This is a genomic window from Pseudomonas sp. R4-35-07 (assembly GCF_003852235.1).
GTDB lineage: Bacteria > Pseudomonadota > Gammaproteobacteria > Pseudomonadales > Pseudomonadaceae > Aquipseudomonas.
Window position 1 is genome coordinate 3,941,734 of the sequence record NZ_CP027732.1, and the last position, 55,743, is coordinate 3,997,476.

The following is a 55,743-nucleotide window of genomic DNA, read 5'->3' on the forward strand; positions in this document are numbered from 1 at the left end:
AAGGCAATCATCGACAGCGGCGAACCCTTGCTCATCGATTGCCACCCGCTGTTCACCATCACCGAGGAAACCGGCAGCGGCGCGGCCGCCGCCCTGCCCTGGGATGTCAGTGAGTTCGTCGGTATCGATATCGCCCCGGTCGCCCCCGGCCAGCACTCCAGCGAACACGCGGTGAGCGTGGCGATGCAGGATTCCGGTGGGCCTTATGACTATCACCTGTCACGGCATTTGCTGCGCCTGGCGGCGGATAACGACCTGCCGGTGCGCCGTGACCTGTTCCGCTATTACTTCAGCGATGCGCATTCGGCGGTGACCGCCGGGCATGACATCCGCACGGCCCTGCTGGCGTTCGGTTGCGATGCCACCCACGGTTACGAGCGCACCCATATCGACAGCCTGGCGGCCCTCAGTCGTCTGCTCGGTGCCTACATCCTCAGCCCACCGGTCTTTGCCAGCGATGCGCAACCGGCCCAAGGCTCCCTGGACCGCTTCAGCCATCAGATCGAGCATGAGACGCACATGGAGAGCGATACCCGCGTGCCGTCGGTGGACAGCCTGGTCGGCCAGAAGTCCGACGCCGACAACAGCTGATACTGGCAACCAAGGTCCTGGCGCAGTAGCATCGCCGGGACCTGACACCTGAGGCTTGTATGCTGATTCCCTACGACGCGCTTGAAGTCGACACCCTGACCCGCCTCATCGAAGATTTCGTTACCCGCGATGGCACCGACAATGGCGACGACACGCCGCTGCAAACCCGCGTATTGCGCGTACGCCAGGCCTTGACCAAGGGCCAGGCGTTGATCGTGTTCGATCCGGACAGCGAACAATGCCAGTTGATGCTCAAGCACGACGTGCCCAAGCACCTGTTTGACTGACGGAGAGGCTAAGGGTTAGGCGCCGGATGAGCGGCGCCGGCCTGGCGTTCGAGGATTTTGCGGTAGACCTCGGCGCGATGCACGCTGATCCCTACGGGCGCTTCGATGCCGAATTTCACCTGGCGTCCGTTGATTTCGAGAATGTGCAAGACGATGTCATCGCCGATGGCGATGGTTTCGCCTACAACACGGCTTAAGACCAGCATGGCGGGTGTCCTTTTCGAGTGTCTGGCCCCCGACCTTGCTCGCTTGAAGCGTAACCAGCAATGGCACGCGGCCAAATCAGGCGTCACCTACATGGAGAGGTAATTTACCTGACAGACCGCATCCGAATCAGGCTTTGGTAGCCTGCGCCTTGGCGCGCATTTTGTCGGCCATCAGCGTCATCTCGTCATACAGCAATTGCGGGTTTTTCTGTTTGAGCGTCCACGCCATCCGTCCCTGCTCGTGGGGCAGAATCATGAACTCACCGGCAGCCACGCGCTGATAAATGTAGTCGGCGATCTGCGTCGCCGAGATCGGTGAACTCTCGAGCAACTTGCCCACCTGCGCCTTCATTGCCGGGGTCGGCCCACGGAATGAATCGAGCAGATTGGTCTGGAAAAACGACGGGCATACCACATGCACGCCGATTTCCTGCTGCTTGAGTTCCACCAGCAGACTTTCCGACAGCGCCACTACACCGGCCTTGGCCACGTTGTAGTTGCTCATGGCCGGCCCCTGCATCAGCGCGGCCATCGAGGCGATGTTGATGATGCGCCCCTTGCTCTTTTCCAGCAGCGGCAGGAACGCCTTGCAGCCCTTGACCACGCCCATCAGGTTGATTGCAATCTGCCAGTCCCAATCCTCGAGAGACAGCTCGGCAAAAAAACCACCGGAGGCCACCCCGGCGTTATTGACGATGACATCGATGCCGCCAAGCTTCACCTCGCAGGCCTGGGCGAACGCGGTGAGCTGGCTGTAGTCACGCACATCGCAGCGCTGGGTGAAACCGTCGCCACCGGCTTCGCGCACCAGCCTGAGGGTTTCCAGCAGGCCGGGCTCGCTGACATCCGACAAGGCCAGCTGCCAACCCTCGCGGGCCCAGCGCAGAGCGATTTCACGACCCAGGCCGGACCCGGCGCCAGTGATCATCATGCGGTTTTGCATAGGAAGTAGCCTTGTGGTTCACCAGAGGAGTGACCGGCAGTGTAGCGAAGGTTTTTGCCGCGCCCACGCACCATCAGAGTGATGAATGCCCCAGGCAAACCGCGGGCTCGGTCGGATGCGCGCGCATAGCCTAAGTTCAATATTTTTCAACTAACTTGATGTATTTGCGCGGGTGTTAAAAGAAATAAGCGAGCAACCAAATTGCTTTAAAAAAATACGGAATTTTCTGTGAAGTGACAGAGTCGGAGTTGTTAAGCCGTCCATAATCAAGTGGACGAGACTCCCGCTGAATAACCGGTCTTTACGCAAGGCCTATAAGGAATAAAACCATGAGCCTGATCCTGATCATTATCCTGATTCTACTGTTGGTCGGCGGCCTGCCAGTGTTCCCGCACTCGCGTAACTGGGGTTATGGCCCGTCGGGTATCTTGGGCGTAGTGCTGGTCGTTCTGCTGGTGCTGTTGTTACTCGGCAAGATATAAACGCTGCGTACGCAGATAAAAAAAGAGGCCTCGATTGAGGCCTCTTTTTTTTGCCGATGCGTTAGTCCGGCTTACCGTCTATGACGCCTGCGGTGTTATCCAGCAGGCTCTTGGTGGCGGTTTGCAGGAACGACTCGAGCTTCTGCTTCAGCGCCGCTTCGTCGGGCGATTCGGCGATTACTTTGCCGGTCGGGTTGGCGCCCAGTTCGTATTGCCACAGTTTGGGTGGCATTTCCTTGGGCAAGACCAGCACACGGTCAGCCGTGAGCAGGGCGACGGTCTGGTCGCTGCCCGACGGTTTGATCACGCCGAAGCCTTTGTCGCCTTCCGGCAGGTTGAGCAGGTCGCGGCCCCAGCACTGGTGCAGGGTGTCACCGCCCAGGCGGCCCATGATGGTCGGGACGATATCAATCTGGGTGCCCACGGTGTGGTCACGCTCGCCGAACTTTTCCTGCATGCCCGGCGCGATCATCAGCATCGGTACATTGAAACGGCCCAGGTCCATCTCGGTGATCTGCTGCTCGTTACCGAAGCCGTGGTCACCCACCACCACGAACAGGGTTTCCTTGAAGTACGGCTCCTTGCGGGCCTTCTCGAAGAACTGGCCCAGCGCCCAATCGGAGTAACGCATGGCGGTCAAATGCTCGTTGAGGCTGCCACGGTCAGTGACTTTCTCGACCGGCAATGGCGTCGGCAAGGCGTACGGCGTGTGGTTGGACAGGGTTTGCAGCAGCGCGTAGAACGGCTTGCCGCCTTCGCGGGCTTTCAGTTCTTCCAGGCCACGGTTGAACATGTCCTGGTCGGAAACGCCCCAGGTCGGGTCGGAAAACACCGGGTTGACGAAGTCATTGCGGCCAATGAAGTTGGTCATGCCCTGGTTGCTGAAAAAGCCCGACTGGTTGTCCCAGGCGAAGTCGCCGTTGTACACATACACATCATTGAAATCACGCGCGCTGAGCAACTGCGGCAGGCCCGACAGCTTGTGGCTGCCTTCGGGGGTCTGCATCAGGTATTCGAAGCCCGGCAGGTTCGGGAAGCAGGCCATGGTGGCGAACATACCCTGGTGGGTGTGGGTACCGTTGGAGAAGAAGCGATCGAACAGCAGGCCTTCCTTGGACAACTTGTCGAAGTACGGCGTGATGTTACCTGGACGACCCAGGGCGCCCACCGAGTGACCGGCGAAGCTTTCCATCAGGATCACTACCACGTTCTTGATCGGCAGGGTCTTCTCGGCCGGTGGCGTGGAATCACGGCGCACGGCAGCGGTGTCGGTATCCACCAGTTTTTCGCTCGGCAGTACCAGCATGTCCCGCACGGTCTGGGTGGCCAGCGGTTGCTCCAGGGTGGCCTTCCAGATGTTGGAGCGATCTTCGGAGAAGCGCGACTTGGCCGCAGCGATCAGCGACAGCGTGCCATTGAGGCCAAGCTGGTTGGCGAAGTTCGAATCAGTGGTGTAGACATCCCCCCAACGCAGCGGCGGACCCTGGCGCAGGGTGCCGCGGATGGCGACCACCGCGACCAGCAGGCACACCACGAACACGGCGATGCGGCTGTACCACGGCGCCACCGGGCGCGTGCCGATGCTGCCGCCACTGAACGGGCCACGCGGGCGCGTTGCGCGGTCGGCGCCCTTGAAGGCCATGCTCAGGATCAGCGTGCCCACGGCCCAGGCCAACAGGTAACGCACCACCGGGAATCCGTACCAGAGCATGCTCATCACGGTTTTCGGGTCTTCCTTCACATACTGGAAGACCAGGCCGTTGAGGCGCTGGTGGAACTCACGGTAGAAGTCCATCTCCATCAGGCCGAGGAACAGCGCAATGCTGGACGCGACGGTCAACCACAAGCGGAAGAACCCACGCGCCGCCATGGCCCGTACGCTGAACAACGCCAGCAGCAGCGGGATCAGCAGGTACATCACCAGGCGGATATCCAGGCGCAGGCCATTGGCGAACGCTTCCAGGAAGGTCGAGGCCGGTGTGTCGAGGATCATCTCGCGGTTGTAGACCAGCAACGCCAGGCGCAGCAGGGAGAACATCACCATCATGACCAGTGCGCAAAGCAGCGTGTACGCCAGATGGGATTTGACGGTCGGTTGCAGCAGGCGATTTGAAGCGCGCGGCTGATTCAGGGCGTCCGGGTTTGCCATGTCGTTTTAGGACCCATTGGAAGTTGAAGTTGCGAAATAATGCAGTGGCGTCCGTCCCTCGCCCAGGCTGGCCGGGGTGGGCGGTTAACGCGGTGGGGCAAATGGTGCCCGATCAACGGCATCAACGCTATAAATTACTGAGCGAGCGCCGCCGCCGTGCCTTTATGGGCACTCGGGGGATAGAGCCTTGGCAGCGGAATAAAGCGGGCGAATTGTCTTGGATGGGATGTGAAAATTTCGTGCAGCGAATATTTCGACACACAAATCTCTCAAACACACCGGAGGGAAATGTGGGAGGGGGCTTGCCCCCGATGGCGGTGGGTCAGCACTGGATAGAGTGACTGTCACTACGCCATCGGGAGCAAGCCCCCTCCCACATTATTGTGCTCACTTTGGATTTGAAGTGAGCGAACGATCAGATGCGCACGTTACCTCGCGGCCCGGCGATCGCCCAGATGATCAGGCCCAGTACCGGCAGCAGCAGGATCAGCAAAATCCACAGCACCTTGGCGCCCGTGCTCGCGCCGCTTTTGAACACGTTGATGATCGCCCAGATATCCAGCGCGAGGATGATCAGGCCAATCAGGCCGTTGAAAGTGGAACCCATGGTGTCGCTCCTAAGTGAGGGCATGCCCTTGTAGGATAGTCAGCCCTGGCCGGGGTTCCGTTTTATTTCAGACGTGTACGGCAATCTTCAGGGCTTCCAGCGACGGTTCGGCCTGGATGCCGACCTCGGCGCACAGCTCCAGCACGCGCGGCAGGTCATTGCCGAACACCAGCACGGCCTGGATTTCGTCATCGAGCAACTGGCTGAAGTTGAGCAGCACATAGCCGCCGTCTTCCGGGCTCAGGGCGCTCATTTGGATCTGGATGCGGTTGAGCGCCGTCAAGTCTTCGGTCTTCGCCAGTTGCTTGGGCTTGAGGTTGAACGCCACGCCCGGACCAAACGAGGCGACGATCTGGGCAAACAGGTCGGCGTAGGTGTCGGCCTGGAACAGCACGGTGTCCGGCAGGCTGCCGATTACTACCCACTCCCCCAGCGGAATCGGGAAGGTGTCGTCGTAGTTGATATCCGGATTGGCCGCCAGAAAAGCCGCAGGGTCCGCGTAGGCCTGAGCTGCTTCGTCGGCGATACGCACCACCTCGTCCTCGGCCATGACGCCGGCGCTGATTTTGCTGATGAGTTCGACGAGAACGGTTTTCATGGGATGGTCCTGTGGCGGGCGGGTTTTCGAGGGCGCGTAGCCTACACCAGTTTTTGCAACAACGCCGCCGTATCCACGGCCCCCATGGTCTGCGCCGCGGCCAGCGCCGTCGCGCCCTGGGCGTCGGTAGCCTTGGGATTGGCCCCCTGGCCGAGCAGGTATTCAAGCATTTCGACGCGGTTGAACATGGCCGCCATCATCAGTGCCGTGCGCCCATCTGAAGAAGCCGCTTCAACCGGGGTTCCGCCTTCGATCAGTGCCTTGACCACGTGCAGGTTGCCCTTGAAGGCCGCACCGGCAATCGGCAGTTGGTTCTTATCGTTGGCAATCAACGGATCGGCCTTGAACTCCAGCAACACTTTTACCGCCTCGGCATGGCCGTGGTAGGCCGCAAGCATCAGCAGCGTGTCGCCGTTGTGATTACGGAAGTTGGCCGGCAAGCCTTTGGCCAATAGCGCTGCGAGCATGGCGGCGTCGCCTTTGCGGGCGACGTCGAAGACTTGCTCGGCGAATTCGGCGGCTTCGTCTTCGGTCATCTGTTTGGGCTGAGTCGACATGTAGGGCTCCTGTGTAATGCTGTATATGGCGCCCAGTGTCGCGATGGAGTTCCCGGCTGTCATGGCTTTTTTGTCAAAAATGCCGATAGGCACAATCAATAGCGAACGTGGTGCCAGCCCTTCTTTAGCTGTACACGCGGGATTTAAACTGAGTCGTCTCCCGATTAGCGCCTGCGGCCTGAATGGAATTTATCCGCGAAACCCACGGTCATAATCGGTAGGGAAAACGCATTGCGCGTAAAAAGTAACCAGTTGGATAACGCAAAATGCAGGATGCACGATAGCCCTTCATGCAAATTGCACGAAAACGAAAATCCTGAAAAATTATAACTTATTGATTTACAAGTATTTTTTAAGACGCTCAATACTGGCACAATCACTGCACCTATCACTCCATGCTTGCCCACTTGAGCCAATGGAGCTGATAGACATGAGCCTGATCCAAGATAAATTCGCTTCGGTATTTTCCAACTACGACGTCACCACCCAGCCACGTCCGGACGGCGGCATCCTGTTGACCCTGCGCAACAGCGAAGGCAAGCAGGTCAAACGCTCGATCTCGTATCAGCAGTTGCACACCGCCGACCAGCTCACTTGGGTGATCAGTGCGATCCGCCGCGACCTGGCCGAACAAGCCAGTGAACTGCCGCAAATTTCGATGCTGCAAAGCCAGAACCGCTTTGCCTTGCCGACCTACCACTCGGCATAAGCTTCACCCAGCTAAAAAGGGCTGCGACGCCGTTGAGCGTCGCGGCCCTTTTTTATGCCGTCAGCACAGGCCCTGGCGCGCCGCCTCATTCATCGCCTGCACGCGGTTATTCACATCGAGCTTGCCGTAGATATTGCGCAGATGGAATTTGACCGTAGCCTGCGAGGTGCAGCGAATCCTGCTCATCTCCCATATGGTCTTACCTTCGGAGGCCCACCGCAGGATCTGCAGCTCCGTCTTGGTCAGGGGCTTGCCGAGTAAACTCAAGCGTCTTCTGATAACCGTCGGTACAACGTCCGGAAAAACGTCCGTCAAAACGTCCAACGGCTGAGATAACTCCTCGGGGCGATTCATTACTTTCTCCTTTTTTTATATGCTGATGCGCTGTCACCCTTCGGATTCTTCCTATAGACAGCGACATAAACATTGAACGAGGAGAGAGTTACATAACTGGCGAAATGAGAGAGCAAGGCCGAGGATAAACAGCCAAGCCCTACATGTATTCAGGCTTCTTCCCACAGCACATTCCAACGTGCCGGGGTTGAACATCTAAAAGACTTGTTTTAGTCGTCCAGCTTGGCAGCGTCACGGGCGATGTCATTACCGCTCAAGGTCGGCACCGAACCCTCTGCGGTGTTGAACATATGCAGCGCAACAAAATGCGGGTTCTCGCCCATGTCGAACCAATGGGGCGTGCCAGCGGGCACGATCAGCAGATCGTTCTTCTCACACCGCACGCCGTAGACATAATCGCCAATGCGCAACGAGAACAATCCCTGGCCCGCGATGAAGCCGTGCGCTTGATCTTCACGGCAGGTGTGCTCGCTCAGGCGTTCGGCCGGCAGCGCGTCTTTATGGGGATGATCACCGGTCACGCTGATCACCTTGACGTGGGCGTAGCCAAGCGCTTCGATCTGTGACTGATACGCCGCAATCATCTGCGCCTCGCTGGCGCCCTTTTCCAGCGCGGCGGGCTGCCAGCGCTCAAAGCGCACGCCTTTTTCGGCCAGGGTCGATTGAATGTCGTCGAAGTAGGTCAGCACTTTGTTCGGAGTGTCGGGTGTAGCGAGGGGGTAGACAGCGACGTAGCTCATTGCATGGCTCCTTGGTTCGGCTCTTGCAATCGAAGGCCAATGATAACGGCGGCGGCCAGGGCCGCGATGCTGGCGATACTGAAGGTGAGGGTCGGGCCCAGCAGGTTCCAGCTATAACCGGCATACAGCGCACCCAGCGCACCACCGGTGCCGGCCAGCGCGGCGTAAAGCGCCTGGCCCTGGCCTTGCTGGCGATCGCCGAAACTGCGCTGCACGAAGGCGATGGCCGCCGCGTGGAAACTGCCGAACGTGGCGGCATGCAGCACTTGCGCCAGCAGCAGCACCCAGAAAAATTCGGCAAACGCACCGAGCAGCAACCAGCGCAGTGCCGCCAGCAGGAAACTGGCCAGCAGCACCCGGCGCACGGAGAAGCGCGTCAGGATGCGACTCATGGCCAGGAACATCAACACCTCCGCCACCACCCCGAGCGCCCACAGCAGGCCGATCACGCCACGGCTGTAGCCCAGGTGTTCCAGGTGCAGCGTGAGGAAGGTGTAATACGGGCCATGACTCATCTGCATCAGCGCCACACAGGCATAGAAGGCCGGCACGCCGGGGCTGCGCAATTGGCGGATAAACCCGTCACCGGCCAGGCGCTTGCCGTGGCTGGCGGGCTGCGCGTTCGGCACCCACAGGCTGGCGCCGATGATGCCGGCCATGATCACCACGACCACCACCGGGTAGATATCCACGCTCAGCCAGTCGAACAGGCGGCCCATGATCACGACGGTGAGGATAAAGCCGATGGAGCCCCACAAGCGTATCTGGCTGTAGCGCGAGGTTTGCTGTTGCAGGTGAGCCAGGGTGATCACTTCGAACTGCGGCAGTACCGCGTGCCAGAAGAACGCGTGCAAGGCCATGACCAGGGCCAGCCAGGCGTAAGTCTTGCTGACGAAAATCAGCGAAAAACTCAACAGCGTGCACACCGCGCCAAAGCGCACGATGGCCAGGCGTCGCCCGGTGTAATCGCCCAGCCAGCCCCAGAGATTGGGCGCCACGCACCGCATCAGCATGGGGATGGCCACCAGCTCGCCGATACGCGCGCTGGAAAAGCCCAGATGATCGAAGTACAACGCCAGGAATGGCGCCGTCGCCCCGAGCAGGGCGAAGTAGAACAGGTAAAAGCTGGAGAGGCGCCAATAAGGGAGGGCTGTCACCTTCAGCCCTTCACAGCTGGCCCAGTACCGGCGTACTCACCTGCACATCAGCGTTTTGCCCGCGATTGCGCAGCAGATGGTCCATCAACACGATGGCCATCATGGCTTCGGCAATCGGCGTGGCGCGGATGCCGACGCACGGGTCGTGGCGGCCTTTGGTGATCACGTCCACCGGGTTGCCATGCACATCGATCGAGCGGCCCGGCGTGGTGATGCTCGACGTGGCCTTGAGCGCCAGGTGCGCCACGATCGGCTGGCCCGAGGAGATACCGCCGAGGATGCCGCCGGCGTTGTTGCTGAGGAAACCCTGCGGGGTCATCTCATCGCGATGCTCGGTGCCGCGTTGGGCCACACAGGCGAAACCGGCGCCGATTTCCACGCCCTTGACCGCATTGATGCTCATCAGCGCATGGGCCAGTTCGGCGTCGAGACGGTCGAAGATCGGCTCGCCCAAGCCCGGCTTGACGCCCTCGGCCACCACGGTGATCTTGGCACCGACCGAGTCCTGATCGCGGCGCAACTGGTCCATGTAGGCTTCCAGTTCCGGCACCTTGTCCGGGTCGGGGCAGAAGAACGCATTGTCTTCGACGCTGTCCCAGGTCTTGAACGGGATTTCAATCGGGCCGAGCTGGCTCATATAGCCACGGATGACGATGCCCTGGGTTGCCAGGTATTTCTTGGCGATGGCACCGGCCGCCACGCGCATCGCGGTTTCGCGGGCCGAGCTGCGGCCGCCGCCACGGTAGTCGCGTTCGCCGTATTTGTGATGGTAGGTGTAGTCGGCATGGGCCGGGCGGAACAGGTCCTTGATCGCCGAGTAGTCCTTGGACTTCTGGTCGGTATTGCGGATCAGCAGGCCGATGGCGCAGCCAGTGGTGCGGCCTTCGAACACACCGGAGAGGATCTCGACTTCATCGGGTTCCTGGCGCTGGGTTGTGTGACGGCTGGTGCCGGGCTTGCGCCGGTCCAGATCACGTTGCAGGTCTTCCAGAGACAGCTCGAGGCCGGGCGGGCAGCCGTCGACAATGGCGACCAACGCCGGGCCATGGCTTTCGCCCGCGGTGGTGACAGTGAACAGCTTGCCGAAGGTATTGCCGGACATGCAGGGCGCTCCGTGAAGTCAGTTGAAACAAGTCAACCGTAATAACTTAAGGCGGCCAGTATACGCAGGCTAACCGACTAGTTCATCCTCGAAACCTTACCGGTAGACGTTGGTCCAACCGGCACCTCTCCAATGATGGCGCGATGATGCTGCGAGTTTTGCTGTTCACCCTCACCTTGTTTACCGTCGCGGCCCAGGCCGCCTCCCCTGTCGTACTCCAGCGGCCGATCAGCCTGGACACCGGCAGCGGTGAGCTGTTTGGCTCACTGCTACTGCCACAGTCCGACCGACCCGTGCCGGTGGTGCTGATCATCGCCGGCTCAGGCCCTACCGACCGCAACGGCAACAGCGCCGACGGCGCGCGCAACGACAGCCTCAAGCGCCTGGCCTGGGTGCTGGCCCGGCACAATATCGCCAGCGTGCGCTATGACAAACGCGGCGTGGCCGCCAGCCTTGCCGCGACCCCTAATGAACGCAACCTGACCCTCGACGCCTACGTGTCCGACGCCGTGGCCTGGGGCAAGTTGCTCAAGGCCGACAAGCGCATGGGCCCGCTGATCGTGCTGGGCCACAGTGAGGGCGCGCTGGTCGCCGCCCTCGCCGCGCCGCAGTTGAGTCCGGCCGGGGTGATTTCCCTGTCCGGCAGTGCTCGCCCGGTCGACCAGGTGATTCGCCAGCAACTGGCCGATCACCTGCCCCCGGCCCTCCTGCTGCGCAGCAACGAAATTCTCGACCACCTCAAGGCGGGCCAGGTGGATGCCGATGTGCCGCGCCCGCTGGAAGGTATCTTCCGACCCAGCGTGCAGCCTTATCTGATCAGCCTGTTCCGCGCCGATCCGTCGGCGGCCTTTGCACGGCTGACCATGCCCGCCCTGATCATTCAGGGCACCAACGACATCCAGGTCGGCGTCGGCGATGCCCAGCAGCTGAAAAAGGCCAAGCCGGATGCGCAGTTGACGGTGATCGAAGGCATGAACCATGTCATGCGCATCGTGCCCAACAACGTCAAGCAGCAACTGGCGTCCTACAACGACCCGAAATTGCCCCTCGCCGCCGAACTGGGCGAGCGGATAGTGCGCTTTATCGACGGACTTGCTCCCCGTTAAGCGGCTATTGGCCTCCAGTCCTGGAGAAAACGGCCGATAAGCCCAGAATCGACAGTAAAAAGACTGTCGGCTCGCAGGGCTTGGACAGGATCGCGCCGCATGACAACCACAGAAGCAACCCCAGAATCCACAGCCGACATCCCGGCTGAAACCGAGGCCGCCGCAGCAGCGGCGCTGCCGTGGGCGGACGTGCACGCCGAACATTTCAAGATGCTGCGCCTCGCCCCGTTGGCCACCGACCGTGCGACCGGCGCGCGGCCATTGCGCTTTGTGCAGTTCGGTTATGCCGAGCGCCATGACTCGCATCACAGCCTGTTGCGCATGGTCATCCAATTGCCCGGCCAGCGCGTACGCCGCGAGCAGAACCAGCTGGATATCTGGGTGGATCACGATAAACATCGCGTGCACTTCGGCCCGGGTAACAGCCTGGAAATCGAACCGGTCAACCGCGGTCTTGGGCGCTTCCTGGTCGCCCAGGCCGCAGCCTGGGCCAAGAAGAAGTGGTCACACTACCGCGTCGACGGCGTGGACCTGGCCAACAAGGACGCGCTCAACGAAGCCACGCGCCTGCGCCGCGATCACTTCCTGCGCATCCAGGGTTTTGACGTGGCCTACGCCGACGTGCAGCACCTCAAGGGTAACGTGCAGCCGGGCAAGGTCAGCGAGGTGCTGGACAGTTGGAACACCGAGAAGGTGCAATTCGTCGAAATCCTCGAAGCCGCGCAGATGCTGCAACAGGCCGAGCACAACCTGGCCGAGCACGAAGTGAGACTGCGCAAGGAAGAGGAAAAAGTCACCAAGTTCAAGCGCGAGGACAGCGGGTTGCGCTTTACCATCACCTGCCTGGTGGCGTTTACCGTGTTTCAGGCGGGGCTGTTGATCTGGATCGCCACGCACCGCTAGCAGGGTGAAATGCGATCAAACTGTGGGAGGGGGCTTGCTCCCGATAGCGGTGTGTCAGCTAGCAATGCATTTACTGACACTGCCTCATCGGGAGCAAGCCCCCTCCCACATTGACCGTGTTTCTTCAGTTAGATCCTATCGGTGAAGATTGCTTGATGCGCCCGGCACTGCTCAGCCGTGAGCATGAACACCCCATGCCCACCGCGCTGGAAGTCCAGCCAGGCAAAGTCCACTTCCGGGTACAGCGCCTCGACATGCACCTGGCTGTTGCCCACTTCGACAATCAGCAACCCTTTCTCGGTCAGGTGGTCCGCCGCTTCGGCCAGCATCCGCCGTACCAGATTCAAGCCATCATCGCCGCAGGCCAGGCCCAGTTCGGGTTCGTGCTGGTATTCATCCGGCATGTCGGCGAAATCTTCGGCATCCACATAAGGCGGGTTCGACACGATCAGATCGAAGCGCTGCCCCGGCAGGCCCTCGAAGCCGTCGCCCTGCACGGTGTACACGCGCTCATCGACGCCATGCCGCTCGATGTTCTGGTTGGCCACTTCCAGGGCTTCGAAGGACAAGTCGCCCAGTACCACCTCGGCGTCCGGGAACTCGTAGGCACAGGCGATGCCGATGCAACCGGAGCCGGTGCACAGGTCCAGAATGCGCGCCGGGGGTTGGGCCAGCCAGGGTTCAAAGCGGTTTTCGATCAGCTCGCCAATCGGCGAGCGCGGAATCAGCACCCGTTCATCGACAATGAACGACATGCCGCAGAACCAGGCCTCTTTCAGCAAGTAGGCGGTGGGAATACGCTCATGGATGCGACGATGCAGTAAACGCTGCACATGGGAAATTTCCTCTTCCTCCAGATTGCAGTCCAGGTAGCTGTCGGCAATTTCCCACGGCAAATGCAGGGCGCCGAGCACCAGTTGCCGGGCTTCGTCCCAGGCATTGTCGGTGCCGTGGCCAAAAAACAGGTCTTCCCCATGGAAACGGCTGACAGCCCAACGGATATGGTCGCGCAAAGTGCGCAGGCGGGAAGTGATCACGGGGGCAGACTCCTGGAAAAAACGACTGGCGATTCTAACAGCGTTCACCTGTACCGACGATGTACGAAACGCCTTTGCCATACGTCGGATTTCATCCAAATTGCCACCATGGGCTTAAACAACTCACCCACTTGACAGCGCTGCACGTCAACAACGGCGTACCTTACGATGGTAGCGATTCACAGAACCGCTCAGCCAGTGGACAATGTCACAAAAGCCCCCCTGACAGGAGCCCCAGAATGTCCGTTCCAAAGACGATGTTTCAACTCAGCGGTCGTGGTTACGCAGCTGCCAACCTTGCCCATGCGACGCTCGTGATCATCGACGCCCAGAAGGAGTACCTCAGCGGCCCACTCGCCCTTTCGGGCATGGACGCGGCGGTTGGCAATATCAAACAGCTGGTGGCGGCTGCGCGCAACGCCGGGCGGCCGATCGTGCATGTGCGCCACCTGGGTACCGTGGGCGGCCTGTTCGATCCGCAAGGCGAGCGCGGCGAATTCATCCCCGGCCTGGAACCTGAAGGCGACGAAACCATCATCGGCAAGCTGCTGCCCAGCGCCTTCCACGGCACCGGCCTGGAAAAACACCTGCAGGACCTGGGTTCGCTGGATCTGATCGTCTGCGGTTTCATGAGCCACTCCAGCGTCAGCACCACGGTGCGCGCCGCCAAGAACCTCGGCTTTCGCTGCACCCTGGTGGAAGATGCCTGCGCCACCCGCGACTTGCCCTACAAAGGCGGCGTGCTCAGTGCCGAGCATGTGCAGCAAACCGAAATGGCCATCATGGCCGACAACTTCGCCACCCTGGCGTTGACCAAAGATCTGATCTGATCGTCTCTGGGATGAGCGGCGCACCCTGTTGATTGCCCCGCTCATCCGCAAAGCGTGTTCATTTCGCGCATTTACCCCGGGCACAGGAACATCCTGTGTATCTTCCGGTCGAAGGGCCGATACCCTGGAGGAAAGGTCGGAATGAAGATATCCGATGGTTTTGATGCTCGTCGCTTGCGCCCCAAGGGCCCGAGCAACTGGCGTCTGCGCCTGGTGGCGGGCATTGCCGCGCTGCTGGCGATTGTAGGTGTGGCGTTGGCGGGCGCGGGTGGCGCCGGCCTGTTTGGGCATTCGCCGGCACTGGGCGAGTTGAACGCCAGCCCTGGCGGTTCGGCGATCCTGCTGGGCATCGGCCTGCTGGTGGTGTGGCTGGGCGTGTGGTTGTGGCGCCGCAGCCGGCGCAGAATGCGCCAGCCGCTGTCGTTGAACATCGCTTCGCACCTGATGAAAAAACACGACTGATGGCGCTTGGATAGCATTTGCTGCGCCCTGTCCGCCGCGATTTAGGTAAACTGCCCGCCCTTCGCGGAGGCTGACATGCAAGACGACGATTTTTCCCTGTTCAAGAACGAGCTGCGCGGCGTCAAGCCGATCAAGCACGACCGCGCCGACACCGGCAAACCCAAGGCTGATCGGGCGCAGATTGCCAAGCTGCGCCAGGCCGCGACCGTGCGCACCGACGCCACCACCGTGGATGGCTTGTCGGACCAGTTCGTGATCGACGTAGGCCCTGAAGACGAGCTGATGTGGGCACGTGACGGGGTACAGGAAAGCCAGATGCGCAAGCTCAAGGCCGGCCAGATCCCGTTCGAAGGCAGCCTCGACCTGCACGGCATGACCGTCGAAAAAGCTCGGGAAACACTGTGGGCTTTTCTTGCCGAAGCCACCAAGTTCGAAATCCGCTGCGTGCGCGTCACCCACGGCAAGGCCGTGCGGCTGGACGGCAAGCGGCCGATGATCAAGAGCCACGTCAACACCTGGCTGCGCCAGCATGCCCAGGTCCTCGGCTTCACCTCGTGCCAGGCCCGCCACGGCGGCGCCGGCGCGGTGTATGTAATGCTCAAGCGCACCATGATGGAAGGCCGCGACGAGTAACAAGTGCCATCGTCAGGCTTGCAGCGATGTGTCCGCCCCCGTAACCTTGCGCTTTGCGAAAATCCCACAGGTAGTTTCATGTCCCTGGAACAGAATTACACAGAGATTCTCGGCCAACTCGGCGAGGACATCTCCCGTGAGGGCCTGCTCGACACGCCAAAGCGTGCCGCCAAGGCGATGCAGTACCTCTGCCGCGGTTACGAACAGACGTTGGAGGAAGTCACCAACGGTGCCTTGTTCAGCTCCGACAACAGCGAAATGGTGCTGGTCAAGGACATCGAGTTGTACTCGCTGTGCGAACACCACCTGCTGCCGTTTATCGGCAAGGCCCATGTTGCCTACATCCCGAGCGGCAAAGTGCTGGGGCTGTCGAAGGTCGCGCGGATCGTCGACATGTATGCGCGTCGCCTGCAGATCCAGGAAAACCTCAGCCGCCAGATCGCTGACGCGGTGCTGCAAGTGACCGGCGCCCTGGGCGTAGCGGTGGTGATCGAAGCCAAGCACATGTGCATGATGATGCGCGGTGTGGAAAAACAGAATTCGTCGATGATCACGTCGGTGATGCTCGGTGAGTTCCGCGAAAACGCGGCCACCCGCAGCGAATTTCTCAGCCTGATCAAGTAAGTGGCTGTGTAGGAAAAGCCGGCGTTCATCGCCGGTTTTTTTTCGCCTGCAGAATTCAGGTAAGCTGCGACCCCTTCTTCATGGGCAAGAGGCTTTCAGCCATGTTCGTCAAAGTACTTCGAGTGGGCCTCGGCCAGATCATCATCGCCGGCGACTTCCTGACCCGTCCGCGCAAAAAGCAGCGCCCGGCCGAACAACAGGCCAAGGTCAACGCAGCCGCCAAGGACCTGACCCTGTATCAGTTCCACGCCTGCCCCTTCTGCGTGAAAACCCGCCGCACCTTGCATCGCCTGAATGTGCCGGTAGCACTCAAGGACGCGAAGAACAACGAGCACGACCGCCAGACCCTGCTGGAGCAAGGCGGCAAGATCAAAGTGCCATGCCTGCGCATCGAAGAAAACGGCCAGACCACCTGGATGTATGACTCCAAGGTCATCATTGACTACCTGGACAAACGCTTCGCCGCGATCTGAATGTTCTGTGGGAGGGGGCTTGCTCCCGATGGCGGTGTAATAGTCAGCAATTTTTTGACTGACCGACCGCTATCGGGAGCAAGCCCCCTCCCACATTTAGTTTGGTGCTGACATATCCAGGTCCAGCAGCGCCGAGCCCAGGCACTTGCCGTGGGCATCCAGTGCCAGCGAACGCGTGACGCCGCCGCGCAAAATGCCCGGCAGCACGAAGTTCAGCGCCTGTACGTTGGGCAATGCATAGCGTTGCACCGGCGCCGCGCCAGGCTCCAGCAGGTCTGCGAAAAACGCGGCGACGCGCTCGGCAGTCAGCTGTTCACACAGCAACGGGTAATCCTCGGCGCGATAAGCAATGATCGAGATGTTCGATGTGTCGCCCTTATCCCCGGTGCGGGAATGGGCCAGTGAATGCAACTTCATGCTTCTATCCTCGGTTTGACCCTGTCACGAGGCAGCAGCAACGACGCCACCGCCACCACCTGGCGCACACTCTTGCTCGCTCCGCCACCGCCAGCGGGGCCGTTGGTGTAGAGGGCTTCCACTTCATTGCCGATGCGCACCGCGTCGCGGCGTTCTTCACACCGGGCGGCGACCCGCAGGCGCACTTCCCAAGGCTCGGCATTGCTGCGCGGGCCATGCAAGGCATCCATGCCGATCAACTCGGCGCGCACTTCCTGCATCTTCACGCCGGTCAGTTCCAGACGCTTGAGCACCACTTCGCGCGCCAGTTGCGCCCGTGCGACAGCGCCCGGGCCGCCGTAGGACATCTGCCCCTCTCCGATCCAACCATCAAGATAACCGACGCTGACTTTCAGCTGTTCGGGCCGCGCCCGCCCTGTGGCGCCGTGGGCGCGCACCCGATCAACGCCCTCCTCGACAAACCCCACCTGTGAAAAATCGGCCGTGACGTCCGGAGTCAAATACGCTTGCGGGTCGTGCACTTCGTAGATCAGTTGTTCGCTGCAGGTGGCGCGGCTGACCTGCCCTCCAGAGCCCGCCACCTTGGTGATCAAGGCAGTGCCGTCGGCATTGATCTCGGCCAACGGAAAGCCCAGGCGTGCCAAGTCATCCACATCCTTGAAGCCTGGGTCCGCAAAATAACCGCCGCTGACCTGCCCGGCACATTCGAGCAAATGCCCGACCAGGGTGCCCTTGCCCAGGCGTTGCCAATCGTCGGCGGCCCAGCCGAATTCGAACATCTGCGGCGCGAGAAACAATGACGGGTCGGCCACACGCCCCGTGATCACCACATCGGCATCGGCGCGCAGGGCTTCAAGGATGCCGTCCACGCCCAGGTAGGCATTCGCCGAAATCAGCCGCTCACCCAGTGCGCCCAGGGTCTGGCCGTTGTCCAGCAACTGCTCGGGCTGCAACGCCGCCAGCACGTCATCGCCCGTCACGGCCACCACCTTGAGGTTCGCCCCCAGTTCACGGGCGATGCGCCGCACTTCGACGGCGGCCGACACCGGGTTGGCCGCGCCCATATTAGTGATCACGCGCAAACGGCGGCGGCCCTCGTGCACCCCGACAAAGGGCAGCACCCGACGCATGCGCTCACTCAACAAAGGGTCATAGCCGCCTGCCGGATCGCTGATGCGCGCCTGTTGGGCCAGGGCGATGGTGCGTTCGGCCAGGCATTCGAACACCAGGTAATCCAGGTCGCCCTGTTCGGCCAGTTCCACGGCGGGTTCGATACGGTCACCGGAGTAGCCGGCACCGGCGCCGATGCGCAAGGTTTTCATCTCAGATAACTCCCAGGAGCAGTGCGGTCAGGGTCATCAACACCGACGCGGCGAACAGAAAAGGAATGGTGAAGCGCTGATGATCGGCCAGCTCGATCTTGCACAGGCCCACCAACAGGAAAGTCGCCGGGGTCAACGGGCTGACCGGAAAGCCCGTGGTGTGCACGCCCAGTAACGAGGCCTGGGCCACTTGCAGCGGGTCGACACCCAGCGCCTTGCCAACTTCGGCAATCACCGGCATCACGCCGAAATAGTAGGAATCGGGGTCGAACAGCATGCTCAACGGCATGGAAATGAAGCCCACCACCGCCGGGATCAACTTGCCATGACCCGCGGGAATCTGCGCCACCGCCACTTCGGCAATCGCCTTGAGCATGCCAGTGCCTTGCATGATGCCGGTGAACACGCCGGCGGCAAGCAGGATGCTGGCCATGGTCAGGGCGGTTTTCGCATGGGCGTCGATACGGGCGCGCTGGGCGTCGACGTTGGGGTAGTTGATACACAGCGCCACCACGGTGCCGAGCATGAACATCACCACTGGGTCGACCCAGCCGGCGATCATCACCACCATCACCAGCACAGTGAGGATCAGGTTGACCCAGAACAGCCGTGGCCGACGCAGCTGGATATCGGCGTCACTGAGCACCCGTTGCGGCACCGCGTCCACGCTGGAGCCGGCCCCCAGGCCCAGGCGTTTTTCTTCACGGTGGCCCAGCCACCAGGCGCAGGCGAACACAAAGATCAGCCCGACGATCTGCACTGGAATCAACGGTTGGAACAGGTCCGCCACCGGCACATGCAACGCTGCCGACGAGCGCAGCACCGGGCCGGTCCACGGCAGGAAATTGACCCCGGCCGCCATGGCGCAGACACACGCCAGAATGCGTTTGTCGATGCCCAGCCGCGTATACAGCGGCAACATCGCCGGCACCGTCACCAGGAAGGTCACCGCGCCGGACCCGTCCAGGTGCACCAGCAGCGCCAGGGTCGCGGTACCGACGACAATTCGCGTAGGACGCGTCCCTACCGTGCGCAGAATCCGCTCGATGATCGGGTCGAGCATGCCGGCATCGGTCATGATCCCGAAAAACAGAATGGCGAACACAAACATGCCCACCACGGGGGCAACGTTCTTGATGCCGGTGATGATGAAGGCACTGGTTTGCAGACCGAAGCCACCGAGCAACGCGGCAATGATCGGCAGGGCGATCAGCGCCACCAGCGGCGAGAGGCGCTTGCTCATAACGGCAGCAAGCAGACACAGAATGGTAATGACACCCAGGGTAGCGAGCATGGGTTACTCCAGAGCGGCCTTGATGGGCCGGTTATTGTTTTCCCTGGAGTATTGGAATCAGGTTAGGCTTTGTAAATTGGAATATTCACACACCGGTGTTCGAAAAAACAAAATGAAGCCGTCCGTATGAAAAACAGCATCCAACACATCCAGGCATTCCTCGCCGTTGCTCGCACGGGCAGCTTTACCAAGGCCGCCAGCGAGCTGAACCTGTCCCCCTCGGCGCTGACCGTGCAGGTGCAACAACTGGAAGAGTGGCTGGGCGTCGCCCTGCTCGACCGCAGCCCACGCCATGTGGCTATCACCGCCGCCGGCCACGACGCGCGTGGCCCCATGGAAAAACTGCTGCTGGACCTGGACAACATCGTCACTGGCTCGCGCGATCTCGCGGCGCTGCGCCGTGGCGTCGTTACGATCGCCGCCCTGCCCTCGGTGTGCGCCGGCAGCCTGCCGCCGGTGTTGCGCCTGTTTCGCGAACGCTTCGCCGGGATCGAAGTGCGCCTGCATGACCTGGTGGCCCACCGCATCCAGGCCCAGGTGCGTTCCGGCGAGGTGGACTTCGGTATCGGCGTGCGCGCGCGCCTGAGCCACGGCCTGGACTTCGTGCCGGTCCTAAATGACCGGCTCTGCGCGTTCGTGCCGCTGGGTCACGCCCTCGCCCACCATCGGCAGCTGACCCTGGAACAACTGGCGGATCAGCCGATCATCCTCACCGGCCGCGACAGCAGCGTGCGCGAACAGGTGGATGCGTTGTTCGATGAAACGCGGCTGACGCTCAATGCGGGCATGGAGGCCAACTACATGTCCACGGTGCTGGCACTGGTGCGCCAGGGATTGGGGATCAGTGTGCTGCCGGAGTCGGCGGCGGATAGCCTGGAGGGGTTGAAGCGGATCAGCATCGATCATCCCGGGGTGAACAGGGAGATCGGCTTGATCAGTCGCAGCGGGATGGTATTGAGCCCGGCGGCGCAGCGCTGCTTTGAACTGCTCAACGCAGAGTTATCTGACACACCACCGGACTAAATGTGGGAGGGGGCAAGGCTTTTTGTAGGAGCGAGCTTGCTCGCGAAGAACTCAGGGCCACCGCGTTTATCCAGAATGAACGCGTTGCCCGGGCGTTTTTCGCGAGCAAGCTCGCTCCTACAGTGAGCCCATCCCACCTTCGGAAGGTGGCTCAGCCCAGCATCGCCACATGGTTTGGATGACTGGCCACGCGCTGCAACCATGCCTGCACCGCCGGATAAGGCGCCAGGTCAAAGCCCCCTTCATGGGCCACATGGGTGTAGGCATACAACGCGATATCGGCAATCGAATACTGCTCGCCCACCAGGTACGGCGTGGCCTGCATCTGACGTTCCATGACCTTCAGTGCCTTGTAACCGCCCTTGTGGCTGGTCTTGTATTCCTCGAGACGATCCTGCGGCATGTTCAGGTAAAACTGAATGAACCGCGCCACCGCAATATACGGCTCGTGGCTGTATTGCTCGAAGAACTGCCACTGCAACACCTGGGTGCGCAAGCGCGGCTCACCGGGTAAAAACTCGCTGCCATCGGCGAGGAAGTTGAGGATCGCATTGGACTCCCACAGGCAGGTACCGTCTTCCAGTTCCAGCACCGGGATCTTGCCGTTGGGGTTCTTGGCAAGAAATTCAGGGGTTTGGGTGTCACCCTTAAGAATATCAATATCGATCCATTGGTACGGGATGCCCAACAGGCTGAGCATCAATTTGACCTTGTAGCAATTGCCCGATCTGTAATCGCCATAAACCTTGTACATGGGCTCCCCTTATGCCGCTTCGCGCGCTCTGAGCGAACGCTTGCGCCATCAAAGTGCGGGTATCGACGGATTGTTTCAAGGCGTGCGGCAGAATAAATCCAGCCGCACGCTCTGGAAGCAGCCTTTCATCCCTTTCCGCCGAGATAATCGAAAACATTATTTGCTTTATTTGTATACAAAAGCATAATTCGCTTCGTGCGAGTTCCTGACCTAACAGTCAACAAAACCCGCCAGTACCTCAAAGCGCTGTTGCCCACTCATGTGACCGGCGCTGGAAATAACAATAAAACGATTGAGGAGTACTCGCTGTGGATAGCCGCAAAACCGAAGCCCCTATGTTGGATCTCGCCGCGCCCCAAGGCGGCTGGCTGGAACGCCTGTTCAAACTGCGTTTGCATGGCACCACAGTGAAGACCGAGCTGATCGCCGGCCTCACGACGTTCATCACCATGGCCTACATCATCTTCGTCAACCCCAACATCATGGCCGACGCCGGCATCGATCACGGCGCGGCCTTCGTCGCCACCTGCATCGCCGCCGCGCTGGGTTGCCTGTTGATGGGCCTGTACGCCAACTGGCCGGTGGGCCTGGCGCCGGGCATGGGCTTGAACGCGTTTTTCACCTACACCGTGGTCGGCACCATGGGCTACCACTGGGAAACTGCGCTGGGTGCGGTGTTTATCTCGGGCGTGCTGTTCATGGGCCTCACCTTGTCCCGCGTGCGCGAATGGCTGCTCAACAGCATTCCGGTGAGCCTGCGCCACGCCATGGGCGCGGGCGTCGGCTTGTTTCTCGGGGTGATCGGCCTGAAGACCGCCGGCATCATCGTCGACAGCCCCGCCACGCTGATCAAGCTCGGTTCGCTGCACGAGCCTGCGCCCCTGCTGGCGGCGGTGTGCTTCCTGCTGATTGCGATCCTCAGCTACCACCGCGTGTTCGGCGCGATTCTCATCAGCATCATTGCCGTGACCCTGGCCGGCTGGGGCCTGGGCCTGGTGCACTACAACGGCATTCTCTCCACCCCGCCCAGCCTGGCGCCAACCTGGATGGCCATGGACGTTAAGGGTGTGTTCAATGTCAGCATGATCAGCGTGGTATTTGCCTTTCTTTTTGTACACATGTTCGACACTGCCGGTACACTGATGGGCGTTGCGCAACGGGCCGGACTGGTCAATGCCGACGGCAAGATCGATAACCTGTCCCGTGCGTTGAAAGCCGACAGCGCCTCCAGCGTGTTCGGGGCCATGGTCGGCGTGCCGCCCGTGACCAGCTACGTGGAAAGCGCCGCCGGGGTGGCTGCCGGCGGGCGCACCGGGCTGACGGCGGTGACGGTGGGTATTTTGTTCGTGGCAGCGATGTTTTTTGCGCCGCTGGCGGGCATGATTCCAGCCTATGCCACGGCGGGCGCGTTGATTTACGTGGCGATGCTGATGATGGCGAGCATGGCGCATATCAATTGGGACGAGGCCACCGACAGCATTCCGGCCATCGTCACGGCGATCATGATGCCGCTGACCTTCTCGGTGGCCGACGGCATCGCGCTGGGCTTTATCACCTATGTCGCGCTGAAGGCCGGCACCGGTAAGCACAAGGAAATTTCCGTCAGCCTGTGGGTGCTGTGCGTGATTTTTATCGCCAAGTTCGCCTTTCTTTGAAATAGCGGCAAGTTTTCAGCGGCAAGCGACAAGCTTTTAACTTGCCGCTTGAAGCTTGCCGCTAACGACTGGAGTAATGAAATGACGACCGAAACCTGGCTGCTGTTCAGCGGCGCGGCGCTGGTGGTGATCCTGATCCCTGGCCCTCTTTCCCTACTGATGATCAGCAACAGCTTGAACTACGGCCTGCGCCGTTCGTACCCGGCGTTCCTGGGCGGGGTATTTGCCTCGATCTGCCTGCTGAGCGCCTCGGCCTTGGGCCTGGGCGCGCTGTTGCTGGCGTCCGAGCAAGTGTTCAGCGCGCTGAAAATCGTCGGCGCGATGTACTTGTTTTACCTGGCCTGGCAGAGCTGGCAGCAATCACGCCGGCCGGCCGAGGGTGCTGATGTGCCACAGGTGGCGTCGACCCCACGTTTTCGCGTGCTGTTCGGTCGCGCCTTTGTGCTGGGGGCCAGCAACCCCAAGGACATCCTGTTCTTTGCCGCCTTCCTGCCGCAATTTCTCAGCGCGGATCAGGCATTCCTGCCGCAGCTGTTGACCATGATCGCCACCTGGACCGTGCTCGACCTGCTGTGCAAGCTTGGTTACGGCCTGGGTGCGCAGAGCGCCGCGCGGTATTTGCGTAGCGGCTCGGGCCAGAGCTGGTTCAACCGCATCAGCGCCGCCTTGTTCGGCTGCGCCGGCCTGGCCTCGCTGATTAAGGCTCGAGCGCCACTGGGGTGAAGGCACAGCCGAAAAAAAGCCCGCAGTGTGGGCGGGCAAAAAACCAACGAAGAGCTTGGGGGTATGAAGCGAGGTGACGCTCAGCTACCGCGATAGGTCGAATAGCTGTAAGGCGAAATCAGTAGCGGGACATGGTAGTGATCCTGCTCGGCGCTGATGCCGAATCGCAGCACTACCACATCGAGGAAAGCCGGCTCCGGCAACTGCACGCCACGGGCGCGGTAATAGTCGCCGGCGCTGAACTGCAATTGATAGACACCGCTGCGGTAGTCGTCGCCCTGCAGCAACGGTGCGTCGCAGCGACCGTCTTGGTTGGTCACGGCGGTGGCGACCAGCGTTAGTTGCGCGCCGTCGACGCGGTACAGCTCAACCTTGATTGTGCTGCCGGGGCAGCCGTGCGCGGCATCCAAAACGTGTGTGGTCAAACGTCCCATGGCGTTTATGCGCCTCCCGAAGTCAGTCATAAAGAACCCGCACTCTTTCAGAGCATCGAAAAAGCCGGCGATAGCTGATTAAGACATTTTTCAAAAAAATTGTACACAATAAATTCAACAGACTTTAAACCTCTGTAGGAGCGAGCTTGCTCGCGAAAAAGCTCAACGCCAACGCGAATTTCCAGGTAGAAAAGTGGCGCACTCAGGCTTTTCGCGAGCAAGCTCGCTCCTACAGTGAATTTTTTTGTGGTTAGCTGACCGGTTAGGCAAGTTTCTTGCAGCGGCCCTGCAAAGATACCTGCAGAAAAAATGCAGAAATGCAGGCTTACAAAGTGAGCAATAAGTTGTATACAATCACTCATCGCTGTGACGCCACCCAGTCTTTCCGCTGCCCGGCCGCCACACACACTTGCTACCACGAACAAGAAGGAAGACTGCAGTGAGCGCTGACTACCCACGCGACCTGATCGGTTACGGCAGTAACCCTCCTCACCCCCACTGGCCGGGCAATGCACGCATCGCGCTGTCGTTCGTACTCAATTATGAAGAAGGCGGCGAGCGCAATATTCTGCATGGCGATAAAGAGTCTGAAGCCTTCCTCTCGGAAATGGTCTCGGCGCAACCGCTGCAGGGCGCGCGCAACATGAGCATGGAGTCGCTGTACGAATACGGCAGCCGTGCCGGGGTGTGGCGCATCCTCAAGCTGTTCAAGGAATTCGACATCCCGCTGACCATCTTCGCCGTGGCCATGGCCGCCCAGCGCCATCCGGACGTGATCCGCGCCATGGTTGCCGCCGGCCACGAGATCTGCAGCCACGGCTACCGCTGGATCGACTACCAGTACATGGACGAGGCCCAGGAACGCGAGCATATGCTCGAAGCGATCCGCATCCTCACCGAGCTGACCGGTGAACGCCCGCTGGGCTGGTACACCGGCCGCACCGGCCCCAACACGCGGCGCCTGGTGATGGAGGAAGGCGGCTTCCTGTATGACTGCGACACCTACGACGACGACCTGCCCTACTGGGAGCCCAACACGCCCACCGGCAAGCCGCATTTGGTGATCCCTTATACCCTGGACACCAACGACATGCGCTTCACCCAGGTGCAGGGTTTCAACAAGGGCGACGACTTTTTCGAATACCTCAAAGACGCCTTCGACGTGCTCTATGCCGAAGGGGCCGAGGCGCCGAAGATGCTTTCCATCGGCCTGCATTGCCGCCTGATCGGCCGGCCGGCGCGCCTGGCTTCGTTGAAGCGCTTTATCGAGTACGCCAAAAGCCATGAACAGGTGTGGTTCACCCGCCGCGTCGACATCGCCCGGCACTGGCAGCACACCCACCCCTGCCCGGGAGCGGCGAAATGACTGCATTCCAAACCCTCAAACCGTCGAGCCTGAGCCGCGATGAATTTGTCGCCGCCTTCGCCGATATCTACGAACACTCGCCATGGGTGGCCGAAAAGGCCTTCGACCTGGGCCAGGATGCGTCGATCGACCAGATCGAAAGCCTGCACCAGCGCATGAGCGATATCCTGTTGAGCGCCGATCACACCAGCCAGCTGGCACTGATCAACGCTCACCCGGACCTGGCCGGCAAAGCCGCCGTCCAGGGCCAGCTTACCGCAGCCAGCACTGGAGAACAGGCTGGCGCCGGTATACACCAATGCACGGCCGAAGAGTTCTCGCGCTTCACCGAGCTGAACGAGGCCTACAAGGCCAAGTTCAAGTTTCCCTTCATCATGGCGGTAAAAGGCAGCAACCGGCACCAGATCCTGGCCGCGTTCGAAACGCGCATTCACAACTCGGTTGAAGCCGAGTTCAACTGCGCGCTGGCCGAGATCAACAAGATCGCGTTGTTCCGATTACTGACCCTCTGAATGACCATCCCCAGCCACTCTATCCAAGGCAGACAAGAAGAATGAAAGCGCAACCCGTACCTTTCGAGAAGTTCGTCAACCTCGCCGACGCCCGCCTGGGCACCAAGATCATCGAAGTCACCGATGACTGGTTCGCCGACGCCAACCGCCTGTTCCAGCCGACCCCGGCCGTGTGGAAGGAGGGCGTTTTCGATGACAACGGCAAGTGGATGGACGGCTGGGAGTCACGCCGCAAGCGCTTCGAAGGCTACGACAGCGCGGTGATCCGCCTGGGCGTGCCGGGCTCGATCAAGGGCGTGGACATCGATACCTCATTCTTCACCGGCAACTACCCGCCGTCGGCCTCCCTGGAAGCCTGCTTCCTCGCCTCGGGCGAGCCGGATGCCAACACCCAGTGGGTGGAAGTGCTGTCGGCGGTCGAGCTGCAAGGCAACAGCCACCATTACCACGAGATCCACAACGCGCAGGCGTTCAGCCACCTGCGGTTCAACATCTACCCGGATGGCGGCGTGGCCCGTCTGCGCGTGTACGGTGTGCCGTTCCGCGACTGGTCTGCGGTGGGCGACAACGAACAGGTCGACCTGGCCGCCGCGCTCAATGGCGGGCGTGCCCTGGCCTGCTCCGATGAACACTTCGGGCGCATGAGCAACATCCTCAACCCAGGCCGTGGCATCAACATGGGCGATGGCTGGGAAACCGCACGTCGCCGTACGCCGGGCAATGACTGGGTGATCGTCGCGCTGGGCCACCCTGGCGAGATCGAGAAAATCATCGTCGACACCCTGCACTTCAAGGGCAACTACCCGGACACCTGCTCGATCCAGGGCGCGTTCGTCAAGGGCGGCACCGACAGCCAGATCGAGACCCAATCGCTGTTCTGGCGCGAATTGCTGCCGGCACAGAAACTGGAAATGCACGCCGAACACACCTTCGCCGAGCAGATCAAGGCGCTGGGGCCGATTACCCACATCCGCTTGAACGTGTTCCCGGATGGGGGCGTGAGTCGCCTGCGGGTGTTGGGCAAGGTAGCCAAATAAGCGAACCAAGAGCGGACGCAGAGCGTCCAGGGCAGCGTTCCCACGCAGAGCGTGGGAACGATCCAACTCCAGATTAAGAAGACAGCCATGCGCACACTGACGATCGAACCCCTGACCAAAGAAGCCTTCGCCCCCTTCGGAGACGTTATCGAAACCGATGGCAGTGATCACTTCATGATCAACAACGGGTCGACCATGCGCTTTCACAAACTGGCGACGGTCGAAACAGCACAGCCTGAAGACCACGCCATCATCAGCATCTTCCGCGCCGACGCGCAGGACATGCCGCTGACCGTGTGCATGCTGGAGCGACACCCGCTGGGCAGCCAGGCCTTCATTCCGCTGCTCGGCAACCCCTTTCTGATCGTGGTCGCGCCACTTGGCGATGCACCTGTATCAGGCTTGGTCCGCGCCTTCGTCACCAACGGCAGGCAGGGCATCAATTACCATCGCGGCGTCTGGCACCACCCGGTGCTGACGATCGAAAAGCGGGATGACTTCCTGGTGGTTGATCGCAGTGGCACAGGCAATAACTGCGATGAGCATTTTTTCAAAGAGGATGAGCGGTTGATCCTCGCCCCCCACCAATAAGAGAAGGTCTGATCACCCGACAACAAGGGCGACAGGCGAGAGGTAAAGACTGTGGAAGCACATTTGATGGAATGGCTGAACCTGAGCGTGCGCTGGGTTCACATGATCACCGGCGTCGCCTGGATCGGCGCTTCTTTCTACTTCGTCTGGCTGGAAAACAACCTCAATCGCGTCAACCCCAAGAGCGGCCTGGCCGGCGACTTGTGGGCGATCCACGGTGGCGGCATCTACCACCTGGAAAAATACAAACTGGCCCCGCCGACCATGCCGGACAACCTGCATTGGTTCAAATGGGAAGCCTATTTCACCTGGATGTCGGGCATTGCGCTGCTGTGTGTGGTGTTCTACTGGAATCCGACCTTGTACCTGCTGGCTCCCGGCAGCAGCCTGAGCGGCACCGAAGGCGTCTTGCTGGGCATCGGCTCACTGTTCGTCGGCTGGTTCGTCTACTCCTTTCTCTGCGACTCGGCCCTGGGCAAGCGCCCTGCCCTGCTCGGCTTGATCCTGTTCGTGCTGTTGATTGCGGCGGCCTATGGCTTCAGCAAGGTGTTCAGCGGCCGTGGCGCCTACCTGCATGTGGGTGCGGTGATCGGCACGATCATGGTCGGCAACGTGTTCCGCATCATCATGCCCGCCCAGCGCGCATTGGTGGCGGCCATCGCCGAGAACCGCACACCCGACCCGGCGCTGCCGGCCAAGGGCTTGCTGCGCTCACGGCACAACAACTACTTCACCTTGCCGGTGCTGTTCATCATGATCAGCAACCACTTCCCGAGCACCTATGGCAGCCACTACAACTGGCTGATCCTGGCCGGGATCGCGGTGGCGGCAGTGTTGGTGCGGCACTACTTCAACACCCGGCATAACAGCCAGAAGTATGCGTGGACCTTGCCGGTGGGTGCGCTGGCGATGATCAGTCTGGCCTACGTGACCGGGCCCTCGCCGGCGCCGGAAGTGGCCAAGGCACCGGCGGCGATCGAGTACCAACCGTTGCCGGAAACCGCCCTGGGCGGCGGCGTGAAACCGGCTGCGCCTGCAGCCCCGGCAGCTGAACCGGCACCTGCCCAAGCCAGCACCGACTTTGGCCAGGTGCACCACGTGATCGAGCAGCGTTGCACCGTCTGCCATTCGGCCAAGCCCACCAGCCCGCTGTTCAGCACCGCACCGGCCGGGGTGATGTTCGACACGCCGGCGCAGATCCAGCAACAGGCGGCGCGCATTCAAGCACAAGCCGTGGCCAGCCAGATCATGCCGCTGGGCAACATAACCCAGATGACCCAGCAGGAGCGGGATTTGATTGGCACCTGGATCAACCAGGGGGCGCGTACCAACTGATTGATTCATGGAGATCCAATGTGGGAGGGGGCTTGCCCCCGATGGCGGTGATTCAGTCACAGATACTTTGAATGACACACCGCTATCGGGAGCAAGCCCCCTCCCACAGGGGATCGGCAGTGTTTTGAAGATTGCGTTTCAAACAACACAAAAATAAAAAAGATCCGAGGTGTTGCATGACCGAGTTAACCGAACCGCAGATTTGCGCCGCACCCGCCATGGTGCGGCTGCCCCTCTTGCAACTGATTCTGGTAGGCCTGCAACACGTCTTGCTGATGTACGGCGGTGCTGTCGCCGTGCCCCTGATCATTGGCCAGGCCGCCGGGCTGAGCCGTGAAGAAATTGCCTTCCTGATCAACGCCGACCTGTTGGTTGCCGGCATCGCCACGATGGTGCAGTCGTTCGGCATCGGCCCGGTGGGTATTCGCATGCCGGTGATGATGGGCGCCAGTTTCGCCGCCGTCGGCAGCATGGTCGCCATGGCCGGCATGCCCGGTATCGGCTTGCAGGGGATCTTCGGTGCGACCATCGCCGCCGGGCTTTTCGGCATGCTCATTGCGCCGTTCATGTCCAAGGTCGTACGTTTTTTTCCGCCGCTGGTGACCGGTACCGTGATTACCGCCATCGGCCTTTCGCTGTTTCCCGTGGCCGTGAACTGGGCCGGTGGCGGCAGCGCCGCCGCGACGTTCGGCTCGCCGGTGTACCTGGCGGTCGCTGCCCTGGTGCTGGCGACCATCCTGTTGATCAACCGTTTCATGCGCGGTTTCTGGGTGAACATCTCAGTCCTGATCGGCATGGCGCTGGGCTACGCCTTGTGCGGCACGCTCGGCATGGTCGACCTCGGCGGTCTGGCCCAGGCGCCTTGGGTGCAAGTGGTGACGCCGCTGCACTTCGGCATGCCCAAGTTCGAGTTGGCGCCGATCCTGTCGATGTGCCTGGTGGTGGTGATCATCTTTGTCGAATCCACCGGGATGTTCCTCGCCCTGGGCAAGATCACCGGCCAGGACGTCACGCCGAAGATGCTGCGTCGCGGTTTGCTGTGTGATGCCGGCGCGTCATTCTTTGCCGGGTTCTTCAACACCTTCACCCACTCCTCGTTCGCGCAGAATATCGGCCTGGTGCAGATGACCGGCGTGCGTTGCCGCTCGGTCACGATCATGGCCGGAGCGTTTCTGATTGTGCTGAGCCTGTTGCCCAAGGCCGCTTACCTGGTGGCGTCGATTCCACCGGCGGTGCTGGGCGGCGCGGCGATCGCCATGTTCGGCATGGTCGCGGCGACCGGCATCAAGATCCTGCAGGAAGCCGATATCGCCGACCGGCGCAACCAGTTGCTGGTGGCGGTGAGCATCGGCATGGGCTTGATCCCGGTGGTGCGTCCGGAGTTCTTCGCGCAATTGCCAATGTGGATGAGCCCGATTACCCATAGCGGCATCGCCATGGCCACCCTGAGCGCGTTGTCGCTGAACATACTGTTCAACATTCTCGGCGGTGCTGAACGCCCCGCCGTCGAGCACGCCCACCCCTGACGCACGCCCCATCGTCGCCCCGTGCGCGCTGTAACGGCGCACTTGAGCCCCGACGTGGGAGCCAGTATTCTCCGCGCCCGCTTGAAACGACGGTTTTTTACCGCCTTGGCGCGGCTCTTGCTATAGCCATAAAGTTGACCAATCAGACGAGTTCTTCAGCAGATCCAAAGGCGCCACACCAGAGCGCCAGATTAGAAAAAACATAAAACTTTAACTCGGGAGCACCGAATGAAACCTATGTTCAAAGGCCTGATGCTGGCGGGATCCCTGCTGGCCGGTGGCCAAGCCGTGGCCGGTGATTTGCTGCAGTGGCAGAACAACAGCCTGACGTATCTGTGGGGCAAGAGCTTTACCGTCAACCCGCAGATCCAGCAAACCGTCACGTTCGAACATGCCGACGCGTGGAAATACGGCGACAACTTCTTCTTCCTCGACCGCATCTTTTACAACGGCAAGGAAGACGGCAACGTCGGTCCGAATACTTACTACGGCGAGTTCAGCCCACGTTTGTCGTTCGGCAAGATTCTGGATAAGGACCTGTCATTCGGCCCGATCAAAGATGTATTGCTGGCCTTCACTTACGAGTTCGGCGAAGGCGATAACGAGTCGTACCTGTTGGGCCCGGCGATTGACTTTAATATTCCGGGTTTCGACTACTTCCAGTTGAACTTCTACCAGCGCCAGACCGAAGGCAATCGCCCCGGCGACGGCGTGTGGCAGATCACGCCGGTGTGGTCGTACACCCTTCCCGTGGGCAATTCCGATGTGCTGATCGACGGTTTCATGGACTGGGTGGTGGATAACGACAAAAACGCCCGTGGCACCTATCACGCCAACCTGCACTTCAACCCGCAGGTCAAATACGACCTGGGCAAGGCGCTGCATTGGGGCGACAAACAGTTGTATGTGGGGTTTGAATACGACTACTGGAAGAACAAGTACGGGATCGAGGATTCGGGGGCGTTCAAGACGACTCAGGACACGGCGAGCTTCCTGGTCAAGTATCACTTCTGATTGCAAACTGCATAACCAATGTGGGAGGGGGCTTGCCCCCGATGGCAGTGTGTCAGTCAACCTATCAGTGACTGAACCACCGCTATCGGGGGCAAGCCCCCTCCCACATTTAGATAAGTGGCAGGCCTAAGAACCGGGTGATCTCCTCGCGTTTGGCCAACGCATCTTGGCGCCCCAACTCGATCAACTCACTGCAATACCCCGCTTCGAACAGCAAGTAACTCAACACCCCTGCCCCACTGGTCTTGGTCGCCCCTGGCCCGCGCAAAAACAAGCGCAATGCCGCCGGTAATTCCTGCCGATGCCGGGCCGCGATTTCGTCGATCGGCTGGCTGGGCGCAATCACCAGCACCTCCACGGCCGCCACCCCCGGCGAGACATGGCTGAATTGATTCAAGCGTTCCAGCAATTCGATATCGCTTTCCAGGCTGTCAATGAACGTGCTGTTGAGCATGTGCCCGCCGATCTGCGCCAGCGTCGGTTCCTGGCCGGTGTAGGTGCGTTGCATCGAGGGTTCATTGCCGCGCGGGTTACCGCTGACGCCCACCACCAGCACGCGACTCGCGCCCAGGTGCAGGGCCGGGCTGATCGGGGCCGACTGGCGAACGGCGCCGTCACCGAAGTATTCCTGGTCGAGCTTCACCGGGGCGAACAGTAAGGGAATCGCCGAACTGGCCAGCAAGTGTTCCACCGTGAGTGGCGTCGGCACACCAATACGCCGATGGCGCAGCCAGGGTTCGATGGTGCCGCCGCCTTGATAGAAGGTCACCGCTTGCCCGGATTCATAGCCGAACGCGGTGACCGCCACGGCGTGCAGATGCCGGTGCCGGATGGCGTCGTCAATGCCCGCCAGGTGCAGTTTGTCCTGCAGCAGATCGCGCAGCGGTGAGCTGTCGAGCAACGCCACCGGGAGCTGCCTGCCCAGGCCCAACAGGCTATGAATCAGGAAGCGACTGGCCTGGCGGACCACACCCGGCCAGTCGCTGCGCAGCACCAGATGGCTGCGAAAGCCTTGCCAGAATGCGGTGAGGCGCTGGACAGCGGCGGTGAAGTCCGTCGCGCCACTGGCCAGGGTGACCGCATTGATCGCCCCGGCCGATGTGCCGACGATCACCGGAAACGGATTCGGCGCCCCCGGCGGTAGCAACTCGGCAATCGCCGCCAACACCCCTACCTGATACGCCGCTCGCGCCCCGCCGCCGGAAAGAATCAAGCCTGTGACCGGTTCAGCTGGGCGCATTGCGTCACTCCATATGGGAAAGGTAAGTCTTACCGACGGCGTTTTTCGTACAGCTTGGGTTCACCCGGTGGCCGGCTCTTGAAGCGGCGGTGGGTCCACAGGTATTGCTCGGGGCAGTCGCGCACCGAGGCTTCGACCCACTGGTTGATGCGCAGGCAGTCGATTTCGTCAGTCTCGCCGGGGAAATCCGTCAAGGGTGCATGAATCACCAGTCGGTAACCGCTGCCATCGGCCAGGCGTTCCTGGGTGAACGGCACCACCAGGGCTTTGCCCAGGCGTGCGAACTTGCTGGTGGCCGTGACAGTGGCGGCCTGGATGCCGAACAGCGGCACGAAGATACTTTGCTTGGCGCCGTAGTCCTGGTCCGGTGCGTACCAGATCGCCCGGCCGGCGCGCAGCAGCTTGAGCATGCCGCGCACATCGTCGCGCTCCACCGCCAGGGAATCGAGGTTGTGGCGCTCCCGGCCACGGCGCTGGATAAAGTCGAAGAGTGGGTTGCCGTGCTCGCGGTACATGCCATCGATGGTGTGCTTTTGCCCGAGCAGGGCAGCGCCGATTTCCAGGGTGGTGAAGTGCAAGGCCATCAGGATCACGCCCTTGCCGTCCAATTGCGCCTGTTTGAGATGCTCCAACCCTTGCACATGGGCCAGGCGCGCCAGGCGCGGTTTGGGCCACCACCAGCTCATGGCCATCTCGAAGAAGGCGATACCGGTGGAGGCGAAATTTTCCTTGAGCAGGCGTTTGCGCTCTTTGGCGGATTTTTCCGGGAAGCACAATTCCAGGTTGCGCGCGGCGATGCGGCGACGCTCACCGGCCACGCGGTACATGCCCGCGCCCAGCAGGCGACCAATGGTCAGCAGCACGCGGTACGGCAGTTGGGTGACCAGCCACAGCAGGCCCAGCCCCAGCCATAATGGCCAAAAACGCGGGTGAAGAAATACAGCTCGAAAACGCGGGCGATCCATTACAGATTCCGGTAAAGACAAGGGCCGCGCATTCTACAACGGTTCGACTCGGCTTGCGGCGGGTGAGTGTTCTCGTTATAAGTCTCGACACTTTTCGTGACAAGCCGCTTTGCCGACCATGAGCCAAACCGAACCGCTAGACCAAGATCCCGTGTTCCAGCTGAAAGGCAGCATGCTCGCCATTACCGTGCTGGAACTGGCCCGCAATGACCTCGACGCCCTGGACCGCCAACTGGCCGCCAAGGTCGCCCTGGCGCCGAATTTCTTCAACAATGCCCCGCTGGTGCTGGCCCTGGACAAGCTGCCGGCCGGCCAGGGCGTCATCGACCTGCCCGGGCTGATGCGCGTGTGCCGCTCCCATGGCCTGCGGACCCTGGCGATTCGCGCCAGCCGTATCGAAGACATTGCCGCGGCCATCGCCATTGAACTGCCAGTACTGCCGCCGTCCGGCGCACGCGAGCGTCCGCTCGAACCATTGGTCGGTGAACAGAAGAAAAAACCGGAAAAACCACCGGAACCCACGATCCGGCCGACCAAGATCATCACCTCGCCCGTGCGCGGCGGGCAGCAGATTTACGCCCAGGGCGGCGACCTTGTGGTGGTGTCCTCGGTCAGCCCCGGCGCGGAACTTCTTGCCGATGGCAATATCCATGTATACGGCCCGATGCGCGGACGTGCCCTGGCCGGCATCAAGGGTGATACCAAGGCGCGTATTTTCTGCCAGCAGTTGACCGCTGAACTGGTTTCCATCGCGGGTCAGTACAAGGTGTCCGAAGACTTGCGCCGTGATCCGCTGTGGGGGGCTTCGGTACAGGTCAACCTGTCGGGCGATGTGTTGAACATCATCCGTCTTTAACGGATACTGCCGCATTTTCCAAGCATCTCTAGGCTCTGATAGCAAAGCGAAACCGGCAATACTTGCGTAGGACTAGTTGAAGTTGGTGTTTTCCCCGGGAAAACCCTGGCTTCTCCCTACAAAGGCTGTCCGCCTGCAGCGAGTTTCAAGAGATGTTTTTCAGGGACTAAAAGTCCTTTTTCCTTAGGGGTGAAACACCTTGGCCAAGATTCTCGTGGTTACATCCGGCAAGGGTGGTGTGGGTAAGACCACCACCAGCGCCGCTATCGGTACCGGCCTCGCTCTGCGCGGCCACAAGACAGTCATCGTCGACTTCGACGTGGGTTTGCGTAACCTCGACCTGATCATGGGCTGCGAACGCCGCGTGGTGTACGACTTCGTCAACGTGGTGAACGGCGAAGCCAACCTGCAACAGGCCCTGATCAAGGACAAGCGCCTTGAGAACCTGTATGTGCTGGCCGCCAGCCAGACCCGTGACAAAGACGCGCTGACCAAGGAAGGCGTAGGCAAAGTCCTCGCCGAACTGAAAGAAACCTTCGAATACGTGGTATGCGACTCCCCGGCCGGCATCGAAACCGGTGCTCACCTGGCGATGTACTTCGCCGATGAAGCCATCGTGGTGACCAACCCGGAAGTGTCCTCGGTACGTGACTCGGACCGTATGCTCGGCCTGCTGGCCAGCAAGTCCCAGCGCGCCGAAAAAGGCGAAGAGCCGATCAAGGAACACCTGCTGCTGACCCGCTACAACCCTGAGCGCGTCAGCAACGGCGAAATGCTCGGCGTTGAAGACGTCAAGGACATCCTCGCGGTGACCCTGCTCGGTGTGATCCCGGAATCCCAGGCCGTGCTGAAAGCTTCCAACCAGGGCGTGCCGGTGATTCTCGACGACCAGAGCGACGCCGGCCAGGCGTACAGCGATGCTGTGGATCGCCTGCTGGGCAAGACCGTGGAACACCGCTTCCTCGATGTCAAGAAGAAGGGATTCTTCGAGCGTATCTTTGGAGGCAATTGAACAATGAAATTTCTCGACTTCTTTCGCGCCAACAAAAAGCCAAGTACCGCGTCGGTCGCGAAAGAGCGTCTACAGATCATCGTGGCGCACGAACGCGGCCAACGCAGCACCCCGGATTACCTGCCAGCCTTGCAGAAGGAACTGGTCGAGGTGATCCGCAAGTACGTCAATATCGGCAACGATGACGTGCATGTCGCCCTGGAAAATGACGGCAGCTGCTCGATTCTGGAACTCAATATCACCCTGCCTGATCGTTGATCGAACAGGCGGCCGCCACGGCGGCTCGATCACCTTGATCCCTTTTCGGGAACCGGGTGGGCGAGCCGCCGTTGGCGTTTGTTACGAGGCTGTTTAATGCCGCTGTCCAACATCCATATCCTGCATCAGGACGACGCTGTCCTGGTGGTGAACAAGCCGACCCTGCTGCTCTCGGTGCCCGGCCGCGCCGACGACAACAAGGACTGCCTGATTACCCGCCTGCAGGAAAACGGCTACCCCGAAGCCCGCATCGTCCATCGCCTGGACTGGGAAACCTCGGGCATCATCCTGCTGGCGCGGGACGCTGATACCCACCGCGAACTGTCCCGCCAGTTTCACGACCGCGAAACAGAAAAGGCCTACACCGCCTTGGCTTGGGGCCAGCCGGAACTGGACAGCGGCAGCATTGACCTGCCTCTGCGCTATGACCCGCCGACCAAGCCGCGCCATGTGGTCGACCATGAATTCGGCAAGCACGCGCTGACTTTCTGGAAGGTGCTGGAACGTTGCGGTGACTGGTGCCGCGTCGAACTGACACCGATCACCGGGCGCTCGCACCAGTTGCGCGTGCACATGCTGTCCATCGGCCATCCGCTGCTCGGCGATGGCCTGTATGCCCACGAACAGGCCCTCGCCGCCTGGCCGCGCCTGTGCCTGCACGCGAGCATGTTGAGCTTCACTCACCCGCAAAGCGGCGAGCGCATGCGCTTCGAGTGCCCAGCACCCTTTTAAGCGGTGAACACGGTCAAATGTGGGAGGGGGCTTGCCCCCGATGGCAGTGGGTCAGCTAAACATTGGCTGACTGATACACCGCTATCGGGGGCAAGCCCCCTCCCACATTTTGTTCTGTGTCAGTTCTCGCCACCGAGTCAAACCAATACGGTAAACTCCGCGCATTGCTGTCTGGAGCTATTTATGCGCGAAGCGTTGAATCAAGGCCTGATCGACTTCCTCAAGGCCTCCCCTACTCCTTTTCATGCCACTGCCGCCCTCGCCCAGCGCCTGGAAGCGGCCGGTTACCAGCGTCTCGACGAGCGTGACACCTGGGCCACCGAAGCCAACGGTCGCTATTACGTGACCCGTAACGACTCCTCGATCATCGCGTTCAAACTGGGCCGCCATTCGCCGCTGCAAGACGGTATCCGTATGGTCGGCGCCCACACCGACAGCCCGTGTCTGCGGGTCAAGCCGCAGCCCGAGTTGCAACGCCAGGGTTTCTGGCAGTTAGGCGTGGAAGTCTACGGCGGCGCCTTGCTGGCCCCGTGGTTCGACCGCGACTTGTCCCTGGCCGGCCGCGTCACGTTCCGCCGCGATGGCAAGGTCGAAAGCCAGCTGATCGACTTCAAGCTGCCGATCGCCATCATTCCCAACCTGGCCATTCACCTGAACCGTGAGGCCAACCAGGGCTGGGCGATCAATGCCCAGACCGAACTGCCGCCGATCCTCGCGCAGTTTGCCGGTGACGAGCGCGTGGACTTTCGCGCCGTGCTCACCGAACAATTGGCTCGCGAGCATGGGCTGAACGCCGATGTGGTACTCGATTACGAGTTGAGCTTCTACGACACCCAAGGCGCTGCGGTGATCGGCCTCAATGGCGACTTCATTGCCGGTGCGCGTCTGGACAACCTGCTGTCGTGCTACGCCGGGTTGCAAGCCCTGCTCACCAGCGACACCGATGAAACCTGCGTGCTGGTGTGCAACGACCATGAAGAAGTCGGCTCCTGCTCGGCCTGCGGCGCCGATGGCCCGATGCTCGAACAGACCCTGCGCCGCCTGCTGCCCGAAGGTGAAGAATTCGTACGCACCATTCAGAAATCCCTGTTGGTGTCTGCGGACAACGCCCATGGCGTGCACCCGAACTACGCTGAAAAACACGACGCCAACCACGGCCCCAAGCTCAACGCCGGTCCGGTGATCAAGGTCAACAGCAACCAGCGCTACGCGACCAACAGCGAAACCGCCGGGTTCTTCCGCCACCTGTGCATGGCCCAGGAAGTGCCGGTGCAGAGCTTTGTGGTGCGCAGCGATATGGGCTGCGGTTCGACGATCGGGCCGATCACCGCCAGCCACCTGGGTGTGCGCACCGTGGACATCGGCCTGCCGACGTTTGCCATGCATTCCATCCGCGAGCTGTGTGGTAGCCATGACCTGGCGCATCTGGTGAAGGTATTAGGCGCCTTCTACGCCAGCCGCGACCTGCCCTGATTTGCCAGGCTAGCTCGATCAAATGTGGGAGGGGGCTTGCCCCCGATGGCAGAGTGTCAGTCAAAGTATCTGTTGACTGACCTACCGCTATCGGGGCAAGCCCCCTCCCACATTGGTTATGTGTTCACCTGATCCATATCACCTGCATTTCCCATAATCCGACCTAGACTTGTCAGAACTCCCACTCCGACAAGGCCGTCGCCTGATGATCTCCATGTCCTCGTTCCACGCCATGCTTATCCCGATCATGATCGGCATGATCCTGCTTGCCGTCGGCTTCAACTTTCGCGACAAACCCCTTGGCGTATTCGGCATGTGGGTCGGCATGCTGCTGATCCTGGGCACCGTGGTGTACAAGATCCTCGCGAAACTGGTGGAATGACAAATGCGCTCGCATCTGGCATAGCGGCCTCGTACACTCGGTCAATTCGTCGTTTTCAAGGTTGACTGCCTCCGTGCTTTTCCGTCTGTTTGCCCTGCCCTGCTACCTGCTCATCGCCCTGCTCACGCTGCTGCCGCTCACGTCCGCCCAAGCCGTGGGCTTGCCCGGAATGCTGGGCAGCTCCAACAAGGCCCAACCCCAGGCCGAGGTGCCCTTGGGGCAGTCGCTGGACGAGGTGATCAAAACCCTGGAGAACGACCAGCAGCGCACCCAGCTGCTGAGCGACTTGAAGAAACTGCGCGCCGCCACGCAAAAAGCCCAACCGGCGGCCGAACTCGGTGTGCTCGGCCTGATCGGCAGCACGCTGTCGGGCTTTGAACAGCAGTTCTCCGGCGCCGACAGCCCGCTGGGCCGCTGGTCCAATGAAGTCGACCTGGCCAGGGACGAACTCAGCGCGCTGATGTTGCCGGCCACTGAATGGCTGCCGATTATCTTTGGTTTTGCGGTGATCCTGGCGGTATGGAGCCTGCTGGCCGCCGCGCTGATCTGGCTCAGCCACCGCGTGCGCGAACGTTTCGGCCTGCCTGAAGAACTTCCGCAACACCCGCGCACCTGGGACATGCTGCGCTTCGCCCTGCGCAAACTCGGCCCGTGGTTGATCGCCCTGGTGATCACGGTTTACCTGAGCTACGCCCTGCCCTCGTCCCTGGGCAAATCCCTGGCGATGGTGCTGGCTTACGCCCTGGTCGTCGGCACTTGTTTCTCGGCAATCTGCGTGATTGCGTTTTCCCTGCTGGACGGCCCGCACCGCCACCGCGCCCTGTATATCCTGCGCCATCAGGCCTTCCGCCCGCTGTGGTGGATCGGCAGTTTCGCCGCCTTTGGTGAAGCCTTGAGCGACCCGCGGCTGGTCACAGCGCTCGGCCAGCACCTGGCTCATACGGCCGCAACCGTGGCCAATGTGATGGCGGCGCTGTCCACTGGCGTGTTCATCCTGCGCTTCCGTCGGCCGATCGCTCACCTGATCCGTAACCAGCCACTGTCGCGCCGCCTGACGCGTCGCGCCCTCACCGATACCCTGTCGATCATCGGCACTTTCTGGTACTTGCCGGCATTGTTGCTGGTGGGTATTTCGCTGTTCGCCACCTTCCTGTCCGCCGGCGACACCAGCACCGCCCTGCGCCAATCGCTGCTGTGCACCGTGTTGCTGGTGTTGTGCATGGTGATCAACGGGCTGGTGCGGCGCCACGCCCTCAAGCCGCAACGCGGGCACAAGCGCCATGCGCTGTACTCCGACCGCCTGAAAAGCTTCGTCTACACCCTGGCGCACCTGGCGGTGTGGTTGGTGTTCATCGAACTGGGCCTGCGCGTGTGGGGCCTGTCACTGATTCGCTTCACCGAAGGCGACGGCCATGAAATCAGCGTCAAACTGTTCAGCCTCGGCGGGACTTTACTGTTTGCCTGGCTGATCTGGATTCTCAGCGACACCGCGATCCATCATGCCCTGACCCGCTCGCGCAAAGGCCTGGCCAACGCGCGTGCGCAAACCATGATGCCGTTGATCCGCAACGTGCTGTTCGTGACCATCTTTATCATCGCCGCCATCGTCGCCCTGGCGAACATGGGCATGAACGTCACGCCACTGCTGGCCGGTGCCGGTGTGATCGGCCTGGCGATCGGTTTCGGTGCGCAGTCGCTGGTGGCCGACCTGATCACCGGCCTGTTCATCATTATCGAAGACTCCCTGGCCATCGATGACTACGTGGACGTCGGCGGCCACCTCGGCACCGTCGAAGGGCTGACCATCCGCACCGTGCGCCTGCGCGATATCGACGGCATCGTGCATACCATTCCCTTCAGCGAGATCAAGAGCATCAAGAACTACTCGCGGGAATTCGGCTACGCGATCTTTCGCGTGGCGATCCCGTACAACATGGAGATCGACGACGCGATCAAACTGATGCGCGATGTCGGCCACGCCATGCGCAATGACCCACTGCAACGCCGCAATATCTGGTCGCCGCTGGAGATTCAGGGCGTGGAGAGTTTTGAATCGGGCAGCGCGATCCTGCGCGCACGGTTCAAGACGGCGCCGATCAAGCAGTGGGAAGTGTCGCGGGCGTTCAACCTGTCACTCAAGCGGCATCTGGATGAAGCCGGGCTTGACCTGGCGACACCGCGCTTGAGTGTGCAGGTGGTGACGGGAGCATCAGGCGCATTGGAGAAAGAGAAGAGCCTCTAGAAGGCGACACTGTCTAAATGTGGGAGGGGGCTTGCCCCCGATGGCGGTGGGTCAGTCAACAAATACAGTGACTGACACTCCGCTATCGGGAGCAAGCCCCCTCCCACATTTTTGATCAGTGGTGCTCAGGCGAGTGCAGCGCCATCCATCTTCTGACGCAAGCTCAGCGGACGCATATCCGTCCAGTTCTCTTCGATATAGGCCAGGCACTCTTTCTTCATGCCGCTCTTGCCCACGGTTCGCCAGCCTTCCGGCACGGCCTTGTAGTCGGGCCAGATCGAATACTGTTCTTCGTGGTTGACCACTACCTGAAACAGGATGTCGTCGCGGTCAAATACTGAGGTCATTGCGGTTCTCCGTCGCTCAAAGGCTGGCCGCGCACCATGCGCAGCGCTGATATCTCTAGAAACGTTTCAGGGACCGGGAAAATTAGAGGCTGGCGAGCGCCGCCGCCACGGCGCGCCCGAAGATCTCGGCGACCCGGTCGATCTCGGCGGCGGTGATCACCAGCGGTGGCAGGAAACGCACCACGCCGCCATGCCGCCCGCCCAGCTCGAGGATCAGGCCGCGCTTGAGGCATTCACGTTGTACCAACGGCGCGAGCTGGCGATGCACCGGTGGGTGGCCTTGGATGTCGCGCGTGCCATCCGGGTCAACCAGCTCCACGCCGAGCATCAACCCACGCCCGCGAATATCTCCCAGGTGCGGGAAGTCGCGCTGCAGCAGGCGCAGATGTTCACCCAGGCGCTCGCCCATCGCCGCCGCATGCGCGGCCAGGTCGTGTTCCTTGAGGTAGCGCATCACTGCCGAACCCGCCGCCATTGCCATCTGATTGCCACGGAAGGTCCCGGCATGGGCGCCCGGCAACCAGGTGTCGAGCCAGTCGCGGTACACCACCACCGCCAGCGGCAGGCTGCCACCAATGGCTTTGGACATCACCACCACGTCCGGGATGATCCCCGCGTGCTCGAAGGCGAACATTTTGCCTGTACGGCCAAAGCCACTCTGGATTTCATCGACGATCAGCGCGACGCCCGCCTGTTCGGTGATACGCCGCAGACCGCGCAGCCAGTCGAGATCGGCCGGGACCACGCCGCCCTCACCCTGCACCACTTCGACAATCACCGCTGCCGGCGGCAACACACCAGCTTCGGGATCGGTGAGCAGATTTTCCAGGTAATGCAGGTTGACCCGCACGCCCTGCGCGCCACCCAGACCGAACGGGCAGCGGTAGTCGTAGGGGAATGGCAGAAACTGCACGCCATTGCCAAGCAATGCGCCCAGCGGCTTCTTCGGCCCGAGGCTGCCCATCAGGCTCAACGCGCCCTGGCTCATGCCGTGATAACCGCCCTGGAACGACAACACCGTACTGCGCCCGGTGGCAGTGCGTACCAGCTTCAAGGCCGCTTCCACCGCATCGGTACCGGTGGGGCCGCAGAACTGGATTTTCGCCTCGCGCGCCAGTTCCGGCGGCAGCAGGCCGAACAAATCCTGCACGAACTGATCCTTGACCGGCGTGGTCAGGTCCAGAGTGTGCAACGGCAACTCATCGCTCAACACTTGTTGAATGGCCTGGATCACCACCGGGTGGTTATGGCCGAGCGCCAGGGTGCCCGCGCCGGCCAGGCAGTCAATGAAACTGCGGCCTTCCACATCTTCCACATAGATACCCTTGGCCCGCTTGAGCGCCAGGGGGATGCGCCGCGGGTAGCTGCGGGCATTGGATTCCTGCTGGCGCTGGCGGGCCAGCAACGGGCTGTCGTCGAACTGGTAGAGCGTTTCGCTGACGTGCACAGGCGCGGCTTCGATGGGGCTGGTGGCGACTGACATCTCTCGATCCCTCAATACACGGGTGATGGTGGTCATCCGTGGGGGGCGGGGAATGCGCACGGACTTCATATTCTGAAGACGCATCAGGCGCGGGGGGATTTAGGGACCTGGTGGGATTTACAGATGTATGCAGATCAAATGTGGGAGGGGGCTTGCTCCCGATTGCGGTGTATCAGGCAGCCAATGGTTAGATGACCCACCGCTATCGGGAGCAAGCCCCCTCCCACATTTGAATGGCGTTCGGCTTTAGAGCCCGCGGTATTTTTCATTCAGCGCGTACAGGATCGCGCAGGTCTCAGCATCCAGAAGCCCAGCGTAATCCCGCGCCCGAAAGTGCATTTGAAATGCCCGGGTCCGCTGTTCAAAGGCTTGGCGGTTCCACGCCGGTTTGTAGCCATACCGCTGAAAGGCCCGCTCTACTTCCACCTCCGGCGGCAAGCTCAGGCAAAACCGGCGTTGGTACATCGCTCGGGTCGCCTCGTCAAACCAGGCGCCTACCCCGGCTTCATACAGGCAGCGCCAGGGCAACTGAGGTCCCGGATCGCTTTTGCGCCAGTACGCCACATCCGAATGCCCGAGAATATCCACCGGTCCGATCTGCGGATAACGCTCCAGGATATCGCGCACCAGCGTAATCAAAACCTCCACCTGTTGCTCGCGATACGCCGGGAAGGTGAACACGCCTTTGTCATCGCGCGCCAGGTTGACGATTTCGATGCCAATCGCGCGACTGTTGAGGTTATCCCGCCCGTCCCAATGACTCGCCCCGGCATGCCAGGCGCGCTTATCTTCGGGCACCAGGCGAAACACGCGCAGTTCGTCATAGCCGGCGGCGCGGTAGGCCGGTTCGTCAGGATCGGGCAGCAGATAGTGAGCGCTGACCCCGTTCTGGGTCAGGGTGCGCAAGGACGATACAAAGGGCGCCGCGGTGTAATGCAGGAGTACCTGCCTCACAGGCTCGCCGTTACGTTCGTTGAAGTCCCTGGCAGGGAAACTGGTATCGATGACCAACATAAGATCCGTCCTTTTCAGTACGGGCCGAATCATTCGGCCCTTTCAAGCGCAAAAAAATTACCGCCATCCTGAAGACTTGCGCTTCGGGCGGGCGGTAATTATTTGGCACTTGTAGAAAAGCGATCAGTGTCGCAACGGCATACCCAACTCAACCCGCAGGCCATCGGCCTGGCTGTCGAACGTCAACGAGCAAGCGCAGCGCTGGACGATCGCCTGAACAATCGCCAGGCCCAGGCCACAGCCTTCGCTGCTGCCATTGCGCCAGAAGCGTTGGGTGAGATATTGCAGGTCTTCGCTGGATATCTGCGGGCCATGGTCACGCACGCGGAATATCACCTTGTCAGCGCTGGACGACACCTTCAGCTCCACCCGGGTATCGGCCGGGGTGTGACGCAAGGCGTTGTCCAGCAGGTTGCGCAAGGCCGCGACGGCCAGGCCCACGGGCATGTCCACCGGTGTGGCGGCAAGGCTGCCCGCCAGGATCAGGTCAATGCGCGAATTGTCCCCGGCGTTGGCGTCCTGGATCGCCAGCCTGGCAACGTCCTCGGCGCTGGACTGTAAGCCATCGTCAAACGACAAGCTGCCCTCCACCCGCGCCAGCAGCAACAGTTGCTCCAGAGTGCGATGCAAGCGGTCGGCGCCTTCTTCGGCGTGGGCCAGGGACTGGTCACGCGCCGCGCCTTCGGTCATGCGGGCCACTTGCAGGTGGGTCTTGATCGCGGTCAACGGGCTGCGCAGTTCATGGGCGGCGTCGCCGGTCAGGCGGCGCTCACGTTCGATGGTCTTGGCGATGCGTTGCAACAGTTGGTTCTGGGTGTCGAGCAACGGCTTGAGTTCACTGGGCAGCGGGTGGATCTGCAGCGGCTCGAGCGAGTCGGCGCTGCGGCGCATCAAAGCGTCACGCATACGATTGAGCGGCACCAGGCTCTGGCCGATGCCCAGCCACAGCAAGCACAGGCACCCCAACAAGGCCACGCCGACCGGCACTGAGGCCGCCAGCAGGATCGACAGGTTCAGCGCCTCACGCTCCACCTGACGGTCGGCCGTGGTGATCAGCAGGTCGCCACGGGACAGGGTGAAACTGCGCCAGCCCACGCCATCGATCATCTGGTCGCGAAAACCGCTCTTGCGCGACTCCAGCCCCTCATCCGGCGTGGTATGGCTGCGCGCCAGGATTTCGCCATGCAGGGAACTGACCTGGCAGGCCATGCCCCCCGGTACATTGAGTTGTTCGGTGCGCAAATGGGTGCCGGCGCCGACGCTGGCCAGGCCCGGCATCTGTTCGGTCAGCCCGGCCACCATACGCGCCGAGGCTACCAGGCGCTGGTCGAGGGAAAACATCATCTGGTTGCGCAGGTCGTTGAGCATCCAGGCCGCCGCCAGGGCCCAGATCAACACAAACGCGGCGCCGAGCTTGAACGTCAGGCGCAGGCGCAGGCTCATCACGAAGCATCCTCTCCCGCATCGGCCGGGCCCAGGCGATAGCCGAGGCCGCGCACGGTCTCGACGATGCCATTGCCCAATTTGCGCCGCAGGTGGTGGATATGCACATTGAGCGCGTTGCTTTCCAGTTCGTCGTTGAACCCGTAGACGCTGTCCTTGAGCTGCTCGCTGGAGAGCACACGGCCCTTGTTGTGCAGCAAGGCCTGCAACAGCGCTTGTTCACGGCGCGACAGGTCCACCGGCTGGCCGCCCAGGAAAGTCTCGCGGCTGCTGGGGTCATACGCCAGGCGGCCATGTTCGATCAGGTTGACGCTGCGCCCCGCCACGCGGCGCAGCAGGGTTTGCAGGCGGGCGGCGAGTTCGCGCAGGTCGAAGGGCTTGAGCAGGTAATCATCGGCCCCCGCCTGAAGGCCGTCGACGCGGTTGGTCACCGAGTCACGCGCGGTGAGGATCAGCACCGGAATTTCCAGGCCCTGGCTGCGCTGTTGTTGCAGCAATTTCAGGCCGTCTTCGTCGGGCAGGCCGAGGTCGAGCACCATGATGTCGAAGGTCGCCGCCCTGAGCATCGCCCTGGCCGCCGCCGCTGTGCCCACGCGTTCGACCGTGAAACCCTGGGCGGTGAGGCCGGCCACGATGCCGCTGGCGATCAGTTCGTCGTCTTCACAGACCAGTACGTGCATGCTGAACCCTTCATGAAAGATGCGGGTGATTAGAAAAGGCACGGATTAAGCGCGCATTATGCCGCGAACTTCGCAACACCAGACAATCCCTACACTCTAGAATAGCGCCCGGTTAATCATCGGTTAATCAACGCCACACATTGTGTGCCTCACTTGTATCGAACTAAGGCTGGACCATGCGTCATCTATTGACCTTTCTGCTGGTGTTGTTCGCGGGGCTGGCCCAGGCCGCGCCGGGCAACCCTTTCGAGACCAAACCCGACTTTCTCCCGGTGGGCAAAGCCTTTGCCTTTACCTCCGAACGTCTTGAAAGCGGCGAGACCCAGCTGTACTGGCAGATTGCCGACGGTTATTACCTGTACCAGCAGCGCATGAAATTCGACGGCCTGGCCGAGAAGCCTGTGTTGCCCCAGGGCGAAGCCCATAGCGATGAGTTCTTCGGCGAACAGCAAGTGTATCGCCAGGGCCTGGAAGTGAAGATCCCGGCCGGCGCTACCGGCAAGGTCAAACTGGGCTGGCAGGGCTGCGCCGATGCCGGCCTGTGCTATCCGCCGCAATCGATCACCGTGGACCTGGGCGGCAACCCGGCGGCCGCCGCCACCGCTGAGGCCCAGGATCAGAGCCTGGCCAGCGGCCTGCAACAGCGCAGCCTGGGTTGGAGCCTGTTGATCTTTTTCGGCCTGGGCCTGTTGTTGGCGTTTGCGCCCTGCTCGCTGCCGATGCTGCCGATCCTCGCCGGGCTGGTGGTGGGCAGCGGGGCCAGCCCGCGTCGCGGCTTTGCCCTGGCCAGCAGCTACGTGGTGTGCATGGCCCTGGTATACGCCGCGCTGGGCGTAATGGCCGCATTGCTCGGCGGCAACCTTGCCGCACTGCTGCAAACCCCGTGGATCCTCGGCAGTTTCGCCGCGTTGTTCGTACTCCTTGCCCTGCCGATGTTCGGCTTCTTTGAACTGCAACTGCCGGCCTTCCTGCGCGATCGCCTGGACCATGTCAGCCGCAAGCAAAGCGGCGGCAGCCTGGTCGGTGCCGGCATTCTCGGTGCGTTATCCGGCCTGCTGGTGGGCCCGTGCATGACCGCGCCCCTGGCCGGCGCCTTGCTGTATATCGCCCAGAGCGGCAATGCGCTGCACGGTGGCCTGATCCTGTTTGCCATGGGCATCGGCATCGGCATTCCGCTGTTGCTGCTGGTCACCGTGGGCAACCGGTTCCTGCCCAAGCCGGGCACCTGGATGAACGTGCTCAAGGGGGTCTTCGGTTTCCTGTTTCTCGGCACCGCCGTGCTGATGATCCGCCCGGTGGTCGACGCAAGCCTGTGGATCGGCCTGTGGGGCGCACTGGCGCTGGTCATGGCCTATTGTGGCTGGGCCCTGGCCCGTGAATACGGCCTGGCCGCCAAGGTGTGTGGCGCCGGTTCCCTGCTGCTGGGCCTGTGGGGCGCGGTGTTGGTGGTGGGCGCGGCGGGTGGCAGCGATGAGCTGTGGCAACCGCTGAAGGTCTACAGTGGCGCGCGGGTCGCTGCCACCGCCAGCGCGCACGATGCGTTTACAACGATCAACGACCCCGCCGCCTTGCAAAGCCAGCTCGACAGCGCCAAGGCTCAGGGCCAATGGGTGCTGGTGGATTACTACGCCGACTGGTGCGTGTCGTGCAAGATCATGGAAAAACAGGTGTTCGGTAGACCTGAAGTGATGGATGCCTTGAAAGACGTGCGCCTGCTGCGCCTGGACGTTACCGCTGACAACGCCGCCAGCCGCGAACTGCTTGGCCGTTATAAAGTCCCCGGGCCACCGAGCTTCGTGTGGATCGGCCCGGACGGCGAAGAACGCCGCGCCCAGCGCATCACTGGCGAAGTGGATGCCGCCGCCTTCCTGCAACGCTGGACGCAAACCCGAGACGCGCGCTGATGCTGACCCTCACCATCGGCACCTTCGCCATCGCCCTGAATCATATCCTGCTGATCAGCGCGCTGATTCTTGCCACCCTGGTGGGCTGGCGCGTGGCCAAGCGTGGCGGTGAAAACCCCGAATCGGTGCTGTTCAGCCTGTTCCTGCTCGGCATGCTGACCGCGCGCGTCAGCTTTGTACTGATGTACTGGAGCGATTACCGCAACGACTGGCTGCAGATGGTCGACCTGCGCGACGGCGGCTTTCTCGCCTGGCCAGGCGTTATCGCCTTGGTGCTGGGAGCGCTGGCCTACGGCTGGCGGCGCCCGGCCCTGCGCAAGCCACTGAGTGCCGGGGTAATCAGCGGCCTGGTGTTCTGGGGCATGGCCAGCCTGTCCCTGAACCTTTACGACAAGGGCTCGCAACTGCCGGACATCACCTTGCGCGATGCCAATGGCAATGTAGTGCAACTGGCCGATTACAAAGGCGGCCCGCTGGTGATCAACCTCTGGGCCACCTGGTGCCCGCCGTGCCGTCGGGAAATGCCGGTGCTGGAACGCGCGCAACACCAACGCCCGGACGTCACCTTCCTGTTCGTCAACCAGGCCGAGAGCATGCAAAGCGTCAGCACTTACCTGGCCACCCAGGGCCTGAACCTGGATAACGTGCTGTTCGACGCCAGCGGTCGCCTCGGCCAGGCCGTGGGTTCCATGGCCTTGCCCACCACGCTGTTCTATACCGCCGACGGGCGCCTGATCAACAGCCACTTGGGCGAACTGTCCCAAGCCAGCCTGGCCCGTGCCATGGAACCCTTCGACACCGCCCCACAAAGGAAACCCACATGCCTCGCCTCCGCCACCTGCTGACCCTGCTGCCTTTGACGCTCGCCGCCACGCTGGCCCAGGCCGAAGACTGGCCGGCCCCGATCAAACAGATCGAAGCCAAGGGCGCTAGAATCCTCGGCAAATTCGACGCCCCCAGCGGCCTCACCGGCTACGCCGCGCAGTACCAGAACCGCGGCATGGCGCTGTACCTGACCGCCGACGGCAAAAGCGTGATCGCCGGCAACCTGTACGACGCCCAGGGCAATGACCTGAGCAGCGCGCCGCTGGAGAAACTGGTGTACGCGCCGATGGCCAAGGAAGTCTGGGCCAAGATGGAAAAGAGCAACTGGATCCAGGACGGCGACGTCAACGCGCCACGTACCGTCTACCTGTTCAGCGACCCCAACTGCCCCTACTGCAACATGTTCTGGGAACAGGCTCGCCCATGGGTGAAGGCCGGCAAGGTCCAACTGCGCCACATCATGGTCGGCATCATCCGCGAAGACAGCCCAGGCAAATCCGCCGCGCTGCTTGCCGCCAAAGACCCGCAAAAAGCCTTGGAAGAACACGAGGGCGCCGGCAAGGGCAGCAAGTTGCAGGCGTTGACCAAGATCCCAGCGGATATCGAGGCCAAGCTCGATGCGAATATGAAGTTGATGGAAGAACTGGAATTGTCGGCGACGCCGGCGATTTTCTATCTGGATGACAAGGGTGGCTTGCAGCAACAGCAAGGAGCGCCGTCGCCGGAGAAGTTGGTGAAGATACTGGGGCCTAAGTGAGTCCCTCGCGAGGGACTCAATAAAAAGGCCTCCATACAGCGGAGGCCCTTGGTTTGCTAAAGATCACTCACTTGAGGCAAACCTCTACACCCTGAGCCAGTCACCCTGAACTCAACAACTCATGAGGTTCGCTAACCGTATATCAGCAAACACAGCTTACTCGCGGAAGCACATGCTGAAGTTATCGATATACGAGTTGTCTTCTACAAGTACCGTCATCCAGGCCACAGTGGTCCCAGGCGTCATTTTCAACTCGACCCAGAAACCGGCGTACCAATTATCGGGATAGGTATCTTGCCGGATCACATTGCCGGCGGGGCCATAAAAGGTGACTGTCGCTGGTAGTTCTTTCCAGACCCAGCCGAACCTGAGGGATTCCAGCTCACGACTGAAATCAAATCGATGCAGCTGTGGTGGAATTTGATGACCGGAACCATGGCACATGACAAAGTGGTTACCTGAGTAATAGTTGTTATTACCATAGGGCACTATACCCGCCAGACCCGCCCCCGATTGAAAGGTTATTTTCATCAAATCCGTCTGAATACTACCGCCTGCAGCAAACGTCCGCGGCGCCAGCCCCTCAAAGCGCTCTTCCCGGCAGATCAGTTGGCCCTTCACAATCAGGTTCAACACTGGAAAAGTGACGGAATCCCTTTCTGGATCGTTGCTATCTGGCGCTGTAATGCAGGTGACGGTCAGGGGTGAATCATGTTTCAACAGCAGAATATCTGATCGACTCATCGTTTGAGAGAGCCCCGTCTGGGCCTCCTCAAGGGTAAGCGGCCGGCCCTTCACCACATAGAAAGTATGCCCAGTTCCATTTTTTTTGATACCCGTGCATTTGAGCCAGACACATTGCCCGGCCAACGCAAACCACCAGGTTTCAACTGTGATTAAGGCATCTCCGGGGAAGGTAGTCAGATCGAGAATGCCGTATTGAGTAGCGGGTGGCGTAGCCTGTCTCACAACCGGCGTCGGCAGGCGCACCGGTACGCTGACGTGCAAATTCAAATCATCTGAAGTCTGCACCTTGCAAGCACTGGTGACGGTGTAGTTGATCTTCACCGTTTTGCCGATGCTTTCGATCACCGCCTCTCGAGGTACCAAAAAGGTAGTGCTTCCGCTGGCGCTGCCCGGCTGGGATTCCAGCGGCCAGCACGCTCCGTTTGGCTTCGTCCAGCAAAGACTGAGGGTGTGGTTGGGATGGTTACCGAGGTAACTCACCTCGACATGCACGCCATTTCGTCCATTCCACACGGTCAGCTCGTTGTCCACAGCTTCCTGCACGGTGGGCGCTTTGAGCACTCGCTGTTCCTGGATGATGGTGAAAGATCGAGCCGGGAATTCGCGGGCGGTCGATCGATCGCACTGTCCATCGAAGCTCGCCGCAAAATGCAGCTTGAAGTCGCTGCAATCCGCCAGTTTTTTCAGAGCATTCCGGGCGATGGGCGTATCCACGCCATCGATTAGCCAGTGCGGCTTCAGTGGCACGTCCTGCAACACATCCAACTGCAAGGCCACGCCTTCCTCATCCACGCCCGTCAGCCACATCCAGCAACATTGGCCCTCTTTGGCATAGTCAAAAAGAGGTACCACACCCGAGGCATCGTTGTTGAACGTGGTGAGATCAACGGTCCCCATCGTTGCTTCTTCGATATCCGGTGTGGTCAGTTGCGGAGCAAGCACTTTGATGTGGCGATCAGGGGAAGATTGGGGTTGATAACTGTTGAACTGGAGGCTGTAGTTGAGCGTCAGCGTCTTGTCGAACAGCGCTGCAACGATATCGGGGGCAACATCGTATGACAGGCTCGTCTCGTCTTTCTTCACGTCCTGGCAGCCGAGGGCCACCGGCGCGTAATTCGGACCCGACGCATAGGCACAGACATGGTCGCCCTCGAACATGCCGTCGTAGCTGACGATTGCATGCCCGCCGTTGACCGTATTGCTAGGGTTGACCTGCCATTGACCTGGGGGTAGCTCCACCGACTCCTTCAAGTGCGGTGGGTTCAGTTCCTGTCCGGGGTCGACCAGCAACAACGAGGTAGTGCGCAGGTGGAAATCCTCGGCGTTCACTGGGAGCGGATTCTCCAGAAGCGGATCGCCAGGCGCAGGGTATACCGGGGCGGTGGTGTCCCAAATCACGCCCAGGTGAGCGGTGATCGCCGAATAGTCGTCCAGCCTGGACAGCCAGCCTCGCGAAAGCGTAAAGCGGAAAACATGTTCTGGATGGGCTTCGTGCTCCTGAACCACGTGATCCTTGGCTACCCAGGCGAAGCGATAGGGCGCGACGTGCTGGTTTCCCGCAACAACGACAAACAACCGCTGCCCGGGTTGAATCATCGGCCAGGCCTTGATCGCGACAATTTCATCACCGGGGAACTCCTGCATGCGCAGGTACCAGGTACTCCACTCCTCCTTGGCATGGGTAAACACCGGCCTTGAGACGACGAGATGCTCCTCCCTGATCTGTTGGATTTCCAGCTCAAGCGTCAAGGACTCCAATGCCCGCCCCCCTGCATTGGCCGTGTATTTGATCAATACCGTGTGCCCGATGCAGTAGCTGATCCACTGTGCCGGAATGTCGACGACATTCACGCCATTTTCGACAGAAACTGGCTCGAATCTCGGCTCGTCCTGATCCTTGACCGCCATATAGAACATGACGTTGGTGGCGTTCGCCGGCAGCGTCAGCGTGGCCGTCGTGCCATCAATCGCATCAATGGGATACAGCACGCTGTTGTTCGCAGCGTGCTCGATAATCGCATAGGGCAGTTCCGTTTCAACGGCTGGCAGCGAATTAGCTGTCTGAACGGAACCGGTTTTTTTTGCAGGTATTTTGCTCGCCACGATAAGACTCCTTTCCAGTGTTAGATCATCGTCGGGCCCGGCCAGACTGGCCAGAAACTGCGGTTATCTAACCCTTGGATCAAGAACCTTGCCTACTGTCAGAACTAACAGTTTTGTGGGGAATTCTCGGTATTTTGACCAACGGCACCTTATAACCCCCTCCAGCTGTGCTAGCTACGTGGCCAGCAACGAGTGCGACACTCGGCAACTCCGATGCCAATATGAAATTTATGGAAGAACTGGAATTGCCGGCGACGCCGGCGATTTTCTATCTGGATGACAAGGGTGGCTTGCAGCAACAGCAAGGAGCGCCGTCGCCGGAGAAGTTGGTGAAGATTCTGGGGTTGAAAGTAAGGTAAGTAGGAACGTACGAAAAAAACGCCCACGTATCAACATGGGCGCTTTTACTACAGGAAGTGACTACAACCAGAATGTAAAGAAGTCCCAATACGTCCAGTCGCTGGAGCTGATGTCTATCCTCCCAATAATTGAACTCCCCGTTGCCGAGAAATCTACCCAACCATTCAACGAGGGTCCATTAAGGCTAACCGCGCCCAAGTAACCACCTTCCGGACTATAAAACGTGATCATTGTAGGATAGTTTTTGCCTGTGTAAGCAAATCTCACTCGTTTACAGTTGAAGGTTAAGGTCAAGCGCAGAAGTTGCGGTGATGATGTCTGCGCTACGCGATTAGCAGTAACCAGTGCCTGGCCTTCCAACATTCCGGGGACCGGAGATGAATATGGCGAGATACCCGCTTGTCCAGGGCCTGAAATAAAGGCAATGGTCATCGTTGGAAGACTAATACTCTGTCCGGCAGAGATCAGTTTGGTGGCCTGCCCTGTGAAGTTTTCGTAACGCATTTCAGGTGGTGTGACTACGGTCAACACGCGCGGTGGACACACCACATTCTCAGTCAAGCCGTCAGTCGACACGCTCCATGTGAAGGTCATGGACGAGTGATTCTGCGCCTTCATCAACTCGGATCGCAGTACAGTTGCCGCCACCTCGGACGTTGCCGCTTCTTCTGCAGCGGTAATCGTTCGAGCCGCATAAACAACAAAACTGTAGGGAGCGCCGCTCTTATCGATTCCGGTCGCCCGAAGCCAGCACTTGTGTCCTGCTCGCAAAAACCACATCCAATCTATGAAAGCGTCGGCATTCCCGGCGAATGTTCGCGTATCCACAATGCCATTTTGCGTTCTGGGAGGCGTAGCCTGCCGCAAGTTTGGCGTTTCCAGGCGCACAGGAAGGCTGATGCTCAAATTCAACGGCGGCGATGTCTGCACCTTACAGGCGGTGGTGACCGTGTAAGTGATCTCCACCACCTTACCCATACTCTCGATCACGGCTTCCGGCGGCAACAACCAGATCACCGCGTCCGTCGTGCTGCCAGGTTTGGAGGGCAATAACCAGCATGTATCGTCCGGTCGTTTCCAGCAGACACTGATGGAGTGCTTGGGATTGCTGCCGGCGTACTTCACTTCGACATGTACGCCGTCGCGCCCGTTGTAAGCGGTCAAGTTGGTAAGCACCGCTTCCGTCACTGTTGGCTCAACCAGCACCAGAGCTTCCTGTTCGATGCTGAAGGTCCGGACAGGAAACTCGACGGCCGTGCCCATGTCGCACAGCCCATTAAAATTCGCCGCAAAATGCAGTTCAAACTCACTGCAATCGGCCAATTTTTGCAGCTTGGTCCTGGCTATCGGTGTATCAACTCCGTCGCCTAACCAGGCGGTAGTCAGCGGCTCTCCTTCCAATATATAAAACTGATAAGCGTTGCCGGCCTCAAGTGTGCCGGTTACCCACATCCAGCAGCAGTCCTGCTCCATGGCGTAATGCCAGATGGGCACTATCGCCGTTGCGTCATCACCAAAAGTATTGAGGTCCACCCGGTTGCCGGTGGCCTGTTCAATCCCCGGTTTTGGCAAGTCCATGATGCCCAGCACCTTCACTCGGCGCTCTGGTGAGGACCAATGGCTGCCATCGCAGCGCGTGACGTTGTAGGTCAACGTAATGGCTTGCTCGAAATTGGCGCGTATCACTGAGGGCGGTACCGCAAACACCAGGCTGGTTTCACCTTCAACCGGTTGGCGACATTCCAGTTCGACTGTGCCTGGCCCTGGGGTGCCGGTAAGTACCGGGCAAACCATGTCGCCGCTGCACATGCCCTCATAAGCCACCGCGATATGCGCACCGTTCACCGTGTTTATCGGGTTGACCACCCAGCCGTCGAACTCAGTGTGTACAGCTTCCTTGAGCTCAGGGGGCGACAGCTCCAAGTGAGGCTCGGTGAGCAACGTCAACAAAAGTGAGCGGAACAATATAGAGGGAGTAGCCCGGCTGAAGCGCACGGACGCCACAAGATACAGTTCGCTGTCATGTTTAAGTTGCTGGAGCAACGCCCGAGGCAGTGCTCGACGCCACCCCAGGCGTACGTCTTCGTCGGTAACCGGTTCATCCTCGAATGGATAGAGTCTGGCCTTGGAGCCATCCGGATAGATGCCGCCTATATAGCAATTGATCGTTTGGATTGTGCCGGCAAATGCCCAGGGTGGAATGTAAAGAATCGGGTCTTTACAGCACAACAAAGAAAGATCCAGTTTGCCATTGATCGCTTCGAGAATTTGCGCCTGAGGCAAGTTCGAAGGCAGACTAATCCGTACCTGACCTTGTAAAGAGGTTTGACTCTCATCGTTTCTAGTGACGGTGTATGTAAACAACGCGTAATTGTCCAACCACAGAGCTATGTATTCAGGAGGAATATGAAAGTTGATACAACCTGCGTCGTCGCCATGCTGGGACTCTATCGGCGGATAAGGGCTGCCTGCCAACGGCCAGTCCAGAGCGATTAAGTCTTTTTTCTGCATACCGTTGTAGCGGACGCTGACGTTGCCTCCGTTCAGCAGTTTGAGTGAATCGACACTGCCATTTTCGTCAGCCTCAAGCAGCTTTGGCTTGGGCAGGTCAAGGGCATCCGGCAATGACTTGGACATGGTGAACGTTCCTTTTCAATAGACAGGGGATGCCGAAGCCAGGTGTTGGCCTGATCAGCATCGCCCTATCACACCGAAAAAAAACAGGTGTTTCTACTGTCAAAATTCACAGTTCTGCTGGACAGCCTAGGCGTTTCAGACCAACGGCCGTCTCACAACCCCTCCAACTCCGCCACGGTGCTGTACTCGAACATCGCCCGCAGCGGCACCAATGAACAGTGCTCCTGCGCAATCCAGGAGCACTGAGGGTCAATGTCTGACAACCACTCTAGTCTCCTAAAAATACAGTTCAAAATTATCCAAATAAGAGTGTTGTTGATTAACGACGCTTATTTTGGCGACATACTTGTCGACTGGAGCGTTAAAGTCCACCCAACTATTGAGCGGCATATCCGAGCGAGTTCCGAGCAGACTCCCTCCCGCGTCATAGAAGTAGCAAACACCGTGATACGCATTGCGCGTAAAGGAAAATCTGACACGCGAATAGCCACGTGTGAGAAACAAATCAATCGTCTGAGTTGGCATCGGCCCTTCGGTAGTGGCGGCACAGTTCAACGCAATTGCATTTCCGGAAGTCATTTCTGGAACGGCTGGATTGGCCGCATGAATACCGACAGTACCTGACTGGGCCCTGATGGTCATTGTAGGTGCAATCACGGAAGTGCCGGCGGGGTATTGGCCGTAAGGCAGACTGGAAAAATCTTCAGTAACCATCGTTATCACGCGCACA

At 60.5% G+C, this 55,743-nt stretch carries 58 protein-coding genes and 1 pseudogene (2 of these 59 cut by a window edge); 32 read left to right on the top strand and 27 right to left on the bottom strand.

Annotated features, from left to right (window positions below):
- A protein-coding gene (locus C4J89_RS17905) for an osmoprotectant NAGGN system M42 family peptidase (protein WP_124363698.1) crosses the window boundary here: on the top strand, positions 1–591 show its 3' end. The gene continues 609 nt to the left of window position 1, outside the view; 591 of the gene's 1,200 nt are visible here — the last part of the coding sequence; its start codon lies beyond the left edge, outside the window; it ends in the stop codon at positions 589–591.
- Positions 592–650: 59 nt separating this feature from the next.
- Complete coding sequence (locus C4J89_RS17910) at positions 651–878, top strand: YheU family protein (protein ID WP_124363699.1); 228 nt, start codon at positions 651–653, stop codon at positions 876–878.
- Between the two features lie 8 nt (positions 879–886).
- Here C4J89_RS17910 and csrA read toward each other — a convergent pair whose 3' ends face one another.
- Together csrA and C4J89_RS17920 are read right to left on the bottom strand one after the other, a co-directional pair.
- The gene (csrA, locus tag C4J89_RS17915) at positions 887–1,084 is read right to left on the bottom strand and encodes a carbon storage regulator CsrA (RefSeq protein WP_124415199.1); all 198 of its coding nucleotides are present in this window, start codon (positions 1,082–1,084) and stop codon (positions 887–889) included.
- Between the two features lie 127 nt (positions 1,085–1,211).
- Positions 1,212–2,027 (bottom strand): SDR family oxidoreductase, encoded by an 816-nt coding sequence (locus C4J89_RS17920; RefSeq protein WP_124415200.1) that lies wholly within the window; start codon positions 2,025–2,027, stop codon positions 1,212–1,214.
- A gap of 329 nt (positions 2,028–2,356) precedes the next feature.
- Here C4J89_RS17920 and C4J89_RS17925 point away from each other — a divergent pair, with 329 nt between their 5' ends.
- Positions 2,357–2,509, top strand: a complete 153-nt coding sequence (locus C4J89_RS17925; protein WP_003192767.1) for a DUF3309 family protein — start codon at positions 2,357–2,359, stop codon at positions 2,507–2,509.
- Positions 2,510–2,570: 61 nt separating this feature from the next.
- On the opposite strand, the gene C4J89_RS17930 is transcribed toward C4J89_RS17925, so the two are convergent.
- The 4 genes from C4J89_RS17930 to C4J89_RS17945 form a co-directional block, all read right to left on the bottom strand.
- Positions 2,571–4,658: an LTA synthase family protein gene (locus C4J89_RS17930; RefSeq protein WP_124415201.1), complete on the bottom strand. Its 2,088-nt coding sequence runs from the start codon at positions 4,656–4,658 to the stop codon at positions 2,571–2,573.
- A 415-nt stretch (positions 4,659–5,073) separates the two neighbouring features.
- A complete protein-coding gene (locus C4J89_RS17935; RefSeq protein WP_003172956.1) occupies positions 5,074–5,265 on the bottom strand; it encodes a PLDc N-terminal domain-containing protein in 192 nt (63 codons plus the stop codon).
- Between the two features lie 67 nt (positions 5,266–5,332).
- The gene (locus C4J89_RS17940) at positions 5,333–5,863 is read right to left on the bottom strand and encodes a hypothetical protein (protein ID WP_124415202.1); all 531 of its coding nucleotides are present in this window, start codon (positions 5,861–5,863) and stop codon (positions 5,333–5,335) included.
- 41 nt (positions 5,864–5,904) lie between these two features.
- Complete coding sequence (locus tag C4J89_RS17945; protein ID WP_124415203.1) at positions 5,905–6,420, bottom strand: ankyrin repeat domain-containing protein; 516 nt, start codon at positions 6,418–6,420, stop codon at positions 5,905–5,907.
- A 430-nt stretch (positions 6,421–6,850) separates the two neighbouring features.
- Between C4J89_RS17945 and C4J89_RS17950 the strand changes: the two genes are divergently transcribed.
- A complete protein-coding gene (locus C4J89_RS17950; protein WP_003172952.1) occupies positions 6,851–7,129 on the top strand; it encodes a DUF3509 domain-containing protein in 279 nt (92 codons plus the stop codon).
- A gap of 60 nt (positions 7,130–7,189) precedes the next feature.
- Here the strand turns inward: C4J89_RS17950 and C4J89_RS17955 are convergent, their stop codons facing one another.
- The 4 genes from C4J89_RS17955 to aroC form a co-directional block, all read right to left on the bottom strand.
- On the bottom strand, positions 7,190–7,483 hold the full coding sequence (locus tag C4J89_RS17955) for a response regulator transcription factor (protein ID WP_124415204.1): 294 nt from the start codon (positions 7,481–7,483) through the stop codon (positions 7,190–7,192).
- A gap of 209 nt (positions 7,484–7,692) precedes the next feature.
- Positions 7,693–8,223 carry an acireductone dioxygenase gene (locus tag C4J89_RS17960; RefSeq protein ID WP_124415205.1) on the bottom strand — a complete coding sequence of 177 codons (531 nt, stop codon included), beginning with the start codon at positions 8,221–8,223 and terminating at the stop codon, positions 7,693–7,695.
- Positions 8,220–9,380, bottom strand: a complete 1,161-nt coding sequence (locus tag C4J89_RS17965; RefSeq protein WP_124415206.1) for an MFS transporter — start codon at positions 9,378–9,380, stop codon at positions 8,220–8,222. The genes C4J89_RS17960 and C4J89_RS17965 overlap by 4 nt, the downstream gene beginning before the upstream one ends.
- Before the next feature lie 10 nt (positions 9,381–9,390).
- Positions 9,391–10,482 carry a chorismate synthase gene (aroC, locus tag C4J89_RS17970; protein ID WP_124363708.1) on the bottom strand — a complete coding sequence of 364 codons (1,092 nt, stop codon included), beginning with the start codon at positions 10,480–10,482 and terminating at the stop codon, positions 9,391–9,393.
- Positions 10,483–10,625: 143 nt separating this feature from the next.
- On the opposite strand from aroC, the gene C4J89_RS17975 reads away from it, so the two are divergent.
- Both C4J89_RS17975 and C4J89_RS17980 read left to right on the top strand, forming a co-directional pair.
- Entirely contained in the window at positions 10,626–11,588 is a 963-nt protein-coding gene (locus C4J89_RS17975) for an alpha/beta hydrolase (protein WP_124415207.1), read from the top strand.
- Between the two features lie 99 nt (positions 11,589–11,687).
- Positions 11,688–12,491 (top strand): hypothetical protein, encoded by an 804-nt coding sequence (locus C4J89_RS17980; RefSeq protein WP_124407789.1) that lies wholly within the window; start codon positions 11,688–11,690, stop codon positions 12,489–12,491.
- Between the two features lie 128 nt (positions 12,492–12,619).
- Here the strand turns inward: C4J89_RS17980 and prmB are convergent, their stop codons facing one another.
- The gene (gene prmB, locus C4J89_RS17985) at positions 12,620–13,528 is read right to left on the bottom strand and encodes a 50S ribosomal protein L3 N(5)-glutamine methyltransferase (RefSeq protein ID WP_124363711.1); all 909 of its coding nucleotides are present in this window, start codon (positions 13,526–13,528) and stop codon (positions 12,620–12,622) included.
- 239 nt (positions 13,529–13,767) lie between these two features.
- Here prmB and C4J89_RS17990 point away from each other — a divergent pair, with 239 nt between their 5' ends.
- The 5 genes from C4J89_RS17990 (at position 13,768) to C4J89_RS18010 (ending at position 16,550) form a co-directional block, all read left to right on the top strand.
- On the top strand, positions 13,768–14,358 hold the full coding sequence (locus C4J89_RS17990; protein ID WP_124363712.1) for a cysteine hydrolase family protein: 591 nt from the start codon (positions 13,768–13,770) through the stop codon (positions 14,356–14,358).
- A gap of 141 nt (positions 14,359–14,499) precedes the next feature.
- Positions 14,500–14,820, top strand: a complete 321-nt coding sequence (locus C4J89_RS17995; RefSeq protein WP_124363713.1) for a hypothetical protein — start codon at positions 14,500–14,502, stop codon at positions 14,818–14,820.
- A gap of 75 nt (positions 14,821–14,895) precedes the next feature.
- Entirely contained in the window at positions 14,896–15,453 is a 558-nt protein-coding gene (locus tag C4J89_RS18000; RefSeq protein ID WP_003175227.1) for a Smr/MutS family protein, read from the top strand.
- Positions 15,454–15,531: 78 nt separating this feature from the next.
- Entirely contained in the window at positions 15,532–16,077 is a 546-nt protein-coding gene (folE, locus tag C4J89_RS18005) for a GTP cyclohydrolase I FolE (protein ID WP_124363714.1), read from the top strand.
- A gap of 101 nt (positions 16,078–16,178) precedes the next feature.
- Positions 16,179–16,550, top strand: coding sequence for a glutathione S-transferase N-terminal domain-containing protein (locus C4J89_RS18010; protein WP_124415208.1), 372 nt, complete (start codon positions 16,179–16,181; stop codon positions 16,548–16,550).
- A 96-nt stretch (positions 16,551–16,646) separates the two neighbouring features.
- On the opposite strand, the gene C4J89_RS18015 is transcribed toward C4J89_RS18010, so the two are convergent.
- From C4J89_RS18015 to C4J89_RS18025, 3 genes are read right to left on the bottom strand one after another with little or no spacing between them, the layout of a single operon-like run.
- Positions 16,647–16,967 (bottom strand): hypothetical protein, encoded by a 321-nt coding sequence (locus C4J89_RS18015; protein WP_124363716.1) that lies wholly within the window; start codon positions 16,965–16,967, stop codon positions 16,647–16,649.
- Positions 16,964–18,289, bottom strand: coding sequence for an acyclic terpene utilization AtuA family protein (locus tag C4J89_RS18020; RefSeq protein WP_124415209.1), 1,326 nt, complete (start codon positions 18,287–18,289; stop codon positions 16,964–16,966). The genes C4J89_RS18015 and C4J89_RS18020 overlap by 4 nt, the downstream gene beginning before the upstream one ends.
- Position 18,290: 1 nt before the next feature.
- Complete coding sequence (locus C4J89_RS18025; RefSeq protein ID WP_124363718.1) at positions 18,291–19,583, bottom strand: CitMHS family transporter; 1,293 nt, start codon at positions 19,581–19,583, stop codon at positions 18,291–18,293.
- Positions 19,584–19,709: 126 nt separating this feature from the next.
- Between C4J89_RS18025 and C4J89_RS18030 the strand changes: the two genes are divergently transcribed.
- Positions 19,710–20,606 (top strand): LysR family transcriptional regulator, encoded by an 897-nt coding sequence (locus C4J89_RS18030; protein ID WP_124415210.1) that lies wholly within the window; start codon positions 19,710–19,712, stop codon positions 20,604–20,606.
- A gap of 151 nt (positions 20,607–20,757) precedes the next feature.
- Here the strand turns inward: C4J89_RS18030 and C4J89_RS18040 are convergent, their stop codons facing one another.
- Positions 20,758–21,360, bottom strand: a complete 603-nt coding sequence (locus C4J89_RS18040) for a glutathione S-transferase family protein (RefSeq protein ID WP_124415212.1) — start codon at positions 21,358–21,360, stop codon at positions 20,758–20,760.
- A 335-nt stretch (positions 21,361–21,695) separates the two neighbouring features.
- Between C4J89_RS18040 and C4J89_RS18045 the strand changes: the two genes are divergently transcribed.
- Positions 21,696–23,015: an NCS2 family permease gene (locus C4J89_RS18045; protein WP_256658993.1), complete on the top strand. Its 1,320-nt coding sequence runs from the start codon at positions 21,696–21,698 to the stop codon at positions 23,013–23,015.
- 81 nt (positions 23,016–23,096) lie between these two features.
- The gene (locus C4J89_RS18050) at positions 23,097–23,738 is read left to right on the top strand and encodes a LysE family translocator (protein WP_124415213.1); all 642 of its coding nucleotides are present in this window, start codon (positions 23,097–23,099) and stop codon (positions 23,736–23,738) included.
- Positions 23,739–23,818: 80 nt separating this feature from the next.
- Here C4J89_RS18050 and uraH read toward each other — a convergent pair whose 3' ends face one another.
- Positions 23,819–24,172, bottom strand: a complete 354-nt coding sequence (uraH, locus tag C4J89_RS18055) for a hydroxyisourate hydrolase (protein ID WP_124415214.1) — start codon at positions 24,170–24,172, stop codon at positions 23,819–23,821.
- 47 nt (positions 24,173–24,219) lie between these two features.
- A complete protein-coding gene (locus tag C4J89_RS26960; RefSeq protein WP_164484559.1) occupies positions 24,220–24,534 on the bottom strand; it encodes a hypothetical protein in 315 nt (104 codons plus the stop codon).
- 77 nt (positions 24,535–24,611) lie between these two features.
- On the opposite strand from C4J89_RS26960, the gene puuE reads away from it, so the two are divergent.
- From puuE to C4J89_RS18095, 7 genes are all read left to right on the top strand, one after another.
- Positions 24,612–25,538, top strand: a complete 927-nt coding sequence (gene puuE / locus C4J89_RS18065; RefSeq protein ID WP_124363724.1) for an allantoinase PuuE — start codon at positions 24,612–24,614, stop codon at positions 25,536–25,538.
- The gene (gene uraD / locus C4J89_RS18070; protein WP_124415215.1) at positions 25,535–26,050 is read left to right on the top strand and encodes a 2-oxo-4-hydroxy-4-carboxy-5-ureidoimidazoline decarboxylase; all 516 of its coding nucleotides are present in this window, start codon (positions 25,535–25,537) and stop codon (positions 26,048–26,050) included. The genes puuE and uraD overlap by 4 nt, the downstream gene beginning before the upstream one ends.
- A gap of 41 nt (positions 26,051–26,091) precedes the next feature.
- Positions 26,092–27,087 carry an allantoicase gene (gene alc, locus C4J89_RS18075; RefSeq protein WP_124363726.1) on the top strand — a complete coding sequence of 332 codons (996 nt, stop codon included), beginning with the start codon at positions 26,092–26,094 and terminating at the stop codon, positions 27,085–27,087.
- Positions 27,088–27,174: 87 nt separating this feature from the next.
- Positions 27,175–27,678, top strand: a complete 504-nt coding sequence (locus C4J89_RS18080; protein ID WP_124363727.1) for an ureidoglycolate lyase — start codon at positions 27,175–27,177, stop codon at positions 27,676–27,678.
- A gap of 51 nt (positions 27,679–27,729) precedes the next feature.
- The gene (locus C4J89_RS18085; RefSeq protein ID WP_124363728.1) at positions 27,730–29,013 is read left to right on the top strand and encodes a urate hydroxylase PuuD; all 1,284 of its coding nucleotides are present in this window, start codon (positions 27,730–27,732) and stop codon (positions 29,011–29,013) included.
- Positions 29,014–29,189: 176 nt separating this feature from the next.
- Positions 29,190–30,539, top strand: coding sequence for a nucleobase:cation symporter-2 family protein (locus C4J89_RS18090; RefSeq protein WP_124415216.1), 1,350 nt, complete (start codon positions 29,190–29,192; stop codon positions 30,537–30,539).
- 228 nt (positions 30,540–30,767) lie between these two features.
- A complete protein-coding gene (locus tag C4J89_RS18095; protein WP_124363730.1) occupies positions 30,768–31,553 on the top strand; it encodes an outer membrane protein OmpK in 786 nt (261 codons plus the stop codon).
- A 109-nt stretch (positions 31,554–31,662) separates the two neighbouring features.
- Here C4J89_RS18095 and C4J89_RS18100 read toward each other — a convergent pair whose 3' ends face one another.
- Positions 31,663–32,793, bottom strand: a complete 1,131-nt coding sequence (locus C4J89_RS18100; protein ID WP_124371385.1) for a patatin-like phospholipase family protein — start codon at positions 32,791–32,793, stop codon at positions 31,663–31,665.
- Between the two features lie 29 nt (positions 32,794–32,822).
- On the bottom strand, positions 32,823–33,758 hold the full coding sequence (locus C4J89_RS18105) for a lipid A biosynthesis lauroyl acyltransferase (protein WP_124371386.1): 936 nt from the start codon (positions 33,756–33,758) through the stop codon (positions 32,823–32,825).
- Positions 33,759–33,876: 118 nt separating this feature from the next.
- Here C4J89_RS18105 and minC point away from each other — a divergent pair, with 118 nt between their 5' ends.
- From minC to C4J89_RS18135, 7 genes are all read left to right on the top strand, one after another.
- A complete protein-coding gene (minC, locus tag C4J89_RS18110) occupies positions 33,877–34,614 on the top strand; it encodes a septum site-determining protein MinC (protein ID WP_124363733.1) in 738 nt (245 codons plus the stop codon).
- 199 nt (positions 34,615–34,813) lie between these two features.
- Entirely contained in the window at positions 34,814–35,626 is an 813-nt protein-coding gene (minD, locus tag C4J89_RS18115) for a septum site-determining protein MinD (RefSeq protein ID WP_124363734.1), read from the top strand.
- 3 nt (positions 35,627–35,629) lie between these two features.
- On the top strand, positions 35,630–35,884 hold the full coding sequence (gene minE, locus C4J89_RS18120) for a cell division topological specificity factor MinE (RefSeq protein ID WP_003175252.1): 255 nt from the start codon (positions 35,630–35,632) through the stop codon (positions 35,882–35,884).
- Positions 35,885–35,980: 96 nt separating this feature from the next.
- A complete protein-coding gene (locus C4J89_RS18125; RefSeq protein WP_124363735.1) occupies positions 35,981–36,616 on the top strand; it encodes an RluA family pseudouridine synthase in 636 nt (211 codons plus the stop codon).
- Between the two features lie 183 nt (positions 36,617–36,799).
- Entirely contained in the window at positions 36,800–38,089 is a 1,290-nt protein-coding gene (locus tag C4J89_RS18130) for a M18 family aminopeptidase (protein ID WP_124363736.1), read from the top strand.
- Positions 38,090–38,294: 205 nt separating this feature from the next.
- Complete coding sequence (locus tag C4J89_RS26965; protein WP_164484560.1) at positions 38,295–38,471, top strand: hypothetical protein; 177 nt, start codon at positions 38,295–38,297, stop codon at positions 38,469–38,471.
- A 73-nt stretch (positions 38,472–38,544) separates the two neighbouring features.
- Positions 38,545–40,713, top strand: coding sequence for a mechanosensitive ion channel family protein (locus C4J89_RS18135; protein WP_124415217.1), 2,169 nt, complete (start codon positions 38,545–38,547; stop codon positions 40,711–40,713).
- A gap of 125 nt (positions 40,714–40,838) precedes the next feature.
- Here the strand turns inward: C4J89_RS18135 and C4J89_RS18140 are convergent, their stop codons facing one another.
- The 5 genes from C4J89_RS18140 to C4J89_RS18160 form a co-directional block, all read right to left on the bottom strand.
- On the bottom strand, positions 40,839–41,060 hold the full coding sequence (locus tag C4J89_RS18140) for an MbtH family protein (protein WP_057721389.1): 222 nt from the start codon (positions 41,058–41,060) through the stop codon (positions 40,839–40,841).
- An 82-nt stretch (positions 41,061–41,142) separates the two neighbouring features.
- Positions 41,143–42,543, bottom strand: a complete 1,401-nt coding sequence (locus C4J89_RS18145; RefSeq protein WP_124415218.1) for an aspartate aminotransferase family protein — start codon at positions 42,541–42,543, stop codon at positions 41,143–41,145.
- 246 nt (positions 42,544–42,789) lie between these two features.
- Entirely contained in the window at positions 42,790–43,557 is a 768-nt protein-coding gene (locus tag C4J89_RS18150; RefSeq protein WP_124415219.1) for an N-acetylmuramoyl-L-alanine amidase, read from the bottom strand.
- A 123-nt stretch (positions 43,558–43,680) separates the two neighbouring features.
- Positions 43,681–45,000, bottom strand: a complete 1,320-nt coding sequence (locus C4J89_RS18155) for an ATP-binding protein (protein ID WP_124415220.1) — start codon at positions 44,998–45,000, stop codon at positions 43,681–43,683.
- Positions 45,000–45,680, bottom strand: coding sequence for a response regulator (locus tag C4J89_RS18160; RefSeq protein WP_124363741.1), 681 nt, complete (start codon positions 45,678–45,680; stop codon positions 45,000–45,002). The genes C4J89_RS18155 and C4J89_RS18160 overlap by 1 nt, the downstream gene beginning before the upstream one ends.
- Before the next feature lie 176 nt (positions 45,681–45,856).
- Here C4J89_RS18160 and dsbD point away from each other — a divergent pair, with 176 nt between their 5' ends.
- From dsbD to dsbG, 3 genes are read left to right on the top strand one after another with little or no spacing between them, the layout of a single operon-like run.
- Complete coding sequence (dsbD, locus tag C4J89_RS18165) at positions 45,857–47,584, top strand: protein-disulfide reductase DsbD (protein ID WP_124415221.1); 1,728 nt, start codon at positions 45,857–45,859, stop codon at positions 47,582–47,584.
- Positions 47,584–48,429: a TlpA disulfide reductase family protein gene (locus C4J89_RS18170; RefSeq protein WP_124363743.1), complete on the top strand. Its 846-nt coding sequence runs from the start codon at positions 47,584–47,586 to the stop codon at positions 48,427–48,429. The genes dsbD and C4J89_RS18170 overlap by 1 nt, the downstream gene beginning before the upstream one ends.
- Positions 48,405–49,166: a thiol:disulfide interchange protein DsbG gene (gene dsbG, locus C4J89_RS18175; RefSeq protein ID WP_124415222.1), complete on the top strand. Its 762-nt coding sequence runs from the start codon at positions 48,405–48,407 to the stop codon at positions 49,164–49,166. Before C4J89_RS18170 ends, dsbG begins: the two co-directional genes overlap by 25 nt.
- A gap of 156 nt (positions 49,167–49,322) precedes the next feature.
- On the opposite strand, the gene C4J89_RS18180 is transcribed toward dsbG, so the two are convergent.
- Positions 49,323–52,016, bottom strand: a complete 2,694-nt coding sequence (locus tag C4J89_RS18180) for a hypothetical protein (RefSeq protein ID WP_124415223.1) — start codon at positions 52,014–52,016, stop codon at positions 49,323–49,325.
- 212 nt (positions 52,017–52,228) lie between these two features.
- Here C4J89_RS18180 and C4J89_RS18185 point away from each other — a divergent pair.
- A pseudogene (locus tag C4J89_RS18185) lies at positions 52,229–52,375 on the top strand (thiol:disulfide interchange protein DsbG); the annotation flags it as partial.
- Positions 52,376–52,436: 61 nt separating this feature from the next.
- Here the strand turns inward: C4J89_RS18185 and C4J89_RS18190 are convergent.
- Complete coding sequence (locus C4J89_RS18190; RefSeq protein ID WP_124415224.1) at positions 52,437–55,013, bottom strand: hypothetical protein; 2,577 nt, start codon at positions 55,011–55,013, stop codon at positions 52,437–52,439.
- Positions 55,014–55,289: 276 nt separating this feature from the next.
- Positions 55,290–55,743: the final stretch of a hypothetical protein gene (locus tag C4J89_RS18195; RefSeq protein WP_124415225.1), read on the bottom strand. The gene runs 2,264 nt beyond the window's last position; the window shows 454 of its 2,718 coding nt (coding positions 2,265–2,718); its start codon lies beyond the right edge, outside the window; its stop codon occupies positions 55,290–55,292.

Bases quoted from the DNA above. Each gene is read 5' to 3' on its own strand.
- C4J89_RS18015 (WP_124363716.1), bottom strand. From the start codon at position 16,967: ATGAAGTTGCATTCACTGGCCCATTCCCGCACCGGGGATAAGGGCGAC.
- C4J89_RS18140 (WP_057721389.1), bottom strand. From the start codon at position 41,060: ATGACCTCAGTATTTGACCGCGACGACATCCTGTTTCAGGTAGTGGTC.
- C4J89_RS17925 (WP_003192767.1), top strand. From the start codon at position 2,357: ATGAGCCTGATCCTGATCATTATCCTGATTCTACTGTTGGTCGGCGGC.
- C4J89_RS18105 (WP_124371386.1), bottom strand. From the start codon at position 33,758: ATGGATCGCCCGCGTTTTCGAGCTGTATTTCTTCACCCGCGTTTTTGG.
- dsbG (WP_124415222.1), top strand. From the start codon at position 48,405: ATGCCTCGCCTCCGCCACCTGCTGACCCTGCTGCCTTTGACGCTCGCC.
- minE (WP_003175252.1), top strand. From the start codon at position 35,630: ATGAAATTTCTCGACTTCTTTCGCGCCAACAAAAAGCCAAGTACCGCG.
- C4J89_RS18030 (WP_124415210.1), top strand. From the start codon at position 19,710: ATGAAAAACAGCATCCAACACATCCAGGCATTCCTCGCCGTTGCTCGC.
- C4J89_RS18010 (WP_124415208.1), top strand. From the start codon at position 16,179: ATGTTCGTCAAAGTACTTCGAGTGGGCCTCGGCCAGATCATCATCGCC.
- C4J89_RS17980 (WP_124407789.1), top strand. From the start codon at position 11,688: ATGACAACCACAGAAGCAACCCCAGAATCCACAGCCGACATCCCGGCT.
- C4J89_RS18025 (WP_124363718.1), bottom strand. From the start codon at position 19,583: ATGCTCGCTACCCTGGGTGTCATTACCATTCTGTGTCTGCTTGCTGCC.
- C4J89_RS17920 (WP_124415200.1), bottom strand. From the start codon at position 2,027: ATGCAAAACCGCATGATGATCACTGGCGCCGGGTCCGGCCTGGGTCGT.
- C4J89_RS17950 (WP_003172952.1), top strand. From the start codon at position 6,851: ATGAGCCTGATCCAAGATAAATTCGCTTCGGTATTTTCCAACTACGAC.
- C4J89_RS18040 (WP_124415212.1), bottom strand. From the start codon at position 21,360: ATGTACAAGGTTTATGGCGATTACAGATCGGGCAATTGCTACAAGGTC.
- C4J89_RS17995 (WP_124363713.1), top strand. From the start codon at position 14,500: ATGAAGATATCCGATGGTTTTGATGCTCGTCGCTTGCGCCCCAAGGGC.
- C4J89_RS17930 (WP_124415201.1), bottom strand. From the start codon at position 4,658: ATGGCAAACCCGGACGCCCTGAATCAGCCGCGCGCTTCAAATCGCCTG.
- C4J89_RS26965 (WP_164484560.1), top strand. From the start codon at position 38,295: ATGATCTCCATGTCCTCGTTCCACGCCATGCTTATCCCGATCATGATC.
- C4J89_RS18130 (WP_124363736.1), top strand. From the start codon at position 36,800: ATGCGCGAAGCGTTGAATCAAGGCCTGATCGACTTCCTCAAGGCCTCC.
- C4J89_RS18145 (WP_124415218.1), bottom strand. From the start codon at position 42,543: ATGTCAGTCGCCACCAGCCCCATCGAAGCCGCGCCTGTGCACGTCAGC.
- alc (WP_124363726.1), top strand. From the start codon at position 26,092: ATGAAAGCGCAACCCGTACCTTTCGAGAAGTTCGTCAACCTCGCCGAC.
- C4J89_RS18155 (WP_124415220.1), bottom strand. From the start codon at position 45,000: ATGAGCCTGCGCCTGCGCCTGACGTTCAAGCTCGGCGCCGCGTTTGTG.
- minC (WP_124363733.1), top strand. From the start codon at position 33,877: ATGAGCCAAACCGAACCGCTAGACCAAGATCCCGTGTTCCAGCTGAAA.
- C4J89_RS18125 (WP_124363735.1), top strand. From the start codon at position 35,981: ATGCCGCTGTCCAACATCCATATCCTGCATCAGGACGACGCTGTCCTG.
- aroC (WP_124363708.1), bottom strand. From the start codon at position 10,482: ATGTCCGGCAATACCTTCGGCAAGCTGTTCACTGTCACCACCGCGGGC.
- C4J89_RS18095 (WP_124363730.1), top strand. From the start codon at position 30,768: ATGAAACCTATGTTCAAAGGCCTGATGCTGGCGGGATCCCTGCTGGCC.
- C4J89_RS17910 (WP_124363699.1), top strand. From the start codon at position 651: ATGCTGATTCCCTACGACGCGCTTGAAGTCGACACCCTGACCCGCCTC.
- C4J89_RS18090 (WP_124415216.1), top strand. From the start codon at position 29,190: ATGACCGAGTTAACCGAACCGCAGATTTGCGCCGCACCCGCCATGGTG.
- C4J89_RS26960 (WP_164484559.1), bottom strand. From the start codon at position 24,534: ATGAGTGATTGTATACAACTTATTGCTCACTTTGTAAGCCTGCATTTC.
- C4J89_RS17960 (WP_124415205.1), bottom strand. From the start codon at position 8,223: ATGAGCTACGTCGCTGTCTACCCCCTCGCTACACCCGACACTCCGAAC.
- C4J89_RS18170 (WP_124363743.1), top strand. From the start codon at position 47,584: ATGCTGACCCTCACCATCGGCACCTTCGCCATCGCCCTGAATCATATC.
- C4J89_RS17975 (WP_124415207.1), top strand. From the start codon at position 10,626: ATGATGCTGCGAGTTTTGCTGTTCACCCTCACCTTGTTTACCGTCGCG.
- C4J89_RS17945 (WP_124415203.1), bottom strand. From the start codon at position 6,420: ATGTCGACTCAGCCCAAACAGATGACCGAAGACGAAGCCGCCGAATTC.
- C4J89_RS18050 (WP_124415213.1), top strand. From the start codon at position 23,097: ATGACGACCGAAACCTGGCTGCTGTTCAGCGGCGCGGCGCTGGTGGTG.
- C4J89_RS18080 (WP_124363727.1), top strand. From the start codon at position 27,175: ATGCGCACACTGACGATCGAACCCCTGACCAAAGAAGCCTTCGCCCCC.
- C4J89_RS18190 (WP_124415224.1), bottom strand. From the start codon at position 55,013: ATGTCCAAGTCATTGCCGGATGCCCTTGACCTGCCCAAGCCAAAGCTG.
- uraD (WP_124415215.1), top strand. From the start codon at position 25,535: ATGACTGCATTCCAAACCCTCAAACCGTCGAGCCTGAGCCGCGATGAA.
- C4J89_RS17955 (WP_124415204.1), bottom strand. From the start codon at position 7,483: ATGAATCGCCCCGAGGAGTTATCTCAGCCGTTGGACGTTTTGACGGAC.
- C4J89_RS18150 (WP_124415219.1), bottom strand. From the start codon at position 43,557: ATGTTGGTCATCGATACCAGTTTCCCTGCCAGGGACTTCAACGAACGT.
- uraH (WP_124415214.1), bottom strand. From the start codon at position 24,172: ATGGGACGTTTGACCACACACGTTTTGGATGCCGCGCACGGCTGCCCC.
- C4J89_RS17940 (WP_124415202.1), bottom strand. From the start codon at position 5,863: ATGAAAACCGTTCTCGTCGAACTCATCAGCAAAATCAGCGCCGGCGTC.
- C4J89_RS18160 (WP_124363741.1), bottom strand. From the start codon at position 45,680: ATGCACGTACTGGTCTGTGAAGACGACGAACTGATCGCCAGCGGCATC.
- C4J89_RS18045 (WP_256658993.1), top strand. From the start codon at position 21,696: ATGTTGGATCTCGCCGCGCCCCAAGGCGGCTGGCTGGAACGCCTGTTC.
- C4J89_RS17990 (WP_124363712.1), top strand. From the start codon at position 13,768: ATGTCCGTTCCAAAGACGATGTTTCAACTCAGCGGTCGTGGTTACGCA.
- C4J89_RS17935 (WP_003172956.1), bottom strand. From the start codon at position 5,265: ATGGGTTCCACTTTCAACGGCCTGATTGGCCTGATCATCCTCGCGCTG.
- C4J89_RS18000 (WP_003175227.1), top strand. From the start codon at position 14,896: ATGCAAGACGACGATTTTTCCCTGTTCAAGAACGAGCTGCGCGGCGTC.
- C4J89_RS18020 (WP_124415209.1), bottom strand. From the start codon at position 18,289: ATGAAAACCTTGCGCATCGGCGCCGGTGCCGGCTACTCCGGTGACCGT.
- C4J89_RS18100 (WP_124371385.1), bottom strand. From the start codon at position 32,793: ATGCGCCCAGCTGAACCGGTCACAGGCTTGATTCTTTCCGGCGGCGGG.
- folE (WP_124363714.1), top strand. From the start codon at position 15,532: ATGTCCCTGGAACAGAATTACACAGAGATTCTCGGCCAACTCGGCGAG.
- dsbD (WP_124415221.1), top strand. From the start codon at position 45,857: ATGCGTCATCTATTGACCTTTCTGCTGGTGTTGTTCGCGGGGCTGGCC.
- csrA (WP_124415199.1), bottom strand. From the start codon at position 1,084: ATGCTGGTCTTAAGCCGTGTTGTAGGCGAAACCATCGCCATCGGCGAT.